This window comes from Brevinematia bacterium, from assembly GCA_039630355.1.
Classification (GTDB): domain Bacteria; phylum Spirochaetota; class Brevinematia; order DTOW01; family DTOW01; genus SKYB106.
The window spans coordinates 1-42,102 of record JBCNVF010000074.1 but is presented as its reverse complement, the minus strand read 5'-3'; the positions used below and the strand labels follow the sequence as shown (position 1 = coordinate 42,102).

General features: G+C 36.6%; 30 protein-coding genes and 1 tRNA gene. 17 read left to right on the top strand and 14 right to left on the bottom strand.

Translation table 11 applies throughout. The annotated features are described in order from the left end of the window. Positions 1-26: 26 nt before the first annotated feature. The 3 genes from ABDH28_05415 (at position 27) to ABDH28_05405 (ending at position 4,785) form a co-directional block, all read left to right on the top strand. On the top strand, positions 27-1,025 hold the full coding sequence (locus ABDH28_05415; GenBank protein ID MEN2998455.1) for a divergent polysaccharide deacetylase family protein: 999 nt from the start codon (positions 27-29) through the stop codon (positions 1,023-1,025). A gap of 206 nt (positions 1,026-1,231) precedes the next feature. Then, a complete protein-coding gene (locus tag ABDH28_05410) occupies positions 1,232-2,608 on the top strand; it encodes an alpha-amylase domain-containing protein (GenBank protein MEN2998454.1) in 1,377 nt (458 codons plus the stop codon). A gap of 329 nt (positions 2,609-2,937) precedes the next feature. Next, positions 2,938-4,785 carry a glycoside hydrolase family 15 protein gene (locus tag ABDH28_05405; GenBank protein MEN2998453.1) on the top strand — a complete coding sequence of 616 codons (1,848 nt, stop codon included), beginning with the start codon at positions 2,938-2,940 and terminating at the stop codon, positions 4,783-4,785. A 55-nt stretch (positions 4,786-4,840) separates the two neighbouring features. On the opposite strand, the gene ABDH28_05400 is transcribed toward ABDH28_05405, so the two are convergent. The 3 genes from ABDH28_05400 to pfkA are packed head-to-tail and all read right to left on the bottom strand — an operon-like array spanning position 4,841 to position 7,584. Beyond that, positions 4,841-5,356, bottom strand: a complete 516-nt coding sequence (locus ABDH28_05400; GenBank protein ID MEN2998452.1) for a shikimate kinase — start codon at positions 5,354-5,356, stop codon at positions 4,841-4,843. A gap of 24 nt (positions 5,357-5,380) precedes the next feature. Beyond that, complete coding sequence (lysA, locus tag ABDH28_05395) at positions 5,381-6,604, bottom strand: diaminopimelate decarboxylase (protein MEN2998451.1); 1,224 nt, start codon at positions 6,602-6,604, stop codon at positions 5,381-5,383. Positions 6,605-6,612: 8 nt separating this feature from the next. Then, positions 6,613-7,584 (bottom strand): 6-phosphofructokinase, encoded by a 972-nt coding sequence (gene pfkA, locus ABDH28_05390; protein ID MEN2998450.1) that lies wholly within the window; start codon positions 7,582-7,584, stop codon positions 6,613-6,615. 334 nt (positions 7,585-7,918) lie between these two features. Between pfkA and gatB the strand changes: the two genes are divergently transcribed. Together gatB and ABDH28_05380 are read left to right on the top strand one after the other, a co-directional pair. Then, positions 7,919-9,352, top strand: coding sequence for an Asp-tRNA(Asn)/Glu-tRNA(Gln) amidotransferase subunit GatB (gene gatB, locus ABDH28_05385; GenBank protein ID MEN2998449.1), 1,434 nt, complete (start codon positions 7,919-7,921; stop codon positions 9,350-9,352). A gap of 214 nt (positions 9,353-9,566) precedes the next feature. Further along, positions 9,567-11,327: a tetratricopeptide repeat protein gene (locus ABDH28_05380; protein MEN2998448.1), complete on the top strand. Its 1,761-nt coding sequence runs from the start codon at positions 9,567-9,569 to the stop codon at positions 11,325-11,327. 7 nt (positions 11,328-11,334) lie between these two features. Here the strand turns inward: ABDH28_05380 and ABDH28_05375 are convergent, their stop codons facing one another. Then, positions 11,335-12,207, bottom strand: a complete 873-nt coding sequence (locus ABDH28_05375) for a GGDEF domain-containing protein (protein MEN2998447.1) — start codon at positions 12,205-12,207, stop codon at positions 11,335-11,337. 115 nt (positions 12,208-12,322) lie between these two features. Here ABDH28_05375 and ABDH28_05370 point away from each other — a divergent pair, with 115 nt between their 5' ends. Beyond that, positions 12,323-13,678 (top strand): sigma-54 dependent transcriptional regulator, encoded by a 1,356-nt coding sequence (locus ABDH28_05370; protein MEN2998446.1) that lies wholly within the window; start codon positions 12,323-12,325, stop codon positions 13,676-13,678. Between the two features lie 85 nt (positions 13,679-13,763). After that, positions 13,764-15,635 carry a hypothetical protein gene (locus ABDH28_05365; GenBank protein MEN2998445.1) on the top strand — a complete coding sequence of 624 codons (1,872 nt, stop codon included), beginning with the start codon at positions 13,764-13,766 and terminating at the stop codon, positions 15,633-15,635. 485 nt (positions 15,636-16,120) lie between these two features. Here ABDH28_05365 and ABDH28_05360 read toward each other — a convergent pair whose 3' ends face one another. From ABDH28_05360 to ABDH28_05350, 3 genes are all read right to left on the bottom strand, one after another. Next, positions 16,121-16,858, bottom strand: coding sequence for an ABC transporter permease (locus tag ABDH28_05360; GenBank protein ID MEN2998444.1), 738 nt, complete (start codon positions 16,856-16,858; stop codon positions 16,121-16,123). Between the two features lie 25 nt (positions 16,859-16,883). After that, positions 16,884-17,795, bottom strand: a complete 912-nt coding sequence (locus tag ABDH28_05355; protein ID MEN2998443.1) for an ABC transporter ATP-binding protein — start codon at positions 17,793-17,795, stop codon at positions 16,884-16,886. A 488-nt stretch (positions 17,796-18,283) separates the two neighbouring features. Beyond that, on the bottom strand, positions 18,284-19,129 hold the full coding sequence (locus ABDH28_05350; protein MEN2998442.1) for a patatin-like phospholipase family protein: 846 nt from the start codon (positions 19,127-19,129) through the stop codon (positions 18,284-18,286). Between the two features lie 139 nt (positions 19,130-19,268). Between ABDH28_05350 and ABDH28_05345 the strand changes: the two genes are divergently transcribed. Further along, the gene (locus tag ABDH28_05345) at positions 19,269-22,874 is read left to right on the top strand and encodes a hypothetical protein (protein ID MEN2998441.1); all 3,606 of its coding nucleotides are present in this window, start codon (positions 19,269-19,271) and stop codon (positions 22,872-22,874) included. 2 nt (positions 22,875-22,876) lie between these two features. Here ABDH28_05345 and ABDH28_05340 read toward each other — a convergent pair whose 3' ends face one another. The 5 genes from ABDH28_05340 to ABDH28_05320 all read right to left on the bottom strand — a co-directional run bounded on the left by ABDH28_05340 (position 22,877) and on the right by ABDH28_05320 (position 27,246). Next, positions 22,877-24,037: a type III PLP-dependent enzyme gene (locus tag ABDH28_05340; protein MEN2998440.1), complete on the bottom strand. Its 1,161-nt coding sequence runs from the start codon at positions 24,035-24,037 to the stop codon at positions 22,877-22,879. 60 nt (positions 24,038-24,097) lie between these two features. After that, entirely contained in the window at positions 24,098-25,042 is a 945-nt protein-coding gene (gene xerA, locus ABDH28_05335; protein MEN2998439.1) for a site-specific tyrosine recombinase/integron integrase, read from the bottom strand. Between the two features lie 230 nt (positions 25,043-25,272). Next, positions 25,273-26,532 (bottom strand): histidine--tRNA ligase, encoded by a 1,260-nt coding sequence (gene hisS, locus ABDH28_05330; GenBank protein ID MEN2998438.1) that lies wholly within the window; start codon positions 26,530-26,532, stop codon positions 25,273-25,275. Between the two features lie 232 nt (positions 26,533-26,764). Further along, positions 26,765-26,893: a hypothetical protein gene (locus tag ABDH28_05325; protein MEN2998437.1), complete on the bottom strand. Its 129-nt coding sequence runs from the start codon at positions 26,891-26,893 to the stop codon at positions 26,765-26,767. 280 nt (positions 26,894-27,173) lie between these two features. After that, a tRNA-Asn gene (locus ABDH28_05320) sits at positions 27,174-27,246 on the bottom strand. Between the two features lie 556 nt (positions 27,247-27,802). Here ABDH28_05320 and ABDH28_05315 point away from each other — a divergent pair. The 7 genes from ABDH28_05315 to ABDH28_05285 all read left to right on the top strand — a co-directional run bounded on the left by ABDH28_05315 (position 27,803) and on the right by ABDH28_05285 (position 36,321). After that, the gene (locus tag ABDH28_05315) at positions 27,803-29,164 is read left to right on the top strand and encodes a hypothetical protein (protein MEN2998436.1); all 1,362 of its coding nucleotides are present in this window, start codon (positions 27,803-27,805) and stop codon (positions 29,162-29,164) included. A gap of 22 nt (positions 29,165-29,186) precedes the next feature. Then, positions 29,187-30,506: an argininosuccinate lyase gene (argH, locus tag ABDH28_05310; protein ID MEN2998435.1), complete on the top strand. Its 1,320-nt coding sequence runs from the start codon at positions 29,187-29,189 to the stop codon at positions 30,504-30,506. A gap of 37 nt (positions 30,507-30,543) precedes the next feature. Then, positions 30,544-31,983, top strand: a complete 1,440-nt coding sequence (locus ABDH28_05305; GenBank protein ID MEN2998434.1) for a hypothetical protein — start codon at positions 30,544-30,546, stop codon at positions 31,981-31,983. Positions 31,984-32,001: 18 nt separating this feature from the next. Continuing rightward, positions 32,002-32,562, top strand: coding sequence for a hypothetical protein (locus ABDH28_05300; GenBank protein MEN2998433.1), 561 nt, complete (start codon positions 32,002-32,004; stop codon positions 32,560-32,562). A gap of 16 nt (positions 32,563-32,578) precedes the next feature. Then, complete coding sequence (malQ, locus tag ABDH28_05295; GenBank protein MEN2998432.1) at positions 32,579-34,066, top strand: 4-alpha-glucanotransferase; 1,488 nt, start codon at positions 32,579-32,581, stop codon at positions 34,064-34,066. A gap of 300 nt (positions 34,067-34,366) precedes the next feature. Then, on the top strand, positions 34,367-35,425 hold the full coding sequence (gene proB / locus ABDH28_05290) for a glutamate 5-kinase (protein MEN2998431.1): 1,059 nt from the start codon (positions 34,367-34,369) through the stop codon (positions 35,423-35,425). A 221-nt stretch (positions 35,426-35,646) separates the two neighbouring features. Then, positions 35,647-36,321, top strand: a complete 675-nt coding sequence (locus ABDH28_05285; protein MEN2998430.1) for an HAD family hydrolase — start codon at positions 35,647-35,649, stop codon at positions 36,319-36,321. On the opposite strand, the gene ABDH28_05280 is transcribed toward ABDH28_05285, so the two are convergent. Beyond that, entirely contained in the window at positions 36,318-37,520 is a 1,203-nt protein-coding gene (locus ABDH28_05280) for a hypothetical protein (GenBank protein MEN2998429.1), read from the bottom strand. The genes ABDH28_05285 and ABDH28_05280 overlap by 4 nt on opposite strands. A 234-nt stretch (positions 37,521-37,754) precedes the next feature. Between ABDH28_05280 and ABDH28_05275 the strand changes: the two genes are divergently transcribed. Together ABDH28_05275 and dxs are read left to right on the top strand one after the other, a co-directional pair. Next, a complete protein-coding gene (locus tag ABDH28_05275) occupies positions 37,755-39,218 on the top strand; it encodes a hypothetical protein (protein ID MEN2998428.1) in 1,464 nt (487 codons plus the stop codon). 7 nt (positions 39,219-39,225) lie between these two features. Further along, positions 39,226-41,085 (top strand): 1-deoxy-D-xylulose-5-phosphate synthase, encoded by a 1,860-nt coding sequence (gene dxs, locus ABDH28_05270; GenBank protein MEN2998427.1) that lies wholly within the window; start codon positions 39,226-39,228, stop codon positions 41,083-41,085. Between the two features lie 126 nt (positions 41,086-41,211). Here the strand turns inward: dxs and ABDH28_05265 are convergent, their stop codons facing one another. After that, complete coding sequence (locus ABDH28_05265) at positions 41,212-41,772, bottom strand: hypothetical protein (GenBank protein ID MEN2998426.1); 561 nt, start codon at positions 41,770-41,772, stop codon at positions 41,212-41,214. Positions 41,773-42,102 lie beyond the last annotated feature (330 nt).

Below are 42,102 nucleotides of genomic sequence, written 5' to 3'. Positions count from 1 at the left end.
AATTCCGATCATAACCTAAGGGTTTTATGAAAGAGAGTATTTTTATTTCAGTAATCTCCTATATCCTCGCTGTAGTTTTAATAGTTGTTGGTGTTCCACTTATCTCAGAGGTTCTATATAGTTCCTTCTCTGAAGAGATCTCAAGGGGGGATCACAAAAAAGAGTACAAGGTATACCATGAGTATCCTGAACTACCCTCACCTTCAGGAAAACTAACTAATGAGAACAAACTAGACGGTGAAGTTTCGGAAAGCAACTCTTTTGGACTAGATGAGAGAACTGAAGGCTTACTGAAAAGAGATAAACCCATAATCTGTATAGTGATAGATGACTTTGGCTACTCTCTTGAGGAGTATGTGGTGAAGGCGATTAAAGACCTTCCAATAACAATAAGCATAATTCCTTTTCTAGAGCGTTCTAAGGAGGTTTACCAGATAGCAAGGAGGTTTGGAAAGGAAGTGATCCTCCATATTCCTATGGAAGCTTATAGAAATGAAGGAAATGAGAAAAGGTATATAAGAACCAGCATGAGCGAAGAGCAGATTGTATCCTTCCTTGAGGAAGCATTTCAGGAAATAGATGCAGAAGGTATTAATAACCACATGGGATCTAAAGCCACCGAGGATGAGAGAGTTATGACTGCAGTAATCTCCTTTCTCAGAAAGAAGAACAAATTTTTCCTAGATTCTATTACAACTCCGAACACCGTAGGTATGAGAAAAGCTAGAGAGTGTGGTATGGTCCCTTTGAAGAGAGACATATTTCTGGATAACTACTCTACAAGATACCATATTCTTGATCAGCTTGAGAATATGGAAAAGATTGCTAGGACAAAGGGTTATTGCATAGCAATAGGTCACGCAAGAAAAGGAACATTGCATACATTAGCTAAATGGTATCACAAAAACAAAGATAAATACTACTTCCTCAGTCTTGGGGACCTTTACAAGTCATTGGACTTTGAGAAGAAAAAACTGGGTCTAAAATCAGCTTTTCCCCTCTTAAATTGCACAACATTGCACTAGTTCAATTTTGTGCATTTAATGGTGCAGTTTTAGTAAATTATCTTTCATAAGCTCTCTTGTTTACAAAATTGGAGAGGGTTAATACCAAAATGTTTTGGGATTTTTTAATTTCTTGAAAAATAAAAATCAAGAATACTTTAATGAATGTCAAGTTGGCATATATTTTGCAATAAATATGATTGCCCACTACGGGCAGGAGGTAAAGTATGAGGCGGTTGAGGTTTGTGATGTTAGCGCTAGTGGTAGTAATATCACTAGTGCTGGTGAGCGAGGTGAATGGTTGGAGAATAATGCAAGCATTCTACTGGAATGTCCCAACTGGAACACCTTCATGGTACTCCAATGTGTATCTTAAGGTTGGTGAGTGTGTAACTGACAAGATTGATTGTTTCTATCTACCGCCACCGCAGAAGTGTATCTCTTGGGACAACAACGGTTATGAGCCTTATGACTACTATGACCTTGGGGCTTACAATCAGAAAGGTGCTACTCAAGTAAGGTATGGTACTCAAGCTCAGCTGAAGGCTCTTATTTCTAGGATAAAGTCTTTTAGTGGTGTTAAAGTTATGGCTGATATAGTCATAAACCACAACAGTGGTGGTGCGTCCCAGTATAACCCCTTTGTTGGTAGTAATACTTGGACTGACTTTTCGGGTGTAGCAAGTGGTAGGTTCTTAAGGAGTTACTATGATTTCCATCCGAATGATTTGCATTCGACTGACGGGTATGGCACATTTGCCGGTATGCCTGATCTTTGTCAAGACAAGGAATATGTGAAGACCAATATTACTGCATGGCTTAACTGGCTGAAGAATACTGCGAATGCTGGGTTTGATTTCTGGAGACTTGACTATGTGCAAGGTTATGCACCTTGGGTTGCTCAGTATATTCATGACAACACAGGATCACCATTTATTATTGGCGAGTATTGGAGTAGCGATAGGAATGCTATTAACAGTTGGCTCAATAGTGTAAACAGAGCTAATGTTAAGGCATTTGATTTTCCCCTCTTCTACACATTGAAAAGTATGTGCAATACTACTGGTGGCTCGTTTAATATGGCGAATCTCAGTGGAGCTGGGCTTGTAGGAATAAACCCATTGAAGGCAGTTACATTTGTTGAGAATCACGATACAGATGTGAGTGACCCTATCATTTATGACAAGATGATGGCATATGCTTATACGCTTACAGCGGAAGGAGATAGTTGTGTGTTCTGGAAGGATTATTATGTTTACAACCTAAGGAGGACTGATGCTCTAGGGATAAGGCAATTGCTGTGGGTTAACTGGAGGCTTGCTGGTGGGACTACAACTGTTCTCTACACAAGTTCAGATCTTTATATAGCCCAGAGAAACGGATATGGCTCTAACCCAGGGTTGATAGTTGTAATAAACGATCATCCCAGTTCTTGGCTTGGGGCTACTGTTAGCACTAAATGGACCAATACCACTCTGCATTGTTATGCATGGAATGGTAAGGACACTGCTCAACCTGCGCAGAAGACTACTGATAGTAGTGGACGTACGGACCTTTGGGCAGCACCCAGAGGTTATGCTGTTTATGCTCCAGTAGGATATTAGTGCAACAAAGGGGGGGTAATTCCCCCTATAAGGTTTTATCATAAAAAGTTATTGCCTTAGATGAGTTAGAGTATTTAGGGATTAGAAAGAAAGTTTTTTATACACATTTTGCTATAGTCTAGCGAATTAAGGCATTTTAGGAGTCTTAAGGTTTTAGAAGCTTTTCATGTTGAATTGGAAATATTTTCCGGTCCCAGCAGAGACTGCGAGAGAAGTAAAAAAATACGTCAAATCAAATTGTAACTAGGCTCTGTTGAACTTCTTTCAAACTTGAAAATTTATACGAAACCGCTAAAAAATTCCTTTGAAGGTGTTTTCCGGAGGAAAGAATGAGAAAGCTTTTCTTATCACTATTGCTTCTTTTGCTAACTTCAGAATTAGCACTTGCTCAAAAGAGAGGGTTTAATATGCTTGTGAGTGCTAATGGTTTTTCAGCAGTGGTTTTCTCATTGGTTAAGAAAAGAGTTTCTGCATTCTATCCTTCAATTTACCGAAAGTATGATGAGAAATCAAAAGAGGTTTCATTTATACTAAGGTCTCTTGATTACAAAATAACGCTGAACGACAAGAGTTTCTTCCTTAAGGACTCGGAGATAAAAGATATAAATTACATTCCTGGAACTGGGATAATAAAGGTAAATTTCTCTAGTGAAATAGCAGATGTTGTTATGTATCTTTTTTCCCCCTTTACTCTAAACTGTCCGTCCTTTGTAGTTAAGCTAGAGATCAGGCCTAAGGATAGAGGTGTTATAGAGATAACAAGATCTATAGGGTTTTCTGGAAGACATCAGATAGTTCCCTATGACCAAGAAAACCAGTATATAAACTCGGAGCATGGTACATTACTTTTTTACTTCAAAGAAGTTGCTAAGAGGGAAGTAGAGCTTTCTCTTTATGACTTAGTAGTTTTAGCTAAAGATCTAGAGACCTCTCTGAAGATAGCGAATTACTATTACTCTACTTTCTTTGATCCTCTTGAAAAAGAACTTGAGTTTTGGAAAAATTGGCATAGGAAAACCAAATTTCCGAACAATTTGACTGAGGAGCAAAAGGCCCTATATGAGCAATCTCTTGCATTCATAAAGATGGGGCAAGTAAGGGAAGAAGGCAAGGGGTATGGACAGATTCTTGCTTCACTCACAACAGGTAGTTGGAACATTGCCTGGGTTAGAGATGGTGTTTACTCAATTGTTGCTCTTGTTAGAGCTGGGCACCTTGAAGAGGCCAAAGATGCTCTGAAATTCTTTCTTGAGGCTGATACAGGATACTACAAGTCTTACATTTTTGATCGGAAAGAATGGGGAATCGGGGTTGACTACAAGATCTCTGTGTGCAGATACTATGGAAACGGAAAGGAAGAGTCTGATGATAATGGCAACGGGGTAAACATAGAGATAGATGGTTTTGGAATGTCTCTATGGGCACTTGCGGAGTACCTAAATGCTTCTAACGACAAAGATTTTCTTAACAGATATTTTGAAGTGATTGATAGGTTGATAATCTATCCTCTAATCTGCAACATTGACACAAATTTGGGGGTAATAAGACCTGAATCTGGACCGTGGGAGAGGCATATCAGGGACAATGGATATGATGGTGCAAAAAGGTTTACTTATACCACGATAATGGCTATAAAAGGGTTGGATGAGATAACTAAAACATTTGAGAGGTTTGGGAAAAAGTCAAGTTATGATACTAGAAAGTATGTGGATTTGCTTCTTGAGGGACTTAATAGAAACTTAGTTGATAGAGAGAGGAAAGTGTTGGTGGGTTCATATGAGCATTATGTTAGTAGGGGATATCCTAAGTATGTTGATGGAGCTGTCGTTGAAGCTATAAACTTTGGTTTGGTGCCCAAGGAAGTCTCAATAAATACTTTATCCGCATTTGAAGAAAATCTTAAGATCAAAGGCAGGGAGGGATACAGAAGAAATTTGGATGGTGGATGGTATGATAACCAAGAGTGGTGCATAATAAACCTCAGGATTGCCCTGGCGTACAAAAAACTGGGTAATCTGAGTAAATCCAAAGAGTTAGTCTCACGGATTGAGAATAAGGCTTTCAATGGATTTTACATGATACCTGAGTTACTTGATGAAAAAGATGAATCCTTTAAGGGAGCAGTTCCTATGCTTGGTTTTGGAGCAGGAGCATATATTTTGTTCTTCACAGAGTAGAAAAAATCATCAAAATGCTAAGCAATCCATAGAGCTTTGTATTTCCTTAGGGTATTTAGTGCAGGTTAAAGGGAAGTGAATTCTTTATCAGTTGGACGAGAGATTCAATTGATATGTTTTCGTTGATTACCTTTATGTGGTAGACTTTCTCATAAAAAGGTTTTCTCTCCGAGATAGTTTTTTTGACCTCTTCTTCAAGAGTTAAGGTAGTTAAGGGAGGACGACTGGAGTCAGCTTTCATTCTCTTGATTATAGTTTCCATACTTGACTCAATCAGCACAACAAACCCATTTTCCATTATCCTGCGATTCTCTTCTTTTATAACCACACCTCCGCCTGTTGAGATAACTACCTTATCTTCTTTAGAAAAGCACCTAAGTGCCTCAGTCTCAAGTTCCCTAAACTTATCTTCACCGTCTTCTTCAAAAATCTTCCTTATGCTTTTTGAAGAAAGCATTTCTATCTCCTTATCAAGATCAACAAATTTCCAGTTGATTGCAGAGGCAAGTTCTTTTCCTATGGTGCTCTTACCTGTAGCTCTGTAACCTACCAAAAACACCTGTCTTTTCATGCTACATAAACTCCAAACTTGGCTTTAGAGAATATACTTCATATACTCTCTGGGGGTTAGGTAAACTTTTCCGTTCTTTACTGCAATCTCCTTAGGTAACTTTCTTAAGTTGTAATGGGAGGCCATAACAAAGCCATAAGCTCCTGCGTCAAATATTCCTATTATATCGCCATAGTCAGCCTTGGGTAATTTTCTTGGGAGTATTCCATTCTCGTTTCTTGTAAATATGTCTCCGCTTTCGCATACATTTCCAGCAATAACTTGTTTCTCAAGCTCGGTACAGTTCAGTTTTGACAAGTTTATTATCTCGTGGTAACTACCATACATCACTGGTCTTATAAGGTGGTTAAACCCTGTGTTGACTATGACGAACTTATACATGGGGGTGGTCTTCACTTCCACAACTTTTGAGAGAAGCACTCCGCTTTCTGCTACTATATACCTACCAGGCTCTAGGAGAAGTTTCACCTCTCTCTTCTCTTTGGCTGAAAATCGTTCCATAACGTTGGATATCTCTTTCCCAAATTCCTTCAAGTCAAAAGAATTCTGTTCAGGCTTGTAAGGTATTCCTATACCCCCCCCTATATCAACAAATTCCACATCTTTAAACATTGTTGAGATCTCAACAGCTTTCTCTATAGCCTTTAGATAAACTCTGTAATCCAGCGCTCCAGAACCTATGTGGAAATGTATTCCCGATATGGTTAGATCGTATTTCTTTGATATATTCTTCACTTCCTCTAAGTAAGATTGGTATATCCCGAATTTGCTTTGAGGACCTCCGGTTATAACATGATCGTGATGACCGGTGCCATAGTCTGGATTTATCCTTATGCTTACTTTGCTACCTGGAAACCTGTTGCCTATTCTAATTAAGAGGTCAAGTGAGCCTACATTGGGAACTATACCGTTTTTCAAGCAAAACTCAATATCTTCATCTGATATTCCTATCCCTGTGAATAGAATGTCATCTTTTTTAAAGCCTAGGTCTAAAGCATACTCTATCTCACCTGGTGAGATTGTGTCCACACCACCGCCGAGATCTCTTATTAATCTCAGAATTTCACAGTTAAAGTTTGATTTCATTGCAAAGAGAATTTTCTTATTTTCATAGGGAATTGAGTTCAGAAGATTTCTAAAGTTCTCTTCTACTTTGTCTAGATTATACAGATATATGGGAGTTCCGTATTCCTTGGCAATTGAGAGAAGATCTATATCCTTAAAGTTATCTAATTTTCTTAAGTTCATATTTCCTTTCAGATTGCTAAGACTTTTATGAGTCTATAAACTGACTCATCGAAATCCTTCTTTTTCTCAAAAGCTTCTTCTAGTGGAATAGAGACCAGCTCATCGGAAACTATTCCTACCATTTTGTCTGTGTCTCCTCTGATTAACAATTCTACAGCGTAGCTACCCATTCTCGAAGCATATATTCTGTCTAGTGCAGTTGGCGAACCTCCTCTCTGTAGGTGCCCTAGTATAGTTACTCTCGTTTCGAAACCAGTTTTGCCCTCGATGTATCCAGCAAGCTGAAGGATATTCATTGATGTTTTTATTCCTTCTGAGACCACAATTATGCTACTAGTTTTACCTCGTTTCCTACCCTGTATTATTCTCTCTATCGTTTCTTCTAAGTTCAATTCTACCTCAGGTATTAGCACATCTTCGGCACCAGATGCAAGTCCTACAGCGTTTGCAATATAACCTGCATTTCTCCCCATAACTTCAACTATAAACAATCTCTCGTGAGAAGTTGCAGTATCTCTTATTTTGTCAATAGCTTCCATTGCTACGTTTATTGCAGTGTCATACCCTATTGTGTAGTCTGTTCCTTTGATATCGTTATCTATTGTTCCAGGAACTCCTATAACCCTCAAACCGAAGTCCTTAAAGAGCTCATGAGCCCCCCTAAACGAACCATCACCTCCTATCACAACCAAAGCATCTATTCCTAATTTTTCTAAGTTCTCCACTGCCTTCTTCTTCACCTCATACTGCTTAAACTCTGGCAACCTCGCGGTATATAAGATCGTTCCCCCCTTGTTTATTATACCACCTACAGAAGAAACATTCATCTCAAATATCTCACCATTAACCAGTCCTTTATACCCCCTGTAAACACCATAGACTCTTAAGCCATTGTATATGGCATACCTTACAACAGCTCTTATGCATGGGTTCATACCTGCTGAATCTCCACCACTTGTTAGCACTGCTAAACTTCTTATTCCCATCTTAACCTCCAATACTAGAGTTTGTTAAGGTTAGAAGTATACTTTGCCAGTAACTACCAAAATTATAAATCTTCAGAACATACAAACTCAAAAACCCATTCTAAAAGCAATAAATTCCGATTTGGGTAAATAGGTAAGATTCTAAACTTTTTGCTTACTTGCTCTTTTTGGTTCTAGATAGTACTCAGGTTATAAAACTTGACTTCACACTAGACTTCCTAGATGCTTGCTAAGAAGAAAACTCATCTGGTCTCCAATTGGTTATCTAGCTAGAATTTTGGAAGATAGACTTTGAATTATTTAAAATCAAAGTTCTACAGAGGATCATATGGAATATGAACCAGTAATAGGGCTAGAAGTTCATGTTCAGCTAAATACTAAGTCAAAGCTTTTTTGTTCTTGTTCTTCAGAATTTGGTGCAAACCCTAATGCAAACACTTGTCCCATATGTATGGGATACCCGGGGGTATTACCTAGGCTTAATTATGAAGCTCTCAAGAAGGCAATAGCAGTCGGATTAGCTTTGAACTGTAAGATAGCTGAATACACTAAGTTTGATAGGAAAAGTTACTTCTACCCTGATTTGCCTAAGGGATACCAAATATCGCAATACGATGTGCCACTTAATTACGAAGGGTACCTAGAGTTTGAGTTACCAGATAATAGAGTGAAGAGAGTCAGAATAATAAGAGCGCATCTTGAAGAAGACGCAGGAAAACTTGTCCACTCCGAAGTAGGAAACGAAAGTTATGTAGACTTAAACAGAGCAGGAACACCATTAGTTGAAATAGTATCATACCCTGATATGTTTAGTGTTGATGAAGCGTATTATTATCTTCAAACCTTAAGAAACACTATGAAATATATAGGGGTGAGTGATGTAAATATGGAGGAAGGTTCTCTGAGAGTTGATGCAAACGTTTCAGTAAGACCAAAGGGTAGCGATAAGCTTGGCACAAAGGTTGAGATCAAAAATATGAATTCGTTTAACTTCCTAAGACGAGCATTGGAATATGAGATAAAGAGGCAAATCTCCTTGATTGAGAGAGGCGAAAGGGTATTTCAAGAAACTAGGCTTTTTGATGTTGAAAGTGGAAGAACATATACTATGAGAACCAAGGAAGAAGCAGAAGATTATAGATACTTTCCAGATCCAGATCTACCACCTGTTGTAATTCCAAGGGAATTAGTAGAGCAAATAAGATCTTCTTTACCTGAGCTACCCTATCAGAAATACCGAAGATTTAGAGAACGGTATTCTCTACCTAGTTACGATGCACTGATACTGACAGAAGACAAAACCCTAGCAGACTATTTTGAGAAAGCAGTTAAGAGCTACAAAGGAGAGCCTAAAAAAGTGTCAAACTGGATAATGAGTGAAGTTATGAGGTATCTGAATGAAAACAACATAGATATCTCATCATTTAGTGTTCCTGCAGAATATATTTCAGAACTACTGAATATGATTGATGATGGAAAGATAAGCATAAAGATAGCAAAAGACATATTCCCCGAGATCGTAAGAACCCAGAAACCTCCAGCCAAGATTGTGGAGGAGAAAGGACTAATTCAATTATCAGATACTGGAGAAATAGAAAAATTATGCAAAGAGGTAATTCAAGAAAATCCCGCCGAGGTGGAGAAATATAAATCAGGAAAGACAAATGTATTGGCTTACTTAGTGGGACAGGTCATGAAAAAGAGTCAAGGTAAAGCAAACCCTAAACTAGTGAATGAGATTTTAACAAAACTACTAAGTTAGGTATCCTATAACTGTAAAGTCCTTACGATTTAATCAAACTTTCAGCATACCTTAAGAGTTCTCATCCAGAAGGTATGTTAGAAACACTTACCAAACTCTCTCAAGAAACTCAAGCTCTGGTTTAAGAAGTGTCAGAAAAGTGTTATCGGATAAATTTGTATTTCGGTCTTTACCTATGTTATTATTGGAGTGGAAACAAGTTTGGGGGTAAACTATGGACAGAAAGAAGTTTCTTGTTGCAGTTGGAATTGCTGTGTTACTTATTCTAGTTGTAGTATCCTTAGTTTTGATTTTAGGCAGAGGAGAGACTAGTGAGAGAGAAAAGATACTTAATCTTGTGAAAATATACGTAGAAGGTGGTGACTATGACAGAGCATTGGATTACCTAGACAAGCTTTACATTCAAAATATGGAAGACGAGGAAGTTTCTAGGCTTAGGAAGGAAATCCTCAAGAGGAAAAGACAGAAGGAAGAAGAATTGTCAAAGAGAGAAGTTATGGTCAAGGTAGATATACCTAGGGAAGTCACAAAAGAAGATATTTCCCAACCATCGCAAACAAAAGTAGAACCCATAAGAGAGGACAAAACGAAAGATAGGAAGTCACAGGCAAGAGAACTTTACGAAGAGGGAATCAACTACTTGAAAAAGAAGGATATAAATAATGCCCATCTGAGATTTGAGAAATCTAATGAACTTGATCCAGACAATACCAAGAATAAAGGAGCTTTGTCCTATACCACTTACAAAAAAGGTAACAGTGAAAAAGCATTGAAGATTGCCAACGAAGTTATTTCTGTTGATCAAAATGAACCATATTCACATCTTACAAAAGGAAACATACTTTACGATAACAATGACTACGATAATGCATTGGATGAGTTTAATAAGTTTATTTCAAGTGGTGAGGACGATGCTGAAATGAGATATAGGATGGGAATAATTTATTACACGAGGAAAATGTATGATGATGCTATAAGGGAGTTTAAGAGAGCGACCGAACTCCTACCAAACTTTGACAAAGCCTACTATAACTTAGGACTTAGCTACTATGCCGTTGGTGATAAAGACAACTCCATAAGATCCTTCAATCAAGCGATATCCGCAAATCCTACTTACTCTAAGCCCTACATAAACCTAGGAACAATATACTACTTAAATGGTGAGTATGAGAAAGCTTTAAGTTACTTTCTTAACGCTTACAAATATGAGAAAAACAATGACTCTTTGCTTGTTAAGATAGGTAACTCTTATGATAAACTTGGACAACCTGATAAAGCAATGCCATTTTACGCTATGGCAGTTAAGGTTAACTCAAAGAACTTTGTTGCTTTGTATAATTTAGGAAATTCTTATCTTTTCGTTAAGGAAGACCCCACAATGGCGAAAAAGTATATAGAATTAGCTTACTCAATAAACAAAAGTGATCCTATGCTTCTGACAACATTGGCAAACCTTCACCTTAGAGAGGGTGATAGTGATAAAGCATTTTCACTGTTCTCCGAGGTTATGAAGAATAATCCTAATCTGCCAGAAGCTTATTCTGGACTCGGATTTGTTTACCTTAGGAAGAATAAAACAGCAGAGGCAATGAAATTTTTCAAGAAAGCTCTGTCTCTTAATCCTTATGATTACAATGCACTTATAGGTATGGGAGATGCTCTTCTGAATGAAGGCTTTTATGACGATGCTGTTGGGTATTATTCTAAAGTTAGGGAAAAGTTTAAAGACTCTTACAGAGCTTTGGTAGGGCTTGGTAAATGTTATGCGAAGAAGGGAAACTTTAACCAAGCAGTTACATTCTATAAACAGGCTATCACAATAAAAGAGACTCCAGAAGTACTCTTTGAGTTAGCTTTGTCTCTTGAAAAGTCTGGTAATCGAGAGGAAGCGATAATATACTACAACAGAATAAAGGAAAAATTTCCATCTTTTGAAAGAATGGATCTTGTGAATAAGGCTTTGGGTAATCTTTGATCTAACTTTACAACTCATAAACCATCTTGTTTGGACCCATCACTTTAGCTTTATAGCAAGCTTTTTCTACATTTGATACCAAGGTTTTTGCATCATCTCCATCTTCAGGAAAAGTTTGTAATCCCAAACTCAAGGATAGACCAAAAACCAGTCCTGAAGTGCTAAGAATTGCATTGTCTATATCAGTAATAAGCCTTCTACTAAAAAGTATAGCTCCTTTCTTATCCGTCTGAGGTAGAATCAAACCAAACTTACTTACACTGAATCTAAAGCCAATATCCTCAGCTCTCTTAGAGTACTTAACTATAGAGCCTATATCCGCCAATATCTTAGTGGCAACTGATGTATTACCAGATATAGAAACATTTTCTAAGCCATTGACCTGGAAGAGTACTAGAGAGAATTGGTGATTGTGCCTTTTGGAACGGTTCACTTCTTTCCTTACAAATTCTTCAAAAAAGCTCCCTTTATATAGCCCCGTGAAGAAATCCTGAAGGGCAGAATTTTCTATCTTCTCAGTAAGAATCAGTTCAATAGCTGAAGGGTTCCTGAGATAGTGTTTTACCCTAAGCATATAGTCCACTACTGTTGCGCTTATGTGGATCTTTCTACCTAAAGCATTAGTTACGTCCTTGTGATACTTTTCTATTTCATCCCACATAGCCCTGGCAGTATCTTCATCAAGTTGTATACCTGTCAATAGAAATATGAGCTTTTGGAAAAATTTAGGATCCTTCAGCCTTCTAGCTAAAGTATGAACTTCCTTCACTTGATTAGCATTATTCATAATAGTTTTGTATATCTCAAGCATAGTTTGATCTTCAGTTTCAGTTACCAAGGGAGAAGAGTAATATCTAGCTCCACTGATAAAGATCTTCATAGAATTCACCTTTTCAGTTCTAGTATCAAATATTGTATATAGGGTTTGCAACTTTTTATTATTAGGAAGAAATCATTCTTGTGTATCTATTTTAGTTTTGCTTATAATTTCTTATATGAAGAAAGTGCTAGTTGTTGATGATGAGGTTAATATAACGAAGACGATAAAGGAAGTTTTGGAGGACTATGGGTTTTATGTTCTAACTCTCAACGATGAGCTTAGGATTTTCAATATTTTGAATACAGAGGATATAGATGTTGTAATTCTTGATTTACTTATGCCCTCAAAAAATGGTGTAGAGATATTGAAGGAGATTGTAGCACAATTTCCGCTGATACCTGTCATAATAATCTCCGGACATGGTACAATATCCGCAACAGTTGAGTGTATAAAGGTTGGGGCTTTTGACTTTATTGAGAAACCTATTTCAATAGAGAAGCTTGTGAGCACAGTAAAAAATGCTGTTAAGTTTAAGGAGCTTGAGACTGAAAAGTCCTATTTCTGGAGAGAATATAAGCTCATAGGAGAATCTGAAGCAATCAAATCAATTCTTGACATCATTGAGAAAGTAGGCGATAATTCTTCAACTGTCTTGATTACTGGTGAAAATGGCGTTGGTAAGGAAGTAGTTGCGAGGCTTATACACTATAAAAGCTCAAGAAGAGAGGAACAATTCATTGCTATAAATTGTGCTGCAATACCCGATACTCTTCTAGAATCTGAGCTTTTTGGATATGAACGGGGAGCCTTTACGGGAGCAGTTTCTTCAAAAAAAGGTAAAATAGAGCTAGCTGATAAGGGAACTTTGTTCTTGGACGAGATAGGAGAATTACCCTTACATTTGCAACCTAAGTTATTGAGAGTGCTTCAAGAGAAGGTTTTACAGAGACTTGGGAGTAATAAGGACATATCAGTAGACGTGCGATTAATATGCTCAACGAATAAGGACCTTAAGCAGATGGTCAAGGAAGGTAAGTTCCGTGAAGATTTATTCTATAGGATAAATGTTATACCTATTCATATACCTCCGCTGAGAGAGAGAAAAGAAGATATTATTGCTATCTCTAACTATTACCTTAGCGAATTCTCAAGAAGTTATGGCAAAAAGATTCTCTCAATTGATGAAGAGGTTATGAAAAAGTTTGTCAACTACCACTGGCCAGGAAATGTGAGAGAGCTGAAGAATATCATTGAAAGGCTTGTAATAATGTCGCAAGGAAATAAGATAACCCTAGATGATGTTGTGAATTATACTCCAGAGATATTGAGTAGAGAAATTAGGCTAGATCTAGATATCAATCTACCTTATAGAGAGGCAAAAAGTCGTTTTGAAAAGCTTTACTTTACTAAAATGCTTGATAGAGCTGAAGGAAGTATATCAAAACTCGCAGAACTTACTGGTCTTGATAGAACATACCTTTACAGAAAGCTTGAAAGCCTCGGAATAAGCACAGAAACTATGGGTAATTAATGTTATTTCTACTTTTAACCAAAGCAGAAGCTCTTTTTTTTAGGGATTCTTGCAATTTTTTGTTGATCCTAATTATCATTCTACAATGAAAGGAATTTTAACGTTCGCATTTTTTCTTCTTTTATGTGGCCATATTTTTGCTCAGATTATAACTGAGGTTTTGTTCAATTATCCTTACGAGAAAGAAATTTGCCAGTATATTGAGATTTTCAATAGTTCCACTAATTCGGTTGATTTAAGGGAATTTTCTATTCTTGTTCAGGGTTATGAGGTGAAGATTACCAATATTTTTCTATCTGAACTTGAGACTGAAGGAATAACTAACAGCTTCCTACTCAAACCTGGTCAGTTTGCGGTAATACTACCTTACTCTTACTCGCTTTCATCAAAACCTTTCTTTTTCCCTACGAATGCTGTCATATTGACGACTTCCACAAAATACTTGGCTCGGGCTACACCATTAAACGAAGAAATACTCTCCACTATTAAGCTTCTTTCCAATGGCACTGTGATTGATTCTGTGGTCTACAGTTCAACTAGTGGTAAGGGTATAACAATTGAAAGAAATGGAGATAGATTCGTTCTTTCTGAAAAACCTTCTTTCGGGTTTTGGGGAAAGAATAAAAGCATGTGGTTTTCAAAACCCTTGTACGAAATATATGACTCAATTGAGCTGTTTTTAAGCATAGATACAAACACTGATAGTGTAGATGTTGAAGTTCTAGGTAGAGCAACCATAACTCTGACTAGAGTTTCTGGAAACACTTTTAAAGCAAGTTTAACACCCGGACACAACGGCGAGAGAATTGTAGCAAGGTTTGGTGAAATGGTTTCTACCGCTAGGGTTCTTAATCTGTTTGAAACATCTACAAACCTAGGGAAAAAGCTCCTTCTAAACGAAGTATGTTTTTCTCCAACAAAACGTTGGGTTGAGTATTTTCAAGGAGGTAGTGGTGTAGGGCCTGCTAGGGAAGGTGATAAATACGTTGAAATTGTAAATATTTCCTCTGAAGAGATTCCTATTACAAATTTATATCTCCACGGCATCTCAACAAATACGGAAATTATCCTCAACCTTAGCACGAGTGTGTTCTATTCTTCAAAAAGGGGTTTCTCTACTATTTTAGGTTATGCTGAACCTTATGAGTATCTACTCATAAGTGCTCCGGGCATATCTAGTAATATGACTTATATGCTTAAAGATGGACATCCTTACAAAGGTGGTAAAATACTGCACTTCCTTGAGAATAAAACTTTGAGGATGATCCCGTTTAGTCATTCTAATATTTTTATCTTCTCCGGCAATCCTACTGTAAGTTTATTGCCAAATGCTTTCTCAACAGAATTTGGAGGGAGGTTTCTGAATTGGCAGGAAACTCCAGCAAGATACAACGGTTTTGCAAATCCATCAATAATTGTTGACAGTAAATACAAGACAGTAGGAACAAAAGTTAAGATATTCGTTGTTGAAGATCCACTAGAGAATGTTGCTCTTGTTAGAGTTTATACTAAAAGCACGAAAATTTCTAGGGTTATTACTCTCACAAATTTTGGTTTCTGGTATTATGGGGAATTTTTGATTTCCACGAATCAGTCAGATGTGCTTTTTGTAGGAGAGAACGATGAAGTTACGCTAGAGTATTACAAAACAGGCAAGAGATTCTATGAAACATTTTTTGTGATACCCAGCAATGCTATTAGCGTTTCAATAGAGGGATCTCCTATTGTTGAAAGAAGTGTGGTAAAAGTAGGAGAACCAGTTAGACTTATCAATGTAGATGTAGGAGACAGAGTGAAATTTTTCACTAGAGATGGGTATTTCGTGAAAGAGTTTGAAATTCAAAAAGCAGGAATTTATGAATTAGATTCCTCTCTTTTCATTAGAAGGGGGATATACTTCATTGAACACACTAGAGGAAAGGTAAAAAGTTTCTTTAAAATTCTCATCCTTGATTAATGTCTCTACTTTGCTGACCTAAAATTTTGTTCCAACCTTTGTAATTCGGATTTCCAATAAGTTCCGAAATTTAACAGTTGAGTATAATTTTCTTTTACCCCTCTTGCAGTTTCTATCGGGACTGGGTAGATGCTTTTCTTGATGAGTACTCAGGGGGTTTGGTATGAAGTAAAGTTTTGTAACTAGCGAAAACTAGAGGAGGTAAGCAAGTAAAAGTTTAGAATCTTATCTACTTGCCTAATGGAAATTGGAATTTATTGTTGAACTTCATAAGGCCTTGAAATTTTGTATTTTGTTACTCTATACCCCTTGTAGGGAAGGTTGATTGTGAGAAGTGATAGTTTGATCTTTGCTATTATTGTGCTAATGGCTTTTACCACTCGTGCTCAGTGATCACTAAGTCCTCGCTTTGAGTTTTTCTATTCTCATTTAGAACTTTAGTAGTAGAACCAGCGAGTATAAGATGGGAGAGCAATAAACAATAATCACTCTATCAACCTCTTGTTCAACATCTTAACGCCAAGTGCTATCACCACTACTGAAAAGGTTAGCAGATAGACAATATTCACTACGTTTATGCTCTCACTTCTGAATAAATTCAATCCGTGATACAATGGAGAAACTAAAAATACTATGTTTTCAAACACACTTGGAAAAACATCTAAAGGGAAGAATGTCCCTGAGAGAAGAGTAATCGGACTTATGTAGACATAGAAAAAATAATCAAAAAAGTTGATGTTGGGTGCCACAGCTGTCAAAAGTAGTCCAAGGGCGCTCAGGCATAAACCTACATACGTGGAAAGAACAAGTAATGTTAACACTTTGCCGAAAGATAGATCTACAAGTCCCGAAATGCTTAAAACCAGCAAACTTATCGCCGAAGACATAAGCCCTCTTGTAATTCCCCAAAGTAACTCACCTACGTAGATATCAAGAACGCTTGCAGGGGTATACAAATAAGCATAGAACATCTTTCCATAGAACATCTTTGAAAAGGAGTTATAAGTCGTTTCAAAAAAGCCATTATTCATAGAAGGTATAATGACTATGCTTGGCAAAATAAACTCAACGTATCTCATGCCGTTAACCTCACCAACTATCTGATTAAGTCCAACACCAAATCCAAGTATGAATATAAGAATTTCAATGGAACTGAATATCACACCATACCAGCCTTTCTTCCAAGCAATAAAATTTCTTTTCAGAATCACTAACCATCCCATATGCTCCCTAATCAGTATTATGGATTCAATCAGCCTCGTATTCAAAACCTTTCCCTGTTAATATAAAGAATAAATCCTCAAGATTTGAATTTCTTACATTGAATTTTCTTATATCTTTGTCAACGAGTAATAACTTGATTTCTGAAGGATCATCTGTAAGAATTATCAAATGATTCTCAAAATCTATCTTCCTTATGTTCTTATTCTCAAATCTGTTGTTAATTTCAATCTTCGGATATACTTCAACTGCGTATTTTGGCAAATATCTCTTTATGAGTGCTTCAGGGGGACCACTCTCTATTATCTCTCCTTTGTTCATAATAAAGACTCTATCACACAATGCTTGCGCTTCTTCAAGATAGTGTGTTGTTAAAATAATTGTCCTATTTTCTTCCTTAAGAGAAACTATCTTATCCCAAATGTTTTTCCTTACCTCGGGATCTAAACCAACGGTAGGTTCGTCCAATATGACTATCTCTGGGTTGTTCATCAAAGCCCTTGCTATCATAAGTTTTCTCTTCATCCCACCAGAAAGGTGCTCAACCCTGTCATTTGCTTTATCCATTATTCCGAACTCTTTAAGCAGTTCCATAGCTCTCCTCTTAAGAACTCTTCTTGGTATCCCAAACAATTCTCCATATAGCACTAGGTTCTCAAAGACTGAAATATCGTTATCAAGGTTATTTTCTTGAGGAACTACACCTATATATTTTTTCGCCTCTCTTAACTTAGTCCGTATGGACATGTTCATAACTGTTATTTCTCCGCTATCTACTTTAATTAACCCCACAATAGCCTTAACAAGAGTAGTCTTGCCTGCCCCGTTAGGTCCCAGAAAACCAACACATTCTCCTTTTCTTATACTTATGCTAACTTCCTTCAAAGCTTGAACATTAGGATAATTTTTATTGAGTCTCTCAATGTTGATTACAGACATATACCAGCCCCATAAACTCCTGTTCTACAACAACCTACAAAACACTGGCAAGCAAGAACAACTCTCACGCTTTTCTAAGTATAACAAATACGTGAGCTCGTAAGAAAGAAAATTTAAAGTGAAAATCGCTCCAAAACGTCCTTGCGAAATAAGATCATAATTTCATAATCTTATATAGACTTACTACAAATCAGAAACTTCACCTTTCCGATAAATTCCAATTTCCATTGGGTGAGTGGATAAGATTCAAACTTTTTGTTTACTTACGCTCTTTGTTTTTAGACAACGTTTGTCAATCACAGAATTTCACTTCATCCTAAGCCTCTTGTGTGATCAAAGGGAGTATTTGCCTATTCCGACAGAGACTGTGAAAGAACGCTCAATTGTGGATTTTAGGCTTTACTGGCTAAGTGCTGATACTTTAGAGTAGAGACAAAATTCGGCTTTTTTATAGAATTCTAGTCTTTAGAAGAGACTTGGTTGGAATATTAAAGCTTGGATTTCAAAGTTTCTTTGTAGGATAGGTCTATATAGTATTGAATTCTGTCAAGTGCTGATATATCAAGATCTTCAATATCATATCTTACGACTAGTTTAGGCTTATACAGTGCGATTTCGTATTCTTCCAAAAATATGTTCATTACTACCAAAGATCTCTTGACAATGCTATAAACAGTTAGGGATGGTTCGGGTAGTTCTATCTTAAATATCTCTTCTATTTTTTCTCTAGCGGTTTTACTGAACCTTTCAAATACAGTAGGTAGGATATGTGCAAAATTTTTGGGAACTAATGACGAAGCGAAAATTTCGCTACATCCCTCTTCAACTAGCTCCTTTATAGGTAGAGGAGCAAGAACCCCACCATCAATGATTACACTTCCGTTTTCAAGAATGGGTTTTATTACTCCGGGAACAGAGATGCTTTTCCTGACAGCTTCTTCAACATTACCTTCACTTATTGCTAGTCTTTTTGCATTTGTTATGTCGGTAGCTGTAACAATAAGCTTTGTTTTGAGTTCACTGAATCTAACTCTACCTATACACTCTTTCAGAAAATCCTCAACTTTAGTTTCAACAAAACCTTTTCTGGAGAGTGAGAAGGAGATGTACTTTAAAAAGTTTCTGGAGTTTATTTTTTTGAATACTTCTATTATCTCTGAAGATCTAAGTCCTGAGGCCCATAATGCTCCAATTAAGGCTCCTATACTACTTCCTGCAATAACATCTGGTATAATTCCCCTTTCTTCCAAGGCTTTTATGAAGCCCAGATGACATAATCCTTTAAAAGATCCACTGCCTAGGGCAACGCCTATTTTCTTCTTTCTAAGGATCATATCTTATAGACTAGTTAAAAGATCGGAAGTTTGGTTCCTTTCTAAACGCACAAAAAGTAAAACATCGTTTAAGAAAATTTTGAGAGCCTTTAAGTTTTATTTCTCTTCTTGTATATCCGAGTATTATTATATTTATTGTATGAAAAAACTTTGTTTAATTGTTATAGGACTTATTCTTACGCTTCAGAGTTTTTCTTTTAATTCTTATAGGTTCCTTGATATTTTCACTCCAAGTAGCGAAGGTTTTTTTAGTGGTTTTTCTCCTTTTAACACTTATCCGTTTGGAGTCTTCCATTCACCGCAATCTTTAGATTCGTCGTCCTCGTATTCTTTAGGTTTTTCTGTTAACAATACTGTAGGTGGGAGTATTCTCTCTGCTGTTGGACACTTTAAGGTTTTTACTTATCCGATGTTCTTGGGAGTTGCTCACCAATTTTCTTCTCTTGAAATGTATGATAACACATTTAAGTTGATTGGAAACTGTAACCAAAATTTTCTGGTTTTAGGTGCCGGGACAAAATTTGACAAAGTGTTTTCGGTTGATTTTGGTGATGTTGATTTTGGCGCATCACTGATGTTTTCATTTGATAACTGGGTTTTTCCGCAGGGAGTATATGATCGTGAGTCTTATTACCTTGAAGCATTTTTCATACCGCTTGTAGGAGCTAAGTTGTCAACTTACTACGGTCTTGAGCTTTCGTTGTCTCAGGCGCTTTTCGTAGGGGGATACTTTGGAGACTTTGCTTTTGGAGGTGATACTAAGTTGTCTCTAAGGTATTCCCCTATATCACTGTTTAGCAACGATAAGAGTGTGCAGAAATATCTTGTTGTTTACCCGTTTGTGTCATTTGGGTTTGTTAGAGTCTTTCCTACCAATGATAAATTTGTGAATGAGGTAGCAAACTTTAGGGGAGGGGTGGGAGTTGTTTCCGAGCCTTTTGAGGGAATGAAAATCTCTTTAGGTATAGATAATAAAGGGATCTCGGTGTCTTTTGTTTTCTCTCTTCTTAGTTCTCCAGTAGGAGTAGGTAGTGCAAGTTATGAGGGGATGAGGTATAACCATATACCGTCTTTATTTCTAATTTTCAGCGAGAGGGTAGTAAAACAAGTTTTAGGGATTACTCCTGATAAAGAAGAAGTTGAGAAGGGGATAGTGGAATATGAAAAAGGTAATTTTACAAACGCAAATTACCACTTTGAGAGGGCATTAAAGCATAATCCTTCAAATCAGGTTGCCCAGATCTATATTCAAAAGCTTAGACTTTGGCTTGAAAAGGATGAAGCTCTTACTAAGGAACAGCAAGAGTATGTAAAAACATTGCTTACTAGAGCTAAGGTTATGAGATCTCAAAATAAATATGGTGAAGCTATCAAAGAGTATAAAAAAGTTTTGGAGCTTAACCCTTATAATAAGGAAGCATTGGATAGTATAAAAGAAATAGAGTCTATTGTCTCAGAGGAGATTAATAGAAACTATAAAGAGGCATTGGTACTGTATTCCAGAAACGAACTTTTGGAAGCGAAGAAACTTATAACGAGAAACATTGAGTTAAACCCATTCCATGAGCCATCTACTAGGCTTGCTAAAGAAGTAGATGATAGAATTCAGACTGAAATGAGTAAAAAGTTTGAAGTTGAACAAAGGAAGAGTCTTTCCTACTCTTTATACTCTCAAGGTATGCAGGAGTTTTCTTCCTACAATTTCTTGAAAGCATTGGAACTTTTCAATAAAGCTTTGGAGGTTTATCCTGGGAATAAAGAAGCGGAAGAGGCAGTGAAGAAAACGCTGAAGGAGATTGAAATTTCTTCAAAGATCCAAGAGAACAGATCAAAGTCTGAGTTACTTGTTGCTGAAGGGAAAAAGCTAAAGGGTGAAGGAAAATATTGGGAAGCCATTGATAAGTTTAGGGAAGCACTTAGGTTTTATAGGGACAATGAAATAGCTAAATCCGAGATCAGCAATACTATTTTGACTGTGAGGTCCCAAGCAAATGTGCTTGAAAGAGAGGGGGATGAATTTTTCGTTAGCGGTGAAATTGGGAGGGCATTTGAGAAGTGGGAATCAGCTTTGGTTTTGTTAAAAGACTTACCAGAGGCGGTGAGCTTGAGACAGAAAATAGATTCAAGAAAGGAGGAACTTAAATCAAGTATTAGTATAAAGATTGCTAACGCTGAGGATTTTCTCAATGCTGGTGACTATATAAGCGCGATGAAAACTTTGGAAGGAATACTGAAGCTAGATCCAACTAACATCCAAGCAAACAGTTTACATTCCAAAGCTAGGAAAAAGTTTGATGAGTATGTAGATGGTAGGTTTAACGATGGTGTAAGAATGTTCAATGCAAAGGATTATTCTAGAGCGGTAGTTGTGTTTGAAGAGTTACTAGGTATTCTACCAGTAAGTGATACAAGGTATGCTAAATCTAAAAGCTACTACGAAGAAAGCAAAAAAGTAGTGAAGGAGTTGGAAACCAGAAGGATGATTGAGGAAAGGATGAAAGAGGTAGATGCATTTTTGGTAAACTATGATTACGAGAGTGCGAAGAAGGTCCTGGAGGCAATAATGAAACTAGACCCCAATAACTCCGAAGTTAGAAAGAAAATTGAGGAAATTGACAGAAAGGCTAAAGAAGTCACTCTTAGAGATGAGGCTAATAAGCTACTTGGGGAGGGTCTTAGGAAAATAAGAAAGAAGGAGTATGCAGATGGTATTAGCAGTCTTAAGAAAGCTAAGGAAAAATTTATACTCTTGGGAGATGATGTTTCTTTGATTGATAGTTATATCAAGAGTGCGGAAGAGGAATTTGCTCTTGAGAAAGATAAGAGCTTTAAAGATGGTAAGCTTGCTTACGAGAGAGGGGAGTATATTAAGGCAAAGGAATATCTTGAAATAGCCTTGAAGAATAACCCAGATTCTCAGGAAATAAAGCTTCTTCTTTCTGAAGTGAGGAATAAGCTTAAGGTGTTGGAGAAGGAGATGTTGGATAAGTCTGATAAGTTTTACTCTAGTGGAGAGTATGATAAAGCCCTTGAAGGGTATAACTCACTTCTAAAGATTTCGCCAAATAACGAACTTTACAAACTTAAGATAGATAACATTCATAAGATCAGAGAAGGAATGAATGAAGTGAGTAATCTGATTAAGGTTGGTAAGTATTCTGAAGCATTGGACATTGTTGATGAACTTGTGGGATTAAACCCTAGTGATAGTAATCTAAAGATTCTCAGGGATGGAGTTTTGGAAAAGTTTTATGGCTTTTTGTCTTCTGCTAAGATGGAAGTTGATGAACTTATCAAGAAGGGCAATTACAGGAAAGCTATAATAATACTTGAGGGGGTATTGAAGAGTGATCCTAACGATGTAGAAGCTAAGTCAAAGCTTTCGCTTGCTAGGAAAAGTTTAGAGGAGAAGGTTCTGAGAAATCTGTCAGCTGGTAGAAGTGCTTATAATGCTGGCAATTATAAAGAGGCTATAAGGCTGTTATCACTCGTGCTGGAGGATGATCCTAACAATACTTTTGCTAGAACGCTTCGTGATGAAGCGAGAGCAAAGTATAACGAAGCTATTTCAAAAGACAGAGAGAAGATCCAGAGGGATGTAGCTAGCTTTATGTCAAAAGGAGTGGAGGAATACAGAAAAGGAAACGTTGATAAGGCAATAGAATACTGGCAAAAAGTTCTTGATATAGATCCTGATAATGATCAGGCAAAGAAATATATAGCAAGAGCTAAATTAGGTAAGTGAATTTATATTACTATAGTGTGAGGTATTTTGTATCCATTGAAAGGAGCTGCGTATACAGTGGTGTATGCTCCTACGGAGAGGATGTAGACTAAGTCTCCAATGTCTGGTTCTGGTAAAACTATATTTTTGGCTATTACATCCATACTGTCACAGGAAGGACCTCCAATATTCCAAACTTTTTCCTTCTTACGAGAGTTTGTTCTAAAGAGGTAGTTTATCCCTCCAACAACTTCCATAAGTCCGTTGAACACACCTACATCAAGGTATATCCAATTTTCTCCGCCTCTGCAAGTTTTACCAATAACTTTTGATACTATTACTCCAGCTTCACCAACTATTCTTCTACCAGGCTCCATCTGTAAAATTAGATCGTTATATTCTCTAAATACCTCTAAGGCTTTGAATAGCTTTTTTCTAAATTCCTCTATATTTCGTGATTTTTCAGTGTAATCTATAGGAAATCCTCCACCAATGTTTAGTATCTTCATGGATACTCTATGCTTTTTTGCAATATCAAATACTCTTTTTGAGCTTTCTAAAGCTTTAACTATACTTTCAACTGAGTTGTTCTGAGATCCTGCATGAAATGTTAGTCCAACCAGGTTTACCTTTTTTTTAAGCGAATATTTTATTATGTCCTCAGCTTCTTCTTCAGATACTCCAAACTTACCACTCAGTGGCCACGAACTCTCAGGGTTTTGGACATCAAGCCTTATGTAGATATTTGCTTCAGGGAAAACGCTCTTTATCTTCTCTATCTCTTCCTTTGAATCAACACAGAGGTAGTTTATTCCTACTTGCCTGCATACTTCAATAAACTCAAGAGGTTTTATAGGATTACTGGTTATCATTCTATGTCCGCCTATACCTAGTTCTATAAGCTTTAGCACCTCTGAAGTGGAAGCAACTTCAAAGTTTGCACCGATTGATGCTAATACTCGTAATACCTCAGTGTTATCATTTGCCTTAACTGCGTAATAGATCTTAAATCCTGGAAAGGCTCTCACAAGTTCATAATACTTGCGTTTGATTGTAGCTGAATCCATAACTAGAAAGGGAGGTTTGTGTTCTAAAAGAAGATTTGAGATAATAGGTCTTAGTTTTAGAAACACTCTCTCTGGAAATAGAGTTTCCTTAAATTTAGGTGAAAATGTCTGTTCCATTTCCTGTTGAATATACCTCCATAATTTGTTGTAAAAATATAAACATTTTAGACTATGGTTTCAAGTTTGCATGCCTTCAGCTTTGCCTTTCTTTAACTGCTTTATTGTCTTGAGGTTAAGTATAGCCTTAAACTTACTTTCATCAGTTATATGGGTGTAAATCTGAGTAGCTAGGATACTCTTATGTCCTAGTAATTCTTGAACGGATCTAAGATCTGCTCCACCTTTGAGTAATTCTGTTGCGAAACTGTGTCTAAAAGTGTGGACTGAGATTTTTTTATCCAATCCTAATATAAGGACATGCTTTTTTATCATTTTCCAGACACTCACTCTACTAATTTTTTTACCGAGTTTTGAAATAAACAAAAATCCATCATCTTTTGAAAACTTTTGCATAGTTTTCTTTCTAACAAGCAAATATTCTCTGAGATACCTTTTAGCAACGTTCCCCAAGGGAACTAGTCTTTGACTACTGCCTTTACCTTTGACAATGATATAGTCATTATTAAGGTTAATATCCTCTAGTTTAAGATTGATTAACTCCGATACTCTTAACCCACAGGAAAACAGGAGTTCTATGATGGTTAGGTCTCTGACTTTCTTAGCATCATTTTTTTCTACTTTCATAATTGTATTCTTTATAAGTTCTACCTCCTCTTCTGTGAGAAACAGGGGTATATCTCTTACTACTTTAGGTCTTTCAACGAATTCTGCAGGATTTTCTTCAACGTATTCATTTATTAGGAGAAACTTAAAGAAAGTTCTGATGGCAGAAATATACCTTGCTGTAGTAGCAGGTTCTACACCTCTCTTGGAGCACATTTTTATATAGGCGTCAATATCCTTAGGAGTTAGGTTTTTTAGCTCAATTCCCTCGGATTCAACGTAATCTAGAAATTCGGAAAGGTCAAATCTGTAGGAATTTACAGTGTTTTCTGACAAACCTCTTTCATAGGAAAGATGGTTTAGGAAAGTAAGTAAAAGATGTCTATGTTCATCTTTCACAAGAGAATTATTTACCTCAAACAAGTAAGTTTACAACTAAAGTTGCTTTAAGGCAGTAGATTCTAATTTCGGTCGGTAACACTGCTCTTAAGCACTCGTTTAATTACGAGATTTCACTTCATACCAAGCCTCTTAAGTGCTTGTTGGGAAAGTGTTTACTCAGTCCCGACAGGGACTGCGAGAAAAATAAAGAAAAGATTCTTAGTTGTAAATTTTGGATTTTATTGACTTTAAGGATTTGTTAGAATTGTTTCAGCAAGTGAGGTGAGAGGTAATTTTTTTTGCTCGCCTGTAGCCATATTCTTTAGTGTTACTTTTTCTTCTTTTACTTCATCCTCACCTACGATTATTGCAAACTTAACACCAATCTTACTTGCAGTTTTCATTTGTTTTCCGATACCATCAAGGTAAGAGAGAACATGAGTTTTTAATCCCTTGGATCTTATTAGACTGGCAACCTTGAGTGAGAATTCAGCTTCGTTGGGAGAGATACTACATACTGCAACGGATAGCTCTTCTGGGACTGTGATGTTTTCTTTAAGTGCTAAGATTGTTCTTTCGACTCCCATAGCGAACCCAAATGCAGGGATATTTGGACCGCCGAACTCGGAGACTAGGTTGTTGTATCTTCCTCCACCTGCAATTGCATTCTGTGCTCCTATGCCTCTATATCTTACTTCAAAGACGTTTCTCGTGTAGTAATCTAATCCTCTCACAAGGTGTGGATCAACTAAAAAGGGAATACTAGCTTTAGAAAGCCAGTTTTCCAAACTCTCTAGGTGAGTAACACAGTTCTTGCAAAGCTTATCTGTGATCTTGGGAGCTTCCTTTAGAATATTTTGACAACTGTGGTTTTTGCAATCAAATATTCTAAGCACATTTTTTTCTCTTCTTGTCTTACAATCTTTACAAAAGTTTTCGTAATTTTTGTCAAAGAAAACCTTAAGGTCATCTTTATACTTATGCACACACTCATCACAGCCAACACTGTTTATCACTAGGTCCACTTTTGGGGAGATTTTAAGGTCTAGTAATATGTTCCAAAGTAAAGAAATTGTTTCAAAGTCAACTATGACACTGTCACTTCCAAACCACTCAACACCGATTTGGTGGAATTGTCTTAATCTTCCAGCCTGTGGTCTTTCTGCTCTGAACATAGGACCAATGTAGTATACTTTGTGGTATTTCGGATTACTGAAAAGGTTGTTTTCCAAAATAGCTCTGACCACTCCTGCAGTGCCTTCTGGTCTCATAGTCACTTTCCTGCCACCCTTGTCTTCAAATGAAAACATTTCCTTAGCTACGATGTCGCTTCCTTCCCCTATACTCCGAACAAAGAGCTCAGTCCTCTCAAGAATTGGAAGTTTTATTTCTTCAAAACCATAAGCTTTCGTATATTTGATAAAAGTATCCTCTATGAGGTTAAAGAGAAAAACATCATCGCCATAAAGATCTAGGAAACCTCTAAGTCTAGAATATCTTTCATCCATGGTAGACTAATTATCAATGAGTTACTTGTCAACTTACACTTCTTTTTGAGAGTGTTCAAAAATAAAGCACATATTCACCTCAAGTATCTTCTCCCTCAACTAATCAAAATTCTTCAAGCGGTAGTGTATGTTTGAAATGTGAATATCTATCCCAAGATGCACCTTTTCACAACCTTCCTCGCTTTCCTGTATGAAAGCCTACCCACTGTCATAAGAAGTCCTATCAAGGCAATCAAAGCGTCACTATGTTTCTTTCTTCTGCCTCTGCCCTTGTAGTAATCTTTGCAATCGTTCTTTTTGTCTCTCTGTATATCTCTTTGACACTTTTGAGGGAAAATTCATCTCTCTCCTCCAGAGACATTATTTTAATATACTTTCACAAACTCATTCCTCTTCCTGTCAGTTCTATAGACCTTTCCAACAATCTTTTGAACACCCTCACTGATGTTTTAAAGTATGACGATTTTGATTACATAGTTTTTCTTTAGTTAGAGGAAGGTTATAAGTTTATATGGAGAGAAAACGAACCTGCTAGCACAAAGCCTGGGCAGTGAAACTGCGAGGGTGACTACTGACGGTAAGCTACTATCTTGCTCTTTTATTCTTTCATGTATAGGTTTGAAAGACTGTTCAGAGTAATGCTCCCCGGGAGGGACTCGAACCCCCGACCCGGTGGTTAACAGCCACCTGCTCTGCCGACTGAGCTACCGGGGAATGTTTTCAACCTATTCTTGCTAAAGCTGAAGATATTATAAGCTTATGCTATCAGATTTTTCAAACAAAATGAGAGTAGTTCCTGTAAAGTCCGAAATTTTTGGAAGATGATTAATAATTTGACCTAAGATTATGACCTCAGATGTTTAGATCCCCAGTGCCTTCCGTGTTTTGGTTTTCTTTCTATTCTTTTTCTAATATGCTGTGGAGAGAGTAATGATGAGGTAAGGAGGATGAAAACATGAATGCCTTAATGGAAAGTTGGAGATTGCGAAGTAGTTTGCTGGGTATATTTAGAGAGACTGGGGTCTGACAATTTGCGAAGATTGAGAAGCTAAGTAAGAAAAGATAAGAAAAGAGATAAGATTCTAATGCAGTGATTGATGCTATACGTAGTCATAGCCTTGCTATTGAGGAAGGTGAGAGATAGGTTCCTAAGAAATTTGGAGGGAAGAGGACGATAAGATTAGACTATTGAGAACATCCAAGAATACTTTCGCATAGTTTTGAAAAAGATAGTGTAAGGTTTATAATATTTAATAATTAGGAGGAGAGTGTGAAGGCTGTAGAGTATGTTCTATATTTTCTTATGCTTGGTCTTTTTACTTTTGCTCCTTTTGATATAGCTTTGAATTTGAATATTCTTGGGTTTAATTTTAGGATGGTTGGGTTGTTTTTACTTTCGTTTATATTGGTAGGTGGGTATGTAATTCTTAGGAACTTTGGGAAAACTGTGCTGGTTTTCCCTCTGTGGTTAGTGTTTTTGGTAGGAGCTGTGCTGATTAATACTGTGTTTGTCTTTAATTCTATACTAATACTAAGGGGAGTAATGTATGCCCTGTGGTTTTGGTTGTTTGTTCTGTTAGTGTTTGTTTTTCTCAACTTGAGTAGAAGCCTAGATGTGAATATTGTTCTAAAACTTTACATTCTTTCGTTTGTAATTCATGCTCTTTTTGGTATAGTACAGCAAGTTGGATTTTACCTTTTTGGCATTAATATATTTATGGCTCAGCCTGGTAGGATGAATGGTTTTACCTATGAACCTTCTTACTTTGTTACCTATCTCTCGCCAGTAGTTATTCTAATTTTGCTTTATAGCTTGTTTTTGGATCCTAAAGATCTGAAAAGAAATCTACCTTACTATCTTTCAGTGGGTATTATCGCATCTGCTCTCTTCTTTTCAACTTCTAAATTAGTCTTAATTGTGTTAGTTTTGGTATTACTTTTTATAGTGCTTTTCTTTGCATTAATCCCCTTTAAAGGGGGAATAAAGTCGTTTGTTTTGCAAATCGGGAGAAATATGGTAATGGTAGTTGTTTCTTTTGTGGTCATTTTTGGTATTACCGGTTTTCTTATTGGCACTTTGCCTTATTATCTATATCAGGGATCACAGATTGATGACCGAATAACGTTAGAGAAGAAGATTAGTGAAATATCCGAAAGTAGAGAAGAGACCTCATTTGGTCCAAGGTTAGAAGAATTTAAGAAGACCATGAAAGTAGCTATTGAGAATCCAATAGTAGGTACAAGTTTAGGAGGTGTAGCACCACATAAGGCAGTAAGGGCAGGAGTTTCTCCAAGAAATAACCAAGATGTTAAGCCATTTGAGGGGATGTGTGTATATGCAGAATTATTGGCAGGACTTGGTATATTTGGTTTTCTAATAATGGCTTTGTTTGGGCTTTTTCTAGTATATGACTGTGTTAGGGTGTCTATCTCTCTAATTAGGAGGGATATGTTGCGGGAATATGTTGTGCTTTTTGCTTTGATTTCCGGACTAATTATTGAAATGGCTCTACTAGCTTTCAACCAGAATATTTTAAGGTTCTACCTATGGAATCATGTTGCTGTTACGGGTTTTTTCCTAGAAGTGTATCGTTTTCAAATTTCGCAAAATTCTGTTAATGTAGATAGTTGATAGAATGGCTAAGAGATGTTTTATGAAACTTTGGGAGAGAAAAGAAAAAAAAGTTTTAGACAGTGTAGAGGAGTTTGAGGTTGGGAAGGATTATATCTATGACAGAGAAATAGCTTTACATGATATTAAAGGTAGCATAGCTCATGTTAAGATGTTGAACAAAATAGGAATATTAAGCGATGAAGAGGTTAGGAAGATTGTGTTGGAGTTGGAACATCTTTATGAAAAGTTCAAAAAACAACCTCCAGCACTTTCCATAAGTGATGAAGACATTCACACTTATATTGAGAATCGATTAGTTTCTGCTCTTGGTGAGCTTGGTAAAAAAATTCATACTGGTAGAAGTAGGAACGATCAGGTTATAACTGCACTTAGGTTGTATGAAAAGGAGAAAGTATCAGAACTCATTGAAGGAATTGACAGAGTTTTAAAGAAGCTTGTGGAGATGTCAAAAAAGTTCAAAGGAATGCCTTTTATTGGATATACACACCTTAGGCAGGCAATGCCAACTACGGTTGATGTATGGCTTGGATCTCTAATTGAAGCTCTTGAAGATGATAGGGCACTGTTTAGGATAACTCTGGATTTCATTGATAGGAATCCTCTGGGTAGTTCTGCGGGATATGGTGTTCCTCTAAATTTGGATAGAGAATATACAACCAAACTTTTGGGATTTGGAAAACTTATAGAAAACCCTCTTTATTGCCAAAACACTAGAGGTAAGTATGAATCAATTTTGATATTTGCAATAGCCTTACTGATTGGTGACTTAGCGAGGTTTTCAAGCGATATTGTCATTTTCTCTTCGGATGAGTTTGGATTTGTAAAGCTCGGTGAGGAGATAACAACAGGTAGTAGTATAATGCCACATAAGAGAAATCCAGATGCATTTGAACTTATAAGAGCAAAGTTCAAGAAAATTCTTGGCTACTTGGTTTCAACTATGAGTATAACATTTTCTGTAATGAGTGGATATAACAAAGATTTGCAGGAAACTAAGGAAACTACAATTGAAAGTATTAAAGAAGCTCTGAAGATCTTAGGAGTTTTTGAGAAGATGCTTGATTACATAAATTTTGATGAGGAGGCGGTATATGCTAAAGCAAGCAAAAAGATCTTTTCCGCAGACATAGCCTTTGAAATAGTCAAGAACTTCAATCTTCCGTTTAGGGAAGCGTATAGGAAGGTAAGTGAAATAGTTGACTTGTATACTGATGAGAGTAGTCTGCCTTTGTTAAGAGAGAAATTCAGTGATAGCATATCACTTAAGGTAATTGAATTTCTTTCAATGGATGTGAGAGAACTTTTTAGGATATGCATTGATAAAAGAAGTAAGAAATAAATTGTTTAATAGTAGGTTCTTTAATCTGGGGGGAAGTATGAAAAAGGTATGGTTTATAGTTTCTCTAGTTTTGATTGTTGTTGTGTTAATAGGTATTTTTATCGTTTGGTTTGTAAAGTTGCCTATAAGTTCAACAGAGCTAGATTATGTGAATAAAAGAACCTCAGCAGTTTTTGGTATTCCCTTGGGTATAAACAAAGGTTACAGGGATCTGATGGGGAATATTATACTTGAAGAGGTATCATACTCTCCGGAGTTTTTTGGGAGTAGGTTTGTTGCAAAATATAATGAAGTGTTGAATTTTCTTTCAGGAATAACTGATTATTTGGAATTTTCGTTTCATTCAAATTCTGTGAACTTTCAGGATTTGTCCAGAGTTATAGGTAGTTTAGGGATGAGTGATGAAGAGATTTTTAATATTGTTACCAACCTAGTTAGTTACTACATAGATAAGATCTCTATTGAGAGTTTTAGCAATATCATAGTTGATGGAAAGATCAGGAACAAAGATATTTTCTATCATCATGCAGAGAAGCTTATAAATGCTTGGATAGAAGTATCTGTTAGAATGAGCATGCTTGAGATTGAGCTTTCTAAGGAAGCTGATAGTTTTAAGAAGAAAATGGAGAGTGTAGTTGATAGTTTGAGACAGGAAATTTACTCCGAATATTTGGAGGAACTTCAAAAAGGAAGGACTTCACTCCCTTCGGATCTTTTTGTACAGTTTCTTGATAGAGAAGTAGCAGTGGTTAAGAGTAATCTAACCTCTTACCAAAAAAAGATAGATGCTATTTACCAAAAGCTTTCAGTTCTTAGAGAAGGTTACAAGATAGGTTGGGACGAAAAAGGGAATATGCTTAAGAGAGATCCTCAGAAGTATATTGACAGATATCTAGCGAACTTTCCATATTACCTTATAAAGAGGCTTGTGAGTTATGAGTTTATAAGTTTGCCAAAAATACTTGTCTTAGAGAATCCTATCTACCGTATGAGACTTACAAATGGCAGGGTGTTTTTGGAGGTTGAGGGAAAGGTATGGGGCAGAAGTGGGAATTTTCACTTTAGGGGCTTTCTGGGTCAGGGAAAGATTGATGGAACTATTGGGATTAGTAGTTTTGAGAATATTGCTAACATTAAGAATGTGGTGGTAAATTTTTCTTCTAAGCTTTTCATGGATACTCTCAATGGGGAGTATGACTGTAAGGTTGAAATTGATAGTGGAGTGCCGGAGGAAGTAGCGAGGAGTATTTTTACAAACTCAAAGGTGATTGAAAGTGTAATAAGAGAACTTACTTCTGAGGAGGGATTTGTGTCAACTTTTGTTTTAGATGAAGTGGATAACTTATTCAGAAGTTACAAATCTCAGTATGAGAAATATAGAGTTGGAATAATTAAAGATATGGAAGGTGTCTATAGGGAATTCTTGAAAGAAGTTGAAAAGTCTAGGCACAAACTAAGAAAATCTTACAAAACGTAGTAAGTAGGGGTTGGCTCTATGGGGAGAGTTGCTTTAGCAATTTTAGTCGTAAGCTTGATTTTTGTTCTAGGGTGTCCTAGAGAAAGGTATGTTGGTACTACAAGTGGTGGTATTAACATTCCTTTAGCTACATATTCGGGTATTTTGGTTGCTAAGCTTAGTGCGTTTGATGAGGTAAAAAAGTTATACTACTCAACTTTTAGACCTGTTCCTTTGAGATACCCAAGTAAGAAAGTGTTTACGATAAAAGATATAAGGGAATTGAGGAATATCTATGTTGAGCTTAAGCAGTATGTTCCACCAGCAGTTAGAGAAGATAATCTTATGATAAAGGTTGGTGAAGAAATCGTTGGATATGACTTTCTCAGAGATAGGTCTGCTGTGCTTCTGACTTTTGAACCCGGAGAATACGATGTCTCTCTCCTTTCTTCTTCCGCTATTGAAAAGAATGATAAAGCTTACGTTACTATTGAATATTCCATATCTCCTTGTAATGAGAAGAAATATCCTTACCTTCTCATACTTTTTGATAATCCGGTGAAAAAGGATATTGAAGTTTCGGTTATTGAGAAAAAGTAGTTCTGGAGGTAAAATTATGTTTCCAAGAAGCTCTGGGATTTTGCTACATATTACATCACTTCCGGGGAAATATGGAATTGGTTCTTTGGGGAATGAGGCTTATGAATTTGTTAAGTTTCTGGTAATTTCGGGGCAAAGACTTTGGCAGATTCTTCCGCTTGGTCCTACGGGGTATGGCGATTCTCCTTATCAGTGCTTTTCAGCTTTTGCGGGAAATCCCTTACTTATAGACATTGATAGGCTTATCCAGAGAAAGCTTATCTCAAAAGCTGATATTCCATTGGAACAGTTTAGTGAAGAGTATGTTGACTACGGTAAGGTGATTAAGTTTAAATATGAGATATTTAGAAAAGCATTTGACAACTTTAAGAAGAGAGAAGACTTTTTAAAGGGCAGTTTTTCAAGATTCTGCAAAGCTAACTCTTGGTGGCTTGAGGATTTTTCTCTCTTTATGGCTTTAAAGTCACACTTTGGGTGGAAGTCTTGGCTTGAGTGGGAAGATGACATAAAGTTTAGAAGGCGCAATGCTGTTGATTACTACGAGAGGTTACTTGAAGAGGAGATAGAGTTTCACAAGTTTTTACAGTTTATCTTCTTTGATGATTGGTTTGAGCTTAAGGCTTTTGCAAATAGGAATGGTGTTGAGATAGTGGGGGATATACCGATCTTCGTTGCTATGGATAGTGCAGATACTTGGAGTAATACTGATATATTCATGTTTGATGAGAACCTTACACCAATAAAAGTTGCTGGGGTGCCACCTGATTACTTTAGTCCAACTGGTCAACTCTGGGGTAATCCACTCTATGACTGGGATAAACTTAGAGAGACAAACTATGAGTGGTGGATTGCTAGGGTAAAAATGTCTCTTAAGATGTATGATTACGTTAGGATAGATCACTTTAGGGGATTTGCCGGATATTGGGCTGTGCCTTATGGTTCTGAAACGGCAGTCAATGGCAAATGGGAGAAAGCTTATGGTGATGAGCTTTTTACGGTGGTTCAGGAAGTTTTAGGTAGAAACCTTCCTATTATTGCAGAAGATCTAGGTGTTATTACGCCGGATGTTGTGGCACTGAGGGAAAAGTTTTGTTTTCCAGGAATGAAAGTACTTCAGTTTGCTTTCAACAACTGGCAAGATAACGAATACTTACCCCATAACTATGATAGAAACTGTGTTGTATACACGGGAACTCATGATAATGACACTACTGTTGGTTGGTTCAGAACTATTTCCGATGAAGATAGAAAATATGTTATGAAGTATGTTGGAATTTCTAACGAAAAAGAGATAAACTGGGCACTTATAAGGCTGGCTATCTCATCATCAGCTGTGTTCTCAATTTTCCCTATGCAGGATATTCTGGGGCTAGGTAGTGAAGCTAGGATGAATAAGCCAGGTGTAGCTTATGGAAACTGGAGCTGGAGAGTTAGGAAAGACCAGATAACGGAAAAAGTTGCAGAAAAACTCTATTCTCTCTCCAAACTCTATAGTAGAATATGAGTCTGCTTAATATTTCAACGGGTATAAAAGTGGATAAGCCTTTATATCTTCCAATAACGAAGGGAGATAAATTTCAGAATCTAACAGTTAGGTGTGGTTTTTTTATTTCTCTCGCAGTCCCTGTCGGGACTGGGTGAACATTTTTCTTAATAAACGCCTAAAAGCTTAGTGTGGAGTGAAATTTGTGATTGGTGAATGCTATCTAGAAACAAAGAGAGTGAGCAAACAAAAAGTTGAACCTTAATGAAGGTCAGAATTTGTTGCTTGTTAGAATGCAGTTTGTTTGTAAATAATTAGCTTATGCTTGTGACTATTAAGGTTGGTACAAAAATAGTGTTAAACGAAGAAGTTCTTTCTAGGGTTGTTTCAGAGATTTCTGAATTAGTTCTTTCTGGGGAAAAAGTAGTAATAGTCTCAAGTGGAGCTATTGGTTTAGGTAGGAAAAAGCTTAATTTTTTCGGGCATGCTAGTCTGTCGGAAAAGCAAGCACTGTCCAGTATTGGACAACCTGAGCTTATGAAGCTATATCAGAAGCTTTTTTCTGCTTTCGATATCAAAATAGCACAAATTCTTCTAACCTATAATGACATAAATTCAAAGAGAGGATTTCTACACCTTAAGAACACGATCAACGAACTGTTTAAGATAGGAGCTGTCCCTATAGTAAATGAGAATGATGCTGTTGCAGTGGAAGAAATAAAATTTGGCAATAATGATATACTATCTGCTTTAGTTTCTACAACTATCGTGTCAGATAAACTTATAATTCTTACAGATGTTGATGGAATCTATAGGAACTACGGGACTACTCGGCAAGAGCTTGTTAGAGTGGTTAATGATGTGAGGGAGGTTAGCAAGTTTATGAAAGGAAGAGGATCTGAGTTTTCAACAGGTGGTATGAAGACAAAGATACAGGCAGGATTTATATGTATGAAGGCTGGGATAGAGTGCATTATTGCTAATGGATTTAAAGAGAACATAATAGCAAGTGTGTTAAAAGGTATGGAAGGGACTAGGTTTGTGCCAGATACTGAGAAAAAATCGCTTAAGGATAGGCTACTTATAATGTTTAGGAAGAAGGGTTATATAGTTGTAGATGAAGGTGCTGTGAAGGCTATAAAGAGTAAGAAAAGTTTGCTACCGGTCGGAATAAAAGATGTCAAAGGTAGATTTTCTGTAGGGGATGCTGTGTTTATCTCTGACGATAGTGGTAACAACATAGCTATTGGTATAACCAACTACTCTCATTCTGAAATAGAAAAGATAAAGGGTAAGAAGAGTAGCGAGATAGGGAAAATTCTTGGAATAAGTGAATTTGACGAAGAGGTTGTTCACATAGATAATATGGTCTTACTTTGATATGTCAGTAGAGTAATGATAGAGCTCTAGAATTCTTTTTCATAGACGCTACTAGCTCCTGCTACCCAACCTATTGCATTCATAAGGTGTGTTTGGTCTAGGTATACTCTTCTTAAAATATCAGGAACCAAAACGATGAAATAGTCTAGCTGACGTTGCAGTGGTTAGAAAATGTAGGAAAGAATTTTGCTCTTACTTTACCTTTAGATTAAAATTTTTTTATGGTTGAGGTGAAGGGATTTATTTTTGATCTTGATGGGACACTTCTAGACACGCTTGATGATATTGTTGATGCTGGAAATAATGTTCTTAGAAAGCTTGGGATAGCTTTTGTTGAGAAAGAAAAATTCAGAGAGTTTATCGGAGATGGTGTTAGAGAACTTTTTAGGAGATTACTTGAGTATAGGGGGGGATTTTCCGATGAAAAACTTTTACTAGCAATAAGTATGATGAAAGAGGAGTATTCTAAGAACTATCTTAACAAAACCAAGCCCTATGATGGAGTTTATGAAACTTTAGTTTTTCTTAAGGAGAGAGGCTTTAAGCTTTCGGTGCTTTCAAACAAACAGCATTTTTTCACAAAGGAGTTAGTTAGCCATTTCTTTAGGGGTATAGACTTTGTATCAGTAATTGGTATAGAAAATCCTGATGATAGGAAGCCTAACCCTAGGCTAGCTGTTGAAATAGCAAAGATTATGAATCTTGAACCTAGAGAGATATTTCTTGTTGGAGATAGTGCTACTGACATTCTAACTGCAAAGAATGCAGGTATGAGATCAGTAGGAGTCACCTGGGGATTTAAAACAGAGAATGAGATTATTTCAGCGAATCCAGATTACATAGTTCATACTCCAAAGGAGATAAGTAAGATTGTTTGTAGTGATACTTTTAACTAGAACTTTATGTTTAGTGCTACGTGGTCATAGCTTACTGAGAGTGAGACTTTCTCCTCATCTAAGAGTAACACTTCTCTGAGTCTAGTATTCCAGTTGTGAGTATAGATGAAAGGTCTGACGAGATTGTATATGTATCCGAAAACTGCTATCCCTGAAAATGCTAATGAAATAGTTTGGCTTTCTGGTGAAAGAATTAGTGCTACACCTAAGGATAGATATGGTGTAAAGAGAGAAATTATGATTCCGCCAGTGTCGTTTAAAACAAGACTGCCAAGACCGGGAATGATGTTAAGAACTGAGCCCAGTATAGTGATTCCTATTGGGATATGATACCGATTGTATAAATTCAGACGTAAATCTCCGTCAAGGATTTTAGCTTCGCTTTTTGTTGCTTTAAGTATGTCATCATCAAGAATAAATTTGCTTTCTATCATCCTCTTTATATCTTGAAGGGCTCGTATTTTCAAAGTGGTTTGGTCAACATCCGGCTTTTGCTCTATTTTATCTACCACTTCTTTTTTCTCCTCTTGTTTGACTTGTCCGATTGGAAAAGACAGTGTTTCATTATCCATAAGAAGTATGGTTTTTGACAAAACAACCTCTTTTGTTTGATCGTTTCTTACAATTATGTGGTAAGGGACTTTGGAAATAACTTTCACTGAAATATTGGTTTTGCCTACCACTGAGGATAGCACCTCGTCATTCAGGAGTATGGTATATGTTAGTTTCTCGTCAAGTTCAAGCTTCAGGCTAAGAGTTGCGAATCCTGTAGTTTTACCAGAGTAGAATGAAAAGATTTTGCTCATTATACTGTCCGCTATTTCAAAAAGGTCTTCAGAAGAGGCAGAAAATGAAGTTTCAACATTACCTTTGGAGTCATATATTGAGATATGGTAGTTGAATATATTGTCTTTCTTAGAGAAATATCCTACTATGTAACTGTCGTATCCTGTGATTGTTTTTATTATGTCACTGATGTCTCTGTTTTTAATATCAAAAGAAGATTCTACTATTTTTGCACTTGGGTAGAATTTCGCAAACTGCATTATAGACTTAAGCACTCCAACTGAGGCTGTAGGGATGTCTTTACCATCTTTGTTGTAAAATGGGAATATTATAACATTCCTTGCAAAACACGGTAGTTGCATAGACAAAAGTAGTATTAATGGAAGTAAGTAAATAATAAGCCTATTCAACATAATAGTAAAACAACCTCCTTGTTAAATAATATAGTTATCAGTTTATATTTTTCAACTAATACAACTAAGGGTGATCTTCTCTCTATTTTTCTCGCAGTCCCTCTCAGGACTGATTTTTTGAATATGATGCCGTTTACGCTTGGAGTAGCGAGTGCCTTTTTTGTTGATACTATTTTAAATTTCGTTTTTACAGTCAATTTGTAATATCTTTTGGATCTGATAAAAAATAATAGTATGGTTAAGCTTAAGTTAACTGTAGTTCTACTTTCGGTGTTGTTAATATTTCAGACAATAGCTTTTGTATTATTTGGGTTATATTACAATGACAAAAACTTTAGAAGTTTTGTTGAAAAGGGGGTTTTTCCAGTTGTTTTTGGATCTACTCAAACTACGAGTACCAATAGCTTACAAATAAACGAAGTATACTCTTACAGGATATATGGAGACGAAAACGAGGATAATCTATCTGTTATTAGATTTGAGAGAGATAAGAGTTACTTTCTGGGGAGCAAGTCTAAGGGTGGAAGTGAGGATATTTGGTTTTTCGCGGTGGATCGTGATGGTATTATAGTCAAGGATATATTTCTTGGTAAGAAGGGGGAAAATGAGGTTGGGACTAGTTTTGATACTTCGGGAAATACAATTTATCTATCAGGTGAAGTTGCAGATGTGGTAAAAAAGGTAAGCGGAATATGGGTAGTTAAGTTGACAAACTTTTCTCCTGAGTGGGATATTTTACTTAGAGGAGGAGGTAGAAACACATCTCCTGTGGTAAAGAAACTTTCAGGCGAGGATGTTGTTGTTGCCTTTTCCTCTCAAGCTATAACTTCCAACGCTTTATCTTTAGGTTTAGTGAGAATTTCAAAGTATGGAGACTTTAGCAATGTTTTGATATTTCCGGGTTCTAGTAGAGAAACTCCGATCTCGGTAGTTGAATTAACAAATGGAGATTGTTGGTTGATAGGGGAGTCTAAGTCTTTTGGGTTTGGGGAAACTGATATTTTTATCGTTTCTATTGGTAAGGATGGGAGAGTGAAGTGGTTTAAGGTGTTTGGAACTAAGTTTGCTGAATCACCAAGCTCTGCGGTTTCTTTGGGGGATGGAGTAGTAGTGTCAACTTCTGCAAAGCATTTTTCCTTACTAAAGATTAACCTAGATGGTAAGATTGAGTGGGTGAAAAAATATCTAAATGGTAGTATATCCTCTCTGCATTTGTTAGATAAGAATCTAATTGCAACGGGCACGATATTTGATCCTTATTCTCCTAACAATATATTCATTTTTGAGGCAAATGAGAACTTTGAGATACTTTGGGAAGAGAGCTATTCTTTCAGTTACGACGAGACTCCCTACGCAGTATTTGCTGACAAAAACTTTATCTACGTAGGTGGAACTTCTTACAACGACAAAACGCTAAGAGATATATGGTTTGTGAAGCTTAAAAGAGCTACTAATGTTACTACAGCTAAAGTGACAAATACACTAGTTGAGTATAGTGGTGAAATTAATCAAGTTGACGTACCTTTAGATATAGTTACCAATATATCTATATCATCAACGAACAGAGTAGTGTTTGATGTTAGTAGTGTCTTTGGATTACCTTTGGGGCTGAAAAACAGATTTGAGAAAGAGAAGATGAGTAAGAAGTTAGAGGAAAAAAAGAAGAGAACGAAGAAAGGGACAAAAGGTAAGTGGTAGGGAATATATGCATAGAATACTGGATGATATCAATTATCCGAGTGACTTGAAAAAATATAGGATTGAGGATCTTCCTAGGTTGTGTAGTGAGATTAGAGAGTTTCTTATAGAGAATGTGTCCAAAACAGGTGGACATTTTGCTCCAAGTCTTGGTGTGGTAGAACTGTCAGTTGCGCTTCACTATGTTTTTGATATGCCCAAGGATAAGATAATATGGGATGTTGGACATCAGGCATATGTTCATAAGATTTTAACGGGTAGGAAAAGCAGGTTTGGGGAGCTTAGGAAGTATAAAGGGCTTTATGGGTATCTAAAGCCTTCCGAGAGTGAGTATGACATAGTGCATGCTGGTCATAGTAGTACTTCATTGTCAATAGCTCAGGGAATATACGAAGGAAACAAGATACAAAATCGGGCTGATGAGCACATTGTAGCAGTTATAGGTGATGGTGCAATAACTGCAGGAATGGCCTATGAAGCTCTCAATAACATAGGATTCTATAAAAGCAAACTAATAATAGTTCTAAACGACAATGGAATGAGTATTTCACCAAATGTAGGGGCTATAACTCACCTATTCAACAAGTTAATAATGTCAAAAACATCGCTTATAGTAAAAAGGTATATATCCAGAAAGAAAAACCTTTTCTACATCTTATTGGGAAGACTGATTGAGTCAATAAAGTCATTCTTTTTACCCAAGAGTATGTTTTTTGATGAGTTAGGTGTTAGGTATGTAGGTCCTTTTGATGGACATAATGTGATTGAATTGGTGCATGTATTTGAGCATCTAAAGCATGATCCTGAGAAGCCTGTTTTAGTGCATGTCTTAACGAAAAAGGGTAAGGGGTACAAATTTGCGGAAGAAGATCCAGTTAAATACCACTCTGTTCCCAAATTTGATCCTGCGATTGGAGTAATTAGTGAAGGAAAACAAAATGAAGTAGTGACTTATTCCGACGTATTTTCAAAAAAGATCGTTGAGTTAGGAGAAAAGTATAAAAATTTAGTATGTATAACTCCTGCTATGAAAGAGGGATCTGGGTTGGTTGAGTTTGCAAGGAGATTTCCAGATCGCTTTTTTGATGTAGGAATAGCGGAACAGCACGGATGTACTTTTTCTCTAGGGCTTAGCATAGCTAACGCTATACCTATGTATGCAATATATTCAACTTTTTTACAGAGAGCTTATGATCAGGTAATACATGATATAGCAATATTTGGTAAAAGGGTTATACTTGCGATTGATAGAGCTGGTGTAGTTGGTAATGATGGTGAAACACACCAAGGAATTTTTGATATATCCTTTTTGAAACAGTTGCCAAATTTCGTCATAATGGCTCCATCAACAGGAGGTGATCTTGAAAGAATGCTAGAATTTTCGTTGACTCTGGCAGTTCCTACAGCTATAAGGTATCCCAAAGATAACATCAATCCAGATTCACTGCTAGGTGGACAAACCTGTGTATCTCTGGGTAGAAGTAGGTTGGTCTTTGATTCAGAAGATATATTCATAATCTCAGTGGGACACATGCTCAAGTATGTTCTTGAGGCGAGAGGGATTTTACTAAAAAAGGGTATAGAAGTTGGTGTAGTGGATCTTGTGTTTATAAAACCTTTAGATAATGAAATGCTTAGGTATCTTGCTACTAAGTCAAAAGCAGTGATAACAGTTGAGGATGGTGTGAAACTTGGGGGAATAGGAGAAACGATAGGTGTTGAATTGTATAGATATGGCTTTAAGGGAAAATTTGAAAACATAGGTGTTCCTGATGTTTTTCCGGGGCTTGGCTCTAGAGATGAACTGTTTAGAGATTTCGGAATGGATAGTGAGTCCATAGCTAATGCAGTTTTAAAACTTCTGTAAATACTCTCAAATCTACTTAGCTACACCTGTCTTTTCCAAACTTTTTATACCTGGTTCCTCAGAATGTTCTCTTGTCAAGCTTATGTAAAGTTTAATTTCCAATTTGGGGTATAGAAAAACTAGACTTTAGAAAGAGATGTTTGTAAATTTTGCTACTATTCCTGCGAACTTTGGAGTTCCTCCTACTTGTAGTATGACTTGTCCTAGGTAAACTGAGAGATTGATGGTATAATATACTCCTAGGCTAGTTATATATGAAAACGAAAAGTTAGGACCAAGTCCTAGAGAGAACGAAAGAGGTATTTTTTCTTTCGTAAGATCAAAAGAGAAAAGTCCATAGACTCCTGCATCAAAGTCAATTGCTAGCAAGTTACCACTACTTACTAGATCCGTTCCAGCTATTGGAACTACAGAAATCATGAACACATCATGCTTAAAGACGTTTATAGAAAAGTCTGCTTGAGCTCCTAAACCCAGTAAGTATCCTCCTATCCCACCAAAAACACCCCATATATATATGTCAACTTTATCTGCTATTTTTTTCTCAAGGCCTACGTCAAGTGCAAAACCACCATATCCATAGCCTATGCCTACTTCTAGGCTTTTATTTAACATAGCCTCCTTAAAGGCAAAAGAGGGTATAGCGAGTGCTAAGAGAATCGCAGTAGCAACCAAAACTCTTTTCATTGGTTCCTCCAGATCACTTAGCTAGAGATAAAATAAAGAATTATGATAGTTCTTTTCAAATTCAAAAGTCTAAAACTAGTGAAGCTTAAAACTCACGACTAGGTATAGTTTCTTCTTATTTCTTTCGCAGTCCCTGTCGGGACTGGGTAAATACTCTTCTTAATAAGCACCCAAAAGGCATGATGTGAGGTGAAGTTTTGTGGCTGGTGATGCAATCTAGAAATAAAGAGAGTTAGTGGGCAAAAAGTTTAGAGTCTGACCTATACTCACATAATGGATATTGGAATTTGTTGAGCTTAGATTCGAGGAAATCTGAAGTTTTATAAGACT

Coding starts and splice junctions, on each gene's coding strand:
- ABDH28_05415 (MEN2998455.1), top strand. CDS start 27: ATGAAAGAGAGTATTTTTATTTCAGTAATCTCCTATATCCTCGCTGTA.
- ABDH28_05410 (MEN2998454.1), top strand. CDS start 1,232: ATGAGGCGGTTGAGGTTTGTGATGTTAGCGCTAGTGGTAGTAATATCA.
- ABDH28_05405 (MEN2998453.1), top strand. CDS start 2,938: ATGAGAAAGCTTTTCTTATCACTATTGCTTCTTTTGCTAACTTCAGAA.
- ABDH28_05400 (MEN2998452.1), bottom strand. CDS start 5,356: ATGAAAAGACAGGTGTTTTTGGTAGGTTACAGAGCTACAGGTAAGAGC.
- lysA (MEN2998451.1), bottom strand. CDS start 6,604: ATGAACTTAAGAAAATTAGATAACTTTAAGGATATAGATCTTCTCTCA.
- gatB (MEN2998449.1), top strand. CDS start 7,919: ATGGAATATGAACCAGTAATAGGGCTAGAAGTTCATGTTCAGCTAAAT.
- ABDH28_05380 (MEN2998448.1), top strand. CDS start 9,567: ATGGACAGAAAGAAGTTTCTTGTTGCAGTTGGAATTGCTGTGTTACTT.
- ABDH28_05375 (MEN2998447.1), bottom strand. CDS start 12,207: ATGAAGATCTTTATCAGTGGAGCTAGATATTACTCTTCTCCCTTGGTA.
- ABDH28_05370 (MEN2998446.1), top strand. CDS start 12,323: ATGAAGAAAGTGCTAGTTGTTGATGATGAGGTTAATATAACGAAGACG.
- ABDH28_05365 (MEN2998445.1), top strand. CDS start 13,764: ATGAAAGGAATTTTAACGTTCGCATTTTTTCTTCTTTTATGTGGCCAT.
- ABDH28_05360 (MEN2998444.1), bottom strand. CDS start 16,858: ATGGGATGGTTAGTGATTCTGAAAAGAAATTTTATTGCTTGGAAGAAA.
- ABDH28_05355 (MEN2998443.1), bottom strand. CDS start 17,795: ATGTCTGTAATCAACATTGAGAGACTCAATAAAAATTATCCTAATGTT.
- ABDH28_05350 (MEN2998442.1), bottom strand. CDS start 19,129: ATGATCCTTAGAAAGAAGAAAATAGGCGTTGCCCTAGGCAGTGGATCT.
- ABDH28_05345 (MEN2998441.1), top strand. CDS start 19,269: ATGAAAAAACTTTGTTTAATTGTTATAGGACTTATTCTTACGCTTCAG.
- ABDH28_05340 (MEN2998440.1), bottom strand. CDS start 24,037: ATGGAACAGACATTTTCACCTAAATTTAAGGAAACTCTATTTCCAGAG.
- hisS (MEN2998438.1), bottom strand. CDS start 26,532: ATGGATGAAAGATATTCTAGACTTAGAGGTTTCCTAGATCTTTATGGC.
- ABDH28_05325 (MEN2998437.1), bottom strand. CDS start 26,893: ATGTCTCTGGAGGAGAGAGATGAATTTTCCCTCAAAAGTGTCAAAGAG.
- argH (MEN2998435.1), top strand. CDS start 29,187: ATGAAACTTTGGGAGAGAAAAGAAAAAAAAGTTTTAGACAGTGTAGAG.
- ABDH28_05305 (MEN2998434.1), top strand. CDS start 30,544: ATGAAAAAGGTATGGTTTATAGTTTCTCTAGTTTTGATTGTTGTTGTG.
- ABDH28_05300 (MEN2998433.1), top strand. CDS start 32,002: ATGGGGAGAGTTGCTTTAGCAATTTTAGTCGTAAGCTTGATTTTTGTT.
- malQ (MEN2998432.1), top strand. CDS start 32,579: ATGTTTCCAAGAAGCTCTGGGATTTTGCTACATATTACATCACTTCCG.
- proB (MEN2998431.1), top strand. CDS start 34,367: ATGCTTGTGACTATTAAGGTTGGTACAAAAATAGTGTTAAACGAAGAA.
- ABDH28_05285 (MEN2998430.1), top strand. CDS start 35,647: ATGGTTGAGGTGAAGGGATTTATTTTTGATCTTGATGGGACACTTCTA.
- ABDH28_05280 (MEN2998429.1), bottom strand. CDS start 37,520: ATGTTGAATAGGCTTATTATTTACTTACTTCCATTAATACTACTTTTG.
- ABDH28_05275 (MEN2998428.1), top strand. CDS start 37,755: ATGGTTAAGCTTAAGTTAACTGTAGTTCTACTTTCGGTGTTGTTAATA.
- dxs (MEN2998427.1), top strand. CDS start 39,226: ATGCATAGAATACTGGATGATATCAATTATCCGAGTGACTTGAAAAAA.
- ABDH28_05265 (MEN2998426.1), bottom strand. CDS start 41,772: ATGAAAAGAGTTTTGGTTGCTACTGCGATTCTCTTAGCACTCGCTATA.